General features: G+C 51.6%; 53 protein-coding genes and 1 pseudogene (1 of these 54 running past the window's edge). 47 read left to right on the top strand and 7 right to left on the bottom strand.

All coding sequences use genetic code 11. The features are described 5' to 3' along the window. Positions 1 to 646, top strand: the 3' portion of a protein-coding gene (locus RB620_RS20050; protein ID WP_308097385.1) for a class I SAM-dependent methyltransferase. 251 nt of this gene lie to the left of the window's left edge; the window shows 646 of its 897 coding nt (coding positions 252–897); its start codon lies off the left edge, out of view; it ends in the stop codon at positions 644 to 646. A gap of 80 nt (positions 647 to 726) precedes the next feature. Next, complete coding sequence (locus RB620_RS20045) at positions 727 to 2,553, top strand: APC family permease (RefSeq protein ID WP_308097383.1); 1,827 nt, start codon at positions 727 to 729, stop codon at positions 2,551 to 2,553. An 85-nt stretch (positions 2,554 to 2,638) separates the two neighbouring features. Here the strand turns inward: RB620_RS20045 and RB620_RS20040 are convergent, their stop codons facing one another. Then, the gene (locus tag RB620_RS20040; protein ID WP_308097381.1) at positions 2,639 to 3,094 is read right to left on the bottom strand and encodes a hypothetical protein; all 456 of its coding nucleotides are present in this window, start codon (positions 3,092 to 3,094) and stop codon (positions 2,639 to 2,641) included. A gap of 372 nt (positions 3,095 to 3,466) precedes the next feature. On the opposite strand from RB620_RS20040, the gene RB620_RS20035 reads away from it, so the two are divergent. The 27 genes from RB620_RS20035 (at position 3,467) to RB620_RS19910 (ending at position 35,468) form a co-directional block, all read left to right on the top strand. Then, positions 3,467 to 3,904, top strand: coding sequence for a hypothetical protein (locus tag RB620_RS20035; RefSeq protein ID WP_308097379.1), 438 nt, complete (start codon positions 3,467 to 3,469; stop codon positions 3,902 to 3,904). Between the two features lie 109 nt (positions 3,905 to 4,013). Continuing rightward, positions 4,014 to 4,091 carry a K(+)-transporting ATPase subunit F gene (gene kdpF, locus RB620_RS30390; RefSeq protein WP_374121436.1) on the top strand — a complete coding sequence of 26 codons (78 nt, stop codon included), beginning with the start codon at positions 4,014 to 4,016 and terminating at the stop codon, positions 4,089 to 4,091. A gap of 28 nt (positions 4,092 to 4,119) precedes the next feature. Next, complete coding sequence (gene kdpA, locus RB620_RS20030; RefSeq protein ID WP_308097377.1) at positions 4,120 to 5,799, top strand: potassium-transporting ATPase subunit KdpA; 1,680 nt, start codon at positions 4,120 to 4,122, stop codon at positions 5,797 to 5,799. Between the two features lie 24 nt (positions 5,800 to 5,823). Beyond that, positions 5,824 to 7,854, top strand: a complete 2,031-nt coding sequence (kdpB, locus tag RB620_RS20025; protein WP_308097375.1) for a potassium-transporting ATPase subunit KdpB — start codon at positions 5,824 to 5,826, stop codon at positions 7,852 to 7,854. Positions 7,855 to 7,871: 17 nt separating this feature from the next. Continuing rightward, a complete protein-coding gene (gene kdpC / locus RB620_RS20020; protein ID WP_308097373.1) occupies positions 7,872 to 8,477 on the top strand; it encodes a potassium-transporting ATPase subunit KdpC in 606 nt (201 codons plus the stop codon). A 73-nt stretch (positions 8,478 to 8,550) separates the two neighbouring features. After that, positions 8,551 to 10,887: a universal stress protein gene (locus RB620_RS20015; protein ID WP_308097371.1), complete on the top strand. Its 2,337-nt coding sequence runs from the start codon at positions 8,551 to 8,553 to the stop codon at positions 10,885 to 10,887. Positions 10,888 to 10,990: 103 nt separating this feature from the next. Next, entirely contained in the window at positions 10,991 to 12,514 is a 1,524-nt protein-coding gene (locus RB620_RS20010; RefSeq protein ID WP_308097369.1) for a DUF4118 domain-containing protein, read from the top strand. A gap of 2 nt (positions 12,515 to 12,516) precedes the next feature. Next, a complete protein-coding gene (locus RB620_RS20005) occupies positions 12,517 to 13,218 on the top strand; it encodes a response regulator (RefSeq protein WP_308097367.1) in 702 nt (233 codons plus the stop codon). A 165-nt stretch (positions 13,219 to 13,383) separates the two neighbouring features. After that, entirely contained in the window at positions 13,384 to 14,388 is a 1,005-nt protein-coding gene (locus tag RB620_RS20000; protein WP_308097366.1) for a LacI family DNA-binding transcriptional regulator, read from the top strand. 187 nt (positions 14,389 to 14,575) lie between these two features. After that, positions 14,576 to 14,809, top strand: a complete 234-nt coding sequence (locus RB620_RS19995; protein ID WP_308097364.1) for a hypothetical protein — start codon at positions 14,576 to 14,578, stop codon at positions 14,807 to 14,809. Positions 14,810 to 14,849: 40 nt separating this feature from the next. After that, on the top strand, positions 14,850 to 15,809 hold the full coding sequence (locus RB620_RS19990; protein ID WP_308097362.1) for an ABC transporter permease: 960 nt from the start codon (positions 14,850 to 14,852) through the stop codon (positions 15,807 to 15,809). A gap of 11 nt (positions 15,810 to 15,820) precedes the next feature. Continuing rightward, positions 15,821 to 16,717: a carbohydrate ABC transporter permease gene (locus RB620_RS19985; protein ID WP_308097360.1), complete on the top strand. Its 897-nt coding sequence runs from the start codon at positions 15,821 to 15,823 to the stop codon at positions 16,715 to 16,717. A 113-nt stretch (positions 16,718 to 16,830) separates the two neighbouring features. Next, positions 16,831 to 18,459, top strand: a complete 1,629-nt coding sequence (locus RB620_RS19980) for an ABC transporter substrate-binding protein (protein ID WP_308097358.1) — start codon at positions 16,831 to 16,833, stop codon at positions 18,457 to 18,459. Positions 18,460 to 18,740: 281 nt separating this feature from the next. Then, on the top strand, positions 18,741 to 20,240 hold the full coding sequence (locus RB620_RS19975) for a glycoside hydrolase family 32 protein (protein WP_308097356.1): 1,500 nt from the start codon (positions 18,741 to 18,743) through the stop codon (positions 20,238 to 20,240). A 26-nt stretch (positions 20,241 to 20,266) separates the two neighbouring features. Further along, the gene (locus tag RB620_RS19970; protein WP_308097354.1) at positions 20,267 to 22,537 is read left to right on the top strand and encodes a GH32 C-terminal domain-containing protein; all 2,271 of its coding nucleotides are present in this window, start codon (positions 20,267 to 20,269) and stop codon (positions 22,535 to 22,537) included. Between the two features lie 160 nt (positions 22,538 to 22,697). Next, a complete protein-coding gene (gene tnpB / locus RB620_RS19965; protein ID WP_308097352.1) occupies positions 22,698 to 23,786 on the top strand; it encodes an IS200/IS605 family element RNA-guided endonuclease TnpB in 1,089 nt (362 codons plus the stop codon). A gap of 219 nt (positions 23,787 to 24,005) precedes the next feature. Then, positions 24,006 to 24,890: an ROK family protein gene (locus tag RB620_RS19960; RefSeq protein ID WP_308097350.1), complete on the top strand. Its 885-nt coding sequence runs from the start codon at positions 24,006 to 24,008 to the stop codon at positions 24,888 to 24,890. 198 nt (positions 24,891 to 25,088) lie between these two features. Further along, positions 25,089 to 27,038, top strand: coding sequence for a stalk domain-containing protein (locus RB620_RS19955; RefSeq protein ID WP_308097348.1), 1,950 nt, complete (start codon positions 25,089 to 25,091; stop codon positions 27,036 to 27,038). 173 nt (positions 27,039 to 27,211) lie between these two features. After that, the gene (locus tag RB620_RS19950) at positions 27,212 to 27,682 is read left to right on the top strand and encodes a GNAT family N-acetyltransferase (protein WP_308097346.1); all 471 of its coding nucleotides are present in this window, start codon (positions 27,212 to 27,214) and stop codon (positions 27,680 to 27,682) included. Between the two features lie 97 nt (positions 27,683 to 27,779). After that, positions 27,780 to 28,715, top strand: a complete 936-nt coding sequence (locus RB620_RS19945) for a hypothetical protein (protein ID WP_308097345.1) — start codon at positions 27,780 to 27,782, stop codon at positions 28,713 to 28,715. Positions 28,716 to 28,803: 88 nt separating this feature from the next. Next, complete coding sequence (locus RB620_RS19940; protein WP_308097343.1) at positions 28,804 to 31,197, top strand: polyprenyl synthetase family protein; 2,394 nt, start codon at positions 28,804 to 28,806, stop codon at positions 31,195 to 31,197. A gap of 187 nt (positions 31,198 to 31,384) precedes the next feature. Continuing rightward, entirely contained in the window at positions 31,385 to 31,810 is a 426-nt protein-coding gene (locus RB620_RS19935) for a DMT family transporter (protein WP_308097341.1), read from the top strand. Positions 31,811 to 31,846: 36 nt separating this feature from the next. Beyond that, on the top strand, positions 31,847 to 32,560 hold the full coding sequence (locus RB620_RS19930; RefSeq protein ID WP_308097339.1) for a Crp/Fnr family transcriptional regulator: 714 nt from the start codon (positions 31,847 to 31,849) through the stop codon (positions 32,558 to 32,560). Next, positions 32,561 to 33,028, top strand: a complete 468-nt coding sequence (locus RB620_RS19925) for a DMT family transporter (protein ID WP_308097337.1) — start codon at positions 32,561 to 32,563, stop codon at positions 33,026 to 33,028. It abuts the gene before it with no gap. Positions 33,029 to 33,186: 158 nt separating this feature from the next. Beyond that, positions 33,187 to 34,020 carry a lipase family protein gene (locus RB620_RS19920; RefSeq protein WP_308097335.1) on the top strand — a complete coding sequence of 278 codons (834 nt, stop codon included), beginning with the start codon at positions 33,187 to 33,189 and terminating at the stop codon, positions 34,018 to 34,020. After that, the gene (locus RB620_RS19915; protein WP_308097333.1) at positions 34,017 to 34,862 is read left to right on the top strand and encodes a lipase family protein; all 846 of its coding nucleotides are present in this window, start codon (positions 34,017 to 34,019) and stop codon (positions 34,860 to 34,862) included. Before RB620_RS19920 ends, RB620_RS19915 begins: the two co-directional genes overlap by 4 nt. A 66-nt stretch (positions 34,863 to 34,928) precedes the next feature. Further along, the gene (locus RB620_RS19910; protein ID WP_308097332.1) at positions 34,929 to 35,468 is read left to right on the top strand and encodes a D-glycero-alpha-D-manno-heptose-1,7-bisphosphate 7-phosphatase; all 540 of its coding nucleotides are present in this window, start codon (positions 34,929 to 34,931) and stop codon (positions 35,466 to 35,468) included. 48 nt (positions 35,469 to 35,516) lie between these two features. Here the strand turns inward: RB620_RS19910 and RB620_RS19905 are convergent, their stop codons facing one another. Further along, complete coding sequence (locus RB620_RS19905; protein WP_308097330.1) at positions 35,517 to 35,732, bottom strand: alpha/beta-type small acid-soluble spore protein; 216 nt, start codon at positions 35,730 to 35,732, stop codon at positions 35,517 to 35,519. Between the two features lie 177 nt (positions 35,733 to 35,909). Here RB620_RS19905 and selD point away from each other — a divergent pair, with 177 nt between their 5' ends. The 9 genes and pseudogenes from selD to aroC all read left to right on the top strand — a co-directional run bounded on the left by selD (position 35,910) and on the right by aroC (position 47,353). Further along, positions 35,910 to 36,959 (top strand): selenide, water dikinase SelD, encoded by a 1,050-nt coding sequence (gene selD, locus RB620_RS19900; protein ID WP_308097328.1) that lies wholly within the window; start codon positions 35,910 to 35,912, stop codon positions 36,957 to 36,959. A gap of 33 nt (positions 36,960 to 36,992) precedes the next feature. Beyond that, a complete protein-coding gene (mnmH, locus tag RB620_RS19895) occupies positions 36,993 to 38,039 on the top strand; it encodes a tRNA 2-selenouridine(34) synthase MnmH (protein ID WP_308097326.1) in 1,047 nt (348 codons plus the stop codon). A gap of 32 nt (positions 38,040 to 38,071) precedes the next feature. Beyond that, positions 38,072 to 39,399, top strand: a pseudogene (locus RB620_RS19890) (ATP-binding cassette domain-containing protein). A gap of 9 nt (positions 39,400 to 39,408) precedes the next feature. Continuing rightward, positions 39,409 to 40,623: a winged helix-turn-helix domain-containing protein gene (locus tag RB620_RS19885; protein ID WP_308097324.1), complete on the top strand. Its 1,215-nt coding sequence runs from the start codon at positions 39,409 to 39,411 to the stop codon at positions 40,621 to 40,623. Positions 40,624 to 40,828: 205 nt separating this feature from the next. Next, on the top strand, positions 40,829 to 42,361 hold the full coding sequence (locus RB620_RS19880; RefSeq protein WP_308097323.1) for a spore germination protein: 1,533 nt from the start codon (positions 40,829 to 40,831) through the stop codon (positions 42,359 to 42,361). Beyond that, positions 42,348 to 43,448 (top strand): Ger(x)C family spore germination protein, encoded by a 1,101-nt coding sequence (locus tag RB620_RS19875; RefSeq protein WP_308097321.1) that lies wholly within the window; start codon positions 42,348 to 42,350, stop codon positions 43,446 to 43,448. The genes RB620_RS19880 and RB620_RS19875 overlap by 14 nt, the downstream gene beginning before the upstream one ends. 19 nt (positions 43,449 to 43,467) lie before the next feature. After that, positions 43,468 to 44,586, top strand: coding sequence for a GerAB/ArcD/ProY family transporter (locus tag RB620_RS19870; protein WP_308097320.1), 1,119 nt, complete (start codon positions 43,468 to 43,470; stop codon positions 44,584 to 44,586). A gap of 85 nt (positions 44,587 to 44,671) precedes the next feature. Next, on the top strand, positions 44,672 to 46,165 hold the full coding sequence (locus RB620_RS19865; protein ID WP_308097319.1) for an aminoacyl-histidine dipeptidase: 1,494 nt from the start codon (positions 44,672 to 44,674) through the stop codon (positions 46,163 to 46,165). Positions 46,166 to 46,297: 132 nt separating this feature from the next. Beyond that, the gene (gene aroC, locus RB620_RS19860; RefSeq protein WP_308097317.1) at positions 46,298 to 47,353 is read left to right on the top strand and encodes a chorismate synthase; all 1,056 of its coding nucleotides are present in this window, start codon (positions 46,298 to 46,300) and stop codon (positions 47,351 to 47,353) included. A gap of 72 nt (positions 47,354 to 47,425) precedes the next feature. On the opposite strand, the gene RB620_RS19855 is transcribed toward aroC, so the two are convergent. From RB620_RS19855 to RB620_RS19845, 3 genes are read right to left on the bottom strand one after another with little or no spacing between them, the layout of a single operon-like run. After that, entirely contained in the window at positions 47,426 to 47,647 is a 222-nt protein-coding gene (locus tag RB620_RS19855; protein ID WP_308097315.1) for a hypothetical protein, read from the bottom strand. Positions 47,648 to 47,703: 56 nt separating this feature from the next. Beyond that, the gene (locus RB620_RS19850) at positions 47,704 to 48,594 is read right to left on the bottom strand and encodes a hypothetical protein (protein WP_308097313.1); all 891 of its coding nucleotides are present in this window, start codon (positions 48,592 to 48,594) and stop codon (positions 47,704 to 47,706) included. Between the two features lie 39 nt (positions 48,595 to 48,633). Continuing rightward, entirely contained in the window at positions 48,634 to 49,149 is a 516-nt protein-coding gene (locus tag RB620_RS19845) for a hypothetical protein (RefSeq protein WP_308097311.1), read from the bottom strand. Between the two features lie 295 nt (positions 49,150 to 49,444). Between RB620_RS19845 and RB620_RS19840 the strand changes: the two genes are divergently transcribed. Genes RB620_RS19840 through RB620_RS19820 form a run of 5 tightly spaced genes read left to right on the top strand, consistent with a single transcriptional unit; the run spans position 49,445 to position 53,712 of the window. Then, on the top strand, positions 49,445 to 50,788 hold the full coding sequence (locus RB620_RS19840) for a phenylacetate--CoA ligase family protein (RefSeq protein ID WP_308097309.1): 1,344 nt from the start codon (positions 49,445 to 49,447) through the stop codon (positions 50,786 to 50,788). Positions 50,789 to 50,818: 30 nt separating this feature from the next. Next, positions 50,819 to 52,051 carry a phenylacetate--CoA ligase family protein gene (locus RB620_RS19835; RefSeq protein ID WP_308097307.1) on the top strand — a complete coding sequence of 411 codons (1,233 nt, stop codon included), beginning with the start codon at positions 50,819 to 50,821 and terminating at the stop codon, positions 52,049 to 52,051. Positions 52,052 to 52,087: 36 nt separating this feature from the next. After that, complete coding sequence (locus tag RB620_RS19830) at positions 52,088 to 52,927, top strand: bifunctional 3-deoxy-7-phosphoheptulonate synthase/chorismate mutase (protein WP_308097306.1); 840 nt, start codon at positions 52,088 to 52,090, stop codon at positions 52,925 to 52,927. 10 nt (positions 52,928 to 52,937) lie between these two features. Beyond that, positions 52,938 to 53,495, top strand: coding sequence for a 4-hydroxybenzoate synthetase (locus RB620_RS19825; RefSeq protein WP_308097305.1), 558 nt, complete (start codon positions 52,938 to 52,940; stop codon positions 53,493 to 53,495). Between the two features lie 16 nt (positions 53,496 to 53,511). Continuing rightward, positions 53,512 to 53,712 carry a hypothetical protein gene (locus RB620_RS19820; protein ID WP_308097303.1) on the top strand — a complete coding sequence of 67 codons (201 nt, stop codon included), beginning with the start codon at positions 53,512 to 53,514 and terminating at the stop codon, positions 53,710 to 53,712. Positions 53,713 to 53,774: 62 nt separating this feature from the next. Here the strand turns inward: RB620_RS19820 and RB620_RS19815 are convergent, their stop codons facing one another. Beyond that, a complete protein-coding gene (locus tag RB620_RS19815) occupies positions 53,775 to 54,053 on the bottom strand; it encodes a hypothetical protein (protein ID WP_308097302.1) in 279 nt (92 codons plus the stop codon). 41 nt (positions 54,054 to 54,094) lie between these two features. Beyond that, complete coding sequence (locus RB620_RS19810; RefSeq protein WP_308097480.1) at positions 54,095 to 54,361, bottom strand: hypothetical protein; 267 nt, start codon at positions 54,359 to 54,361, stop codon at positions 54,095 to 54,097. A gap of 177 nt (positions 54,362 to 54,538) precedes the next feature. Between RB620_RS19810 and RB620_RS19805 the strand changes: the two genes are divergently transcribed. The 4 genes from RB620_RS19805 to RB620_RS19790 all read left to right on the top strand — a co-directional run bounded on the left by RB620_RS19805 (position 54,539) and on the right by RB620_RS19790 (position 57,504). Next, positions 54,539 to 55,327: a CPBP family intramembrane glutamic endopeptidase gene (locus RB620_RS19805; RefSeq protein ID WP_308097300.1), complete on the top strand. Its 789-nt coding sequence runs from the start codon at positions 54,539 to 54,541 to the stop codon at positions 55,325 to 55,327. Positions 55,328 to 55,420: 93 nt separating this feature from the next. Further along, positions 55,421 to 56,170: a GTP cyclohydrolase II gene (locus RB620_RS19800; protein WP_308097298.1), complete on the top strand. Its 750-nt coding sequence runs from the start codon at positions 55,421 to 55,423 to the stop codon at positions 56,168 to 56,170. 115 nt (positions 56,171 to 56,285) lie between these two features. Next, positions 56,286 to 56,849 (top strand): sigma-70 family RNA polymerase sigma factor, encoded by a 564-nt coding sequence (locus tag RB620_RS19795; RefSeq protein ID WP_308097296.1) that lies wholly within the window; start codon positions 56,286 to 56,288, stop codon positions 56,847 to 56,849. Then, positions 56,830 to 57,504 carry a DUF4367 domain-containing protein gene (locus RB620_RS19790; protein ID WP_308097294.1) on the top strand — a complete coding sequence of 225 codons (675 nt, stop codon included), beginning with the start codon at positions 56,830 to 56,832 and terminating at the stop codon, positions 57,502 to 57,504. Before RB620_RS19795 ends, RB620_RS19790 begins: the two co-directional genes overlap by 20 nt. Positions 57,505 to 57,671: the final 167 nt, after the last annotated feature.

The raw sequence follows: 57,671 nt of genomic DNA, 5'->3' as shown, positions 1-57,671 counted from the left end.
ATTCTCGGTTCCGTTCGCGGAGCGAGGCGCTATCGTTACCGCCGTCGAGCCATGCCTGCCTCTTGCCGAGCTACTGTACGATAACATCAAGCAAGCAGGCGAAGGGGGAGGGACGGTTACCGTCGTGAAGGAGCCGTTCGAGGAAATCGACATTGACGCGAGAGGCTGGCGCAAAAAGTTCGATCTCGTCTTCGTATCCATGTGCCCGGTCATCACCGATTGGGAAAGCGTGGAGAAGGTGATGAGCTGCGCCAAACAGTTTTGTTACATCAGCTTGCCGGCGGGAACGATGGAAAACAGTCTCAAGAACGAGATTTTTCCGCTCGTGACCGATCAACCTCACAAACACGAAAATATGGAGATGGCTTATTTACTCCATTTGCTCTACCTTAAGGGTTACGCATATGAATCGATCGTAACGAGGGAAGCGAAAACGACGGTAGTCGACCATGCAAAAGCGCTACAGGATGCGATGGTTTGGCTCGGCAAACACGATCAACAATTGGATGAAGGGACCAAAACGATCGTCGCCGATTATTTGGAACGGACCTATCCATCCGGTCAGGTTGTCGTCCATGAAGGCGGACGATACGGCAAAGTGCTTGTTCGATTGCAGGATCAGAGCATGTACACGCGAGAGCAGTAAATGCTAAAAACCGCCGAAGTGGGGAAATTAAACGTGGCACGAAAAAACCATGTCTATCCTTCAAGTGGCGGTGATCGGTATTGTTTGCAACCATAAAAAGAATTTTGATCGGGCGACCTCTCAAATCGACAGAGCTGGGGGAGCAAAAGCTAAATAAGAAAAAAGCGCTGGCCATTCTGTCATCCGATGCTTTGTCATCGGTCGCATACGGCCCAGAGCAAATTTTGCTCGTGCTTGTGACCGTAAGCATGTCGGCATTCTGGTATTCGATCCCGATCGCGGTCGGCGTATTGATCCTGCTCACCGCATTGATCTTGTCCTATCGGCAAATCATCTTTGCTTATCCCCACGGCGGCGGGGCCTACGTCGTTTCCAAGGAGAACTTGGGCAAGTATCCGGGGTTGATCGCGGGAAGCTCGCTGCTCGTGGATTATATCTTGACGGTCGCCGTAAGCGTCTCGGCAGGGACGGACGCCATCACATCCGCCTTTCCCGGCTTGCATGAATACAATGTGCCGATAGCCGTCTGCTTTGTCATTCTCATCACGATTCTGAACCTCAGGGGAGTGACGGAATCCGCATCAATTCTCGCTTATCCGGTTTATCTGTTCGTCTTAGCCTTATTCATTCTGATCGGGGTGGGACTGTTCGATATTTTATCCGGCGGCGTTTCGCCCGAACGACACGCACCGATCGGAACGCCGGTAGCCGGGATCAGCTTGTTTTTGTTATTGAAAGCATTCGCGTCGGGCAGCTCGGCCCTCACTGGTGTAGAAGCGATATCGAACGCCATTCCGAATTTCAAAACGCCAGCTCCGAACAATGCATCCAAGACGTTGATGGCCATGGGGATCTTGCTTGCGATATTGTTTTCGGGCATCGTGTTCTTGGCGTATTACTATGGAGTCACGCCGATCGAAGAAGCCACAGTCGTCTCCCAGATTGCCGAACAAACCTTCGGGCGCGGCTTCCTATATTATGCGATCCAAGGCACGACGGCTTTAATTTTGGTGCTTGCCGCGAATACCGGATATACGGCTTTCCCGCTGCTAGCCGTCAATCTTGCGAAAGATAAATTTATTCCGCGCATGTTCATGATTAGGGGAGACCGGCTCGGGTATTCGAACGGGATCATCATCCTGGCGATCCTGTCGATTGTGCTGATCGTCGCGTTCCATGGAAAAACGGAACAATTGATTCCGCTATACGCGGTCGGCGTCTTTCTCCCGTTTACGCTGTCGCAGAGCGGGATGATGGTCAAGTGGATGCGGCAAAAGCCTGAAGGATGGGTGGCGAAGCTCCTCACGAATACGATCGGAGCGATCATTAGTCTGATCGTTACGCTGATGTTCTTCTTGACGAAATTTAATCAAGTATGGACGGTGCTCGTCTTCCTGCCGCTGATCATTTTACTGTTCCGCAAAATCAACAAACATTACGAAGCCGTAGGGGAGCAATTGCGCCTTACCACCTGCGAACCAGCCATTCCGATCGAAGGCAACGTCATCATCCTGCCCGTGGCGGGCATCACGCATGTCGTCGAACATTCCCTGAATTACGCGAAGTCGTTGGGCGCGAATCAGATCATCGCGGTCTACATTCCGTTCGAACGCGAAGACGAGGCGGTTTTCGAAGAGAAATGGAAGAAATGGGGACAGGAAGTCAGGCTCGTCACGCTGTTATCTCCATACCGCAGCATTATCCAGCCGCTGATGAAGTTTATCGATACGGTGGAGCGCAAGGCGAAGGAAGCGAATTACCAGGTAACGGTCATCATCCCCCAATTCATTCCGAAGAAGGGATGGCACCACTTCCTGCATAACCAGACAAGCTTCTATATTCGGGCCCGCATGCTCTACCGTAAGGATGTCATCGTTACGACGGTACCGTATCATCTCAAAAAATGAGCGGCCTCGAGCGAGGCCGCCAGCTTATTGCCAAATACTAAAGCGGTATGCCGAGCACCGATTGGGGTTCGGCACTGCCGTTTTTTTAGTACAACACGCTATAATAGGCCGTCGCATGCTTCATGATCGAGGCAGGCTCCTCGCTATTCCCGAAGCGATTATTCCCCGCATTAGACTTCAGATCGCTTAAAGCCTCCAGAACCAAGTCAGACTTGCATGCTCCCCAGCAGCCACGTTCCCGCTCAGCGTACTCGATCGCTTCGCCGACGGTCATCGGCTTTAGTCGATGAAGGTAAGATGCCCATCTCACAATATCGAATCGATGTCCGGCAGCCGATAGGGTACATGAACCCCATCCCGCATGGTCTCCGCATACGATCCTCAATAGACCGTATCGACATCTGACGAACGTTCCTGCGCCAGCATCGAAGGCTGGATCGACATCGATCTCGAACAACTCCATCCCATTGATACGCGTCTCGTTTAATGCTGTTTCAACAACCGGGAGTACCTTTGGCTCCGGATCTATTCGCGTGCCCATCTCCGCATCCCCTTATCGCACATAGTCGTTCAGCCTCGTCAGCAGTTAGCCAATCGGCTTGAAATCGATGATACGCCCTCGGATCCGGCCATGTAAAATCATCCAAATTCATTATAGAAGTAAAATTCGCGATATTCGCTTGTTCTCGGCGATTGCCATGGACAAAAGAAGGTTTATTAGGAAAAGGGGCTGCTTTTCTTCCAATTTTGTTTTCGAAACGCGCAGTCCGGCCGATTTTTATGTTTTTTTTATGCCCGGAGCCGATATCTTTACCCCCTTTTTATCCAAACCCGTACTATGATGGATTTGTGATTCCGGACTTCGTGAATGGCCTGCGCCTTCCTGCGGAAACCTAAAGAGGAGATACCTGCCATGCATAATTCGCAAGAAATCGTCTTAGTATCGGCTCCCAATCTGGTGGGAGAACAATTCGTCAAATCGCTGCAGCTTAAGCGAGTCCCGTACGCGGCTATCGTGAATAACAATCAGGAATATGACCGCATGCGCAGCCTCGGCGTAGAGAACATCATCACCGTCAATACGATCGATGATGATACGTGGGTCATGCCCGACATCCGCATCGGCAGAGTGTACTTATTCGAAAAAAGCATGAATCTTTGCTGCCGGTACATCCTCATTTGCCGAAAATGGACGGTAAAGCCGATCTACGTTGTCACAGAAAGCATCAAGCCGAAGCTGATGTATCGGGGACTCGGCGCCAATTACGTTCTCTACACAAGTGGCCAGGATACATCCTTCCTGATTACCGATGACATGGAGGAAAATTCAATCCAGAAGGAGGAGGCTTAGCCATGTTGGATATCTATATGATTGTTTTGCTCGCCGTCACTTTTGGCGTCTTTTACGGATTCATGCATTGGTGCAATCGCGTAATCGACGAGGGAGGAGAAGGAAAACGATGATTGTGGTACTCGCCTTTACACTGCTTTTATTTTTGTATCTCGTTTACGCGCTAGTAAATCCCGAAAAATTCTGATTCGATTGTCACTTAAGGAGGATGCCGTATGGGCATTTTGCAAATCGCCATCGTCTTGGCCGTGGTTGCGTTGTTGGTCAAGCCGGTTGGCACTTACGTCTATCATGTGTTTTCGAATGAAAAGAACCGTACGGACCGTATATTCGGTCCGATCGAACGCGTAATCTATTCGCTTATCGGCCTGAAATCGCAAGCCGGCATGACCTGGAAGAAATACGCGCTCAGCTTCTTGCTCACCAATATGGTGCTTGTCGCGGTTAGTTACCTGATCCTGCGTCTGCAGGACTTGCTGCCGCTTAATCCGAACGGAATCGGCAAGATGGAGCAAACGCTTGCCTTCAATACGGTGATCAGCTTTATTACGAATACGAACTTGCAGCATTACAGCGGCGAAACGGGACTTACGTACTTCTCCCAGATGGCCGTTATCATGATGATGATGTTTACGTCGGCCGCAACAGGCTTTTCCGTTGCGATCGCGTTCGTAAGAGGGTTAACTAGCAAAGGCGCGACGATCGGCAACTTCTTCCAAGACTTCGTCAAAGCGCATACGAGGATATTCATTCCGGCAGCCCTACTCGTAACGCTCGTTCTTGTAGCGCTGCAAGTGCCTCAGACGCTGCAATCGACGCTTACCGTCACGACGCTGGAAGGCGAGCAGCAATCGATCGCGATCGGTCCGGTTGCGGCGCTGGAGTCGATCAAACATATCGGGACGAACGGAGGCGGTTTCTTCGGCGTCAACTCGGCGCATCCGTTCGAGAACCCGAATCCGCTGACGAACGTCATCCAAATCTTGAGCATGTGGCTGTTGCCGGCGGCATTGCCTTATACGTACGGCCTGTTCGCCAAAAATAAAAAACAAGGCTGGGTCGTGTTCGGCGCCATGATGACTTTGTTCATCGTATTCCTGACGACCGTATATGTCGCGGAGACGCAAGGCAATCCGGCCATGAACAGGCTTGGCATCGACGCTTCGCAAGGAAGCATGGAAGGCAAAGAAGTACGCTTTGGGATTCCGCAATCCGCATTATTCACGGCCGTTACGACCGCCGCGACGACGGGTACGGTTAATAACATGCACGATACGCTGACGCCGATCGGCGGACTTGTGCCATTGGCCGAAATGATGTTGAACGTCGTATTCGGAGGCAAAGGCGTCGGTCTCGTGAACATGCTCATGTATGCGATACTCGCCGTCTTCCTAGCTGGCCTTATGGTTGGCAGAACGCCCGAATTTCTCGGGCGGAAGATCGAGCCGAAGGAGATGAAGCTGATCGCGATCGTGATCCTCATTCATCCGTTCATCATCCTCGGTCCTACGGCGATCGCCTTCATGACCGATCTTGGCCAAGGCGCGATTACGAATGCCGGGTTCCACGGCATTACGCAAGTCTTGTACGAATATACATCCTCGGCGGCCAACAATGGCTCGGGCTTCGAGGGACTTGCGGATAATACGCCATTCTGGAACATTACGACCGGACTTGTCATGATGCTCGGCCGGTATGTCTCTATGATCGCCATGCTCGCCGTGGCCGGATCGCTGGCACGCAAACAATGGGTGCCCGAGACGATCGGGACATTCAGGACGGATAATAAGTTGTTCATGGGCATTCTGCTTGGAACGGTATTAATCATTGGAGCGCTCACGTTTTTGCCTGCGGTTGTGCTTGGACCGATCGCAGAACATTTGACGCTTCGCTAACGGAATGGATGAGGTGACCAATCGATGAGTACAAAACGAAAAACGCTGTTGACGGCTCCGATCGTGAAGAGTGCGATAAGTGACAGCTTCAAGAAATTAAATCCTGTGGCGATGATGAAAAATCCGGTCATGTTCGTCGTAGAAGTCGGCACGTTCGTCGTGCTTCTAATGACGCTGTTTCCCGGGTATTTCGGCACCGACGGACGCATCGGCTTTAATCTGACCGTGTTTCTAATCCTGCTGTTCACCCTGCTGTTCGCGAACTTCGCGGAAGCATTGGCGGAAGGCCGCGGCAAGGCGCAGGCCGATACGCTCAAGAAATCGAAACAAGAATTGACGGCCAACAAGCTCGTCGGCAGCAACCTTAAGGTCGTGAATTCCACCGAGCTTCGCAAAGGCGATATTGTCGTCGTCTCCCAAGGAGAGACGATACCCGGCGACGGGGAAGTCATCGAAGGCCTCGCTTCCGTCGACGAATCCGCGATTACCGGCGAGTCCGCTCCCGTAATCAAGGAAGCGGGCGGCGATTTCTCCTCGGTGACGGGCGGAACCCGCGTCGTCAGCGACAGCATCAAGGTGCGCATCGTCACCGATCCCGGCGAGTCGTTCATCGACCGCATGATCTCGCTCGTCGAAGGAGCCAAGCGGCAGAAGACGCCGAACGAGCTGGCGCTTAATACGCTGCTGACGAGTCTTACCCTGATCTTCCTGATCGTGATCGTCACGCTTGCGCCTATTGCCAAGTACGTAGGCATCGAGCTCGAAGTCCCCGTCTTGATCGCCTTGCTGGTTTGTCTCATTCCGACAACGATCGGCGGTCTTCTGTCCGCCATCGGGATCGCAGGCATGGACCGCGTTACGCAGTTCAACGTCATCGCGATGTCAGGCAAGGCGGTAGAAGCCGCAGGGGATATCAACACGATGATTTTGGATAAGACTGGAACCATCACGTTCGGCAACCGGATGGCCAGCCAATTTACGCCGGTGGGAAGCGAAACTGCGGAAACGGTAGGCCAATGGGCCGCGATCAGCTCAGTGAAAGACGAAACGCCGGAGGGACGTTCCGTGCTTGAGCTTATGAAATCCGAGCAGATCGGATATCAAGCGGAGCTTGCCGAGGGAGCGGAATTTATCGAATTCAAGGCAGAGACGCGCATGAGCGGGATGGATCTGAAGGATGGGCGCAAAGTACGCAAAGGCGCCGTCGACGCCGTGAAAAAATGGGTTGCCGCGCAAGGAGGACCGATTCCGAGAGATCTGGACGAGAAAGGCAATGCCATCGCATCCAAAGGCGGAACGCCTCTAGCGGTTGCCGTAGACAATCGAATTTATGGCCTGATTTATTTGAAGGATACCGTAAAGCCCGGCATGCGGGAGCGGTTCGACCAGCTTCGCAAGATGGGAATCAAAACGATTATGTGTACCGGCGACAATCCGTTAACGGCCGCCACCATCGCTCTTGAAGCCGGCGTCGACGACTTTATCGCGGAGAGCACGCCGGAAGACAAAATCGCGGTTATCCGAAGGGAACAGGAGCAAGGCAAGCTTGTCGCCATGACGGGCGACGGAACGAACGATGCGCCGGCTCTCGCGCAGGCCGACGTTGGACTCGCGATGAACAGCGGTACCGCCGCGGCCAAGGAAGCAGCCAACATGGTCGATCTCGATTCCGACCCTTCGAAGATTATCGAAGTCGTCTCGATCGGCAAGCAGCTGCTCATGACGCGCGGCGCGCTGACAACCTTCAGCATAGCGAACGACATCGCCAAATATTTTGCGATTATTCCAGCCATGTTCATGCTCGCGATTCCGGAGATGGGTGTATTAAACGTCATGAATCTAGGATCGCCGATGTCGGCTATTCTATCGGCGCTCATCTTCAACGCGATCATTATCCCGCTGTTGATCCCGCTGGCGATGAAAGGCGTGCCTTACAAACCGATGAGCGCATCGAAGCTGCTTGGGAAAAACATGCTAATCTACGGTCTTGGCGGTGTAATCGTGCCATTCGTCGGCATTAAGGCCATCGACTTGATCGTCCATCTATGGGTTTAAGAAAGGAAGGATACCACATGAATCATTCGGGAAGCGCTTCGGAGTCGTCCGGCGGATCGTACTTGACTGTCGCCATCCGAGCCAGCATAGTGTTTATTATACTCTGCGGCATCATCTATCCGCTCGCGTGCACGGGACTTGCGCAGCTGTTCATGCCGCACCAGGCGAACGGCAGCTTGATCGAGAACGCGGAGGGGCAAATCGTCGGATCCGAGCTTATCGGGCAAAAGTTCGCAGATCCTGCTTACTTCCATGGCCGCGTATCCAGCATCGACTATAAGGCCGAGGCATCCGGATCGAATAACTACGCGCCGTCGAACCCGGATATGCTGGCGAGAACCAAGGAATCGATCGAAGCGTGGAAGCGGGATAATCCCGACGTGCCGATCAGCGATTTGCCAATCGCGCTGATTACGAACTCCGGCTCCGGTCTGGATCCGCATATTACGCCGGAGTCGGCGGATGTTCAGATCCCCCGGATCAGCAAGCTGACTGGAATTCCAACTGAGCAGCTACAAGAGCTGGTCAAACAGCATACGGAAGGGCGCGATCTTGGCGTCTTCGGTGAACCTCGCGTAAACGTGCTTAAGCTGAACATGGCGCTCGAGCAAGCATTACAATAAAGCATGACGCCCTGCCTATTCCGAAACATAGGCAGGGTACTTTCATGTCGTACGGCAAAAGGGGGAAACGTCCATGGAGACGTTCAGGCGCAAATCGCCGGAGGAGATCCTGCTCTCGATCTCCAAGCTTCATCGTGGGAAGTTGACGATCATCATCGGTGCGGTTAGCGGCTCGGGAAAAACCTATCACATGCTGCTAGAAGGGCAGTCGCTCAAACAACAAGGCGTGGACGTCGTCATCTGCGCCGTGTCCACAATGGGCAGACCCGAGACGGTCGAGCAGCTGGGCTCGCTGGAACGGGTGCCGAGCATCCATTGGCATAAGGGGACGACGGAGAAAAAAGATTTGAATCTCGATGCATTGATCGCGCGCAACCCGGAAGTTGTGCTTGTCGACGGTCTCGCCCACCGGAACCGTCCCGACGCGACATACTCTACGAGACTTGAAGATATTCGCTTCTTGTTAAGCAGAGGGATCAGCGTCATTACAACGGTCAATGTCTACGAGCTTGAGGGCGTGACCCGCATGGCCTATCGATTGACGGGCATCGAAGCGGAAGAGACCGTTCCCGCGGAAACCTTGGAAACAGCCGATGAGGTGCGACTGATCGACGTGACGCCGGAGACGATGTTGAAACGGATCGGCGAAGGGAACCTGTGCGGCGTTAAGGATACCGCGGTGCTGAAGAAAGGCAATCTCGGCGTACTGCGTGAGCTGGCCTTGCGATTGATGGCGGAAGACGTAAACGATTCCTTAGAGAAACATAGGGAGGAACAAGGCCTGATCGGACCTTCCGGGGCCACGGAACGCATTCTGGTGTCCGCCCAATACCATTGGAACGGTTCCATCTACATCCGCCGCGGCCAGCAGGTGGCCAAACGATTGAACGGCGATTTGCATGTCGTGTCTTTCGTCAAGCGGGGAATCGCGCTGAGTAAAGAAGAAAGCACGTTCAAACGTTCGATCGAAAAACTGACGGACAAAATCGGCGCCGCGTTCACGGAGCTCCCGTATCCGGGGAGGAGGCATATCCCGAAGTCGTTGGTGCGTTACGCCATGGACAATGGTGTAACACGAATCGTGCTTGGGCATTCCAAGCACAGTCGTTGGAAGGAGCTATGGCAAGGTTCGATCGTGAACGGCATATTGAGGCGGATCCGGAACGTCGACGTTTTTTTCGTCGCGGACAGGGCGGATCATGAAGGCGAACGCATTTTGCCGGCCAAGTCCCAATCCCGCGTCGACCGGACGCAGCCTTACAGACGGTTAAGCGAGCAAGAAGTGGAGCGGCAGATCGACCGCATCCGGCGCGGCACGTTTAAGGTGTATCTTGGCGCAGCGCCTGGCGTCGGGAAAACTTATACGATGCTTCGCGAAGGAAACGCATTGATGCGCAAGGGGATCCAGGTCGCGATCGGTCTCCTCGAAACGCATGGCAGGCAGGATACGATCGGCCAGATTAACGGCCTGCCGCTTATCCCGCAAGCCGTCATCGATTATCGCGGGACAAAGCTCAAAGAAATGGATGTTCCGGCGATTCTGGAGCGGAATCCGGAAGTGGTGCTCATCGACGAGCTTGCCCATACGAACGTGCCGGGCAGCAAAAACAAAAAACGTTACGAAGATGTTCTGGACGTATTGGAAGCAGGCATTTCGGTCATCTCCACGATGAATGTGCAGCATTTGGAGAGCTTGAACGACGCGGTAGAGCAAATTACCGGCGTCCGTGTCAGGGAAACCGTCCCCGATCGCATTCTGCAGCTGGCCGACGAGGTCGAGCTGATCGACGTAACGCCGGAGCGGCTGCGACAGCGCATGCGCGAAGGGAGAATCTATGCAGCCGAGAAGATCGATCAGGCGTTAGGCAACTTTTTCAAAACCGGCAATCTCATTGCGCTTCGCGAGCTCGCGCTCAGGGAAATCGCGGATGATGTCGATGAAAGGCTTGAAGCATGGGAGCGCAAGGAATCGCTTCGAGGGCCTTGGAGGAGGCGGGAAAGCATTTTCGTAGCGGTAACGCTAAGCTCGAACGCCGACCGGCTCGTCAGGAGGGGCTTCCGGATCGCGCACCGTCTCAAGGCGGAATGGCATGTCATGTACGTCCATCCGTCACCGAGCATCCTGGAAAAAGATCAGAAGCGGATCGACGCGATCCGCGAATTAACGGAACGGCTTGGAGGCCGGTTCGAGGTTACCTTGGCAAAAACCGGGCGCGACGTTCCCCGCATGCTGCTCGGCCACGCCTTTTCCTTCAAAAGCACGCAAATGATTATCGGGCAATCCGCGAGAGGCTGGTGGCAGTCCTTGCTGCGGAAGTCTATCGTCAGGTCGATCTTAAGCCGGGGACGGCATATGGATGTGCTCGTCGTGGCCGATTTCGATCCGGAGCTGAAGCACGCAGAACCTTAAATGGGATACCTGCATTCCTTGCTTTATACAAAGCAAAGTGTTGCCATCGCAAGTCTCTCATGTGTATGATGGTGCTGATAAGATCGTAGGATGTGGAGTGCGGATGGTTAAACAAAGGGCTTACTTGTGGGTAACGGTATCGATCGTTATTATTACTCTATTATTTGGCACATGGCGGGATTCGTTCGATTTGGTCAATATCGCGCTATTATACTTGCTGCCGGTGCTGCTAAGCGCCGTGTACGGGGGAAGAGGTCCTTCCCTCTACGCGGCGACTCTTGGCCTGCTCTCGTTCGACTTTTTTTTCGTCCCGCCCTATTTAAGTTTTGCCGTTTCGGATTTGCGTTACATCGCAACCTTCGTTGTATTCTATATCGTTGCCACCTTGACGGCAAGCTTGGCGGCCCAGCTGAAACGACAGCTAAGAGAGTCCGAGCAGAAAGGCGCGTACACCGCTTCGCTTTATGCCATCAGCAAAGAGCTGAGCGCCTTCACCGATATTCAAGCCTTGCTGAGGAACGTGTCGCAACAAGTCTCGAATAGCATTCGCAAGGAGGCTGCCATCTACTTGCCCAATCGCAAGGACGAACTGGAGCTTAGCGTCTCCTCATCAGACGCCATGGAATGGGGAGGCGGCGAAGCGGAGCTTGCCATCGCTGATTGGGTATACCGGAACGGCAGCATGGCGGGGAAGGGAGCTGCCAGGCTAAGCGGCTCGTCCGGTCTGTACATCCCGCTTCGGACCGAGGATCGAATTCACGGCGTGCTTGGCGTCAATCTCGGAAACGCGGAGCTCTCCAAAGACAATTTGTTTTTTCTCGAAGCGCTTGGAGGGCTGGCAGCCAGCGCCATTGCACGGGTCAAGCTTAGCGAGGAAGCGAAGCTTGCCCACCTCACCGCCGAATCGGAGCGGCTTCGCACCGCGATATTGGACTCCGTCTCGCATGAGCTCCGAACCCCGCTGGCCACGATCATCGGATCCGCTTCGGCCATGATCGAAGGAGACCGTCTGTTCTCGGACGAGGACCGGATGGATCTGCTCCATACGATCCGCGACGGCGCACTTCGGATGAACCGTCTCGTGTCCAACCTGCTCGGGATGGTCCAGCTCGAGAGCGGCATGCTTCGTCTTCGCCAGGATTGGTGCGACGCGGAAGACATTATCGGCGTCGTTCTGAAGCAGGTCGAAGATTTTCAAAAGCATCGGCGATTGGTTGTGCGTCTTCCCGAGCAGGTTCCGATCATCCTGGGCGACGAGGTGCTTCTGGAGCAAGTCATGACGAACGTCGTCAGCAACGCGATCAAATATTCGCCCGATTATTCCGAAATTACAATCGAGGTTAAAGCGGAAGCGGGTACCGTCTCCATTGCGGTCGCCGATACCGGAATGGGGATCGAGGAGTCTGAAAGAGAACGCGTCTTCGATAAATTTTATCGCGCGAAGATGACGAGCCACGTGCCGGGAACCGGCCTCGGTCTTGCCATATGCAAAGGAATCGTGGAGCTGCACGGGGGTACGATTACGGCTGAGCCGAACGGAGCCCGGGGCACGGTCATGACGATAACCCTCCCCGCGCATCGAGAGGCTCATGCGATTCCGAATGACAGGGAAGGGAGCATCGAATAACGATGAGCACAAACGAGAAAGGCGCCAAAATTTTGATCATCGACGACGAACCCCAAATCCGTAAGCTGCTCAAAGTAACGCTTCAGGCGCATCGCTACGATATCGCCGAAGCGGGCGACGGCGAAGCGGGTGTCATGCAAGCGTCCATAAGCCATCCGGATCTGATCGTTCTCGATCTAGGACTGCCGGAAATGAGCGGCATGGACGTGCTCAGAAGGATTCGCGAATGGTCCTCGGTGCCGATTATCGTGCTGACGGCCAAGGACAGGGAAGAAGATAAAATTGCCGCGCTCGACGGCGGCGCGGACGATTATGTCACGAAACCGTTCGGCATGGGGGAATTGGTGGCGCGCATTCGCGTAGCACTGCGCCATGTCGCCAAGTCGGCCAATGAACCGATACTTCGGTTCGGCGAACTCGTGATCGACCTGGCCCAACGGAACGTCGAATTGGGCGGCGAGAAAGTCAAGCTGACGCCTACCGAATACGATCTTCTCAAAATTTTGGCTTCTAACGCGGGCAAAGTCATTACGCAGCGCCAGCTGCTGCAGCAAGTGTGGGGCGGCCACGCCAGCGAAACGGAGCAACATTACTTACGCGTTTATATCGGCCATCTTCGCAAGAAGCTGGAGGAAGACACAACGCGTCCGCGGTTTATCGCAACAGAACCCGGCATTGGTTATCGATTCCTAACGCAGGAGTAGCGGAGAACAAAAAACAATAATCCCGTGCCATCATCGTTTTTTATTTGAGAAACATTGACAAAGCAGACGCCTATATCATAAAGTAAAGCTATGTAAACGTTTACGCTAGATTATTCGCTTGCGGTAGACGATTTGCATAATCGAATGGAACATAGGTGTGTGAATATGACTGATAACAAAAATATAAGCATCAAAGACGTGGCCAAGCAGGCCAATGTTTCGACGGCTACCGTATCGCATGTCATTAACGGCACGCGGTTCGTCTCCGAAGAAACGAAACAGAAGGTCCACCAGGCGATGGACGACTTGAACTACCGAATCAACTCCGTGGCACGATCGCTTCGCAGCCGCAAATCGTTTGTCATCGCGTTTCTGGCGCCGATTCTTGCCTCGGAAACGTCGAACTTTTTTTTCATGTCGGTCGCTGCCGGCATTCAAAGCGTGCTGAAGCAGCATCAATACCATCTCGTGCTTAGCGATTCCCACGAGGAAGAGGCGTTCGAGACGGATGAAATCCGGATGCTCGGCTCTCAGATGATCGACGGCCTCATTATGGCGCCTTCAAGCAGAGAGCTCGATTACGAGCGGCTGTTCGGCGATTATCCCGTTATTTATTTGGACCGAGTGCCTGTTAATTGCAGAAGGGACAGCGTCGTGGTGGACAACAAAACCGTATCCAAGGAAGCGGTTCAAATGCTGATCGCGAAGGGGCATACGCGAATTGCCTACCTCTCGGGTCCGCTTACGCTCACGACGACGGAAGAAAGGTACGCCGGATATCTCGATGCCTTGTCCGAAGCAGGCATTGCGCCGGATCCTTCCCTTATCCGAATTGGCGAAGTTTCGCTCGCCAGCGGATCCAACATGACGGAGTCCTTGCTTCAGGAGCAGCCGACGGCGATATTCGTGACGGATAACGTCATGGCGATGGGCGTCATCTCTTACCTGCAGGAGAAAAAAATCAATGTTCCCGATCGTATGGCCGTCGTCGCCTACGACGAATTCCAATGGACACGCATTACGTCGCCTCCGCTTACCGTCATCGAGCAGCCTGCCTTCGAATTAGGCGTGAAAGCGGCCGAGGTGATGCTGGAGCGTATCGACAACGCCACAGCATCGCTGCAGGAACATAGGCTTACAGCCAAACTAATAGTCAGACAATCGAGCTGACTATTCTTTTTTGACTGATACGTAAACGATTGCGCAAACGATTGATTGATTGCATAATATTCTACTTTATGGGGTAGTTGATGCCTAGCATGCTGAGACGCTTATTAACGGCGATCGGATTCATGAATTAGCGGCCTTAGCAGCTGCGAAAGAAACGTCCGCAACCTCTGCGGGCCGGCGTTTATCCATGCCGGTTCGCCAGGGGAAGCGGATTTTTTTGAAAGAAAATAGGAAAACTAATCGAAAGCTTACGATCGAAATGGCTGATAAACTTAATCCTAAGAAAACCGTAAAAATAGCCTTGACGTGTGTGCATGAAAGCGCTTATAATCAAGACAAACGATTACGTAAACGTTTTTCTGAAGAAAAAGAATCGCAATTCGTCATGAAAGATGAAATCAGAACCGATTTACGAGTATGACGTAAACGATTGCGCAAGAGGGTGGAAGGTGGAATGAAAGATGAGAACGGCAGAGCCGGAAGTGCTGCAGCAAACGAAGGGGAGCAGCGGGCGCGGCAACCGCACCTGGGTAAAGATCAGACAAAACTATGAGCTTTACTTGTTTCTGTTGCCGGCGGTAGCGATTTATCTCGTGTTTAGGTATTACCCGATGTACGGCGTTCAAATCGCGTTCAAGGATTTCCGGGCGAGCAAAGGAATATGGGGCAGCGAGTGGGTCGGCTTCGAGCATTTCATCCGGTTTTTCGAAGCGTACAACTTTTGGCCGATCATGGAAAACACCATTTTGTTAAGCGTGTACTCGCTCGTCTTCAGCTTCCCGGTTCCGATTATCGTGGCGCTGATGCTCAATCAGATGATAGGGAAACGATATAAAAAGTTCGTGCAGACGGTCATCTACGCGCCGCATTTCATATCGACCGTCGTGCTTGTGGGGATGCTGGGCGTATTCCTCTCCCCGAACAGCGGTATCGTGAACCATGTCATCACATTCTTCGGCGGCGAACCGGTCCTGTTCATGGCAAGCGAAAGCTGGTTCCGGCCCTTGTATGTGCTCTCCGGCATTTGGCAAGAAACGGGATTCGCCACCATTATTTATTTGGCGGCTCTCGCAGGCGTTAATCCCGAGCTGCACGAGGCGGCCGTCATGGACGGGGCCAGCAAGTGGAAGCGGGTGAAGCATGTCGATATCCCGAGCATTCTGCCCACGATCATCATTTTGATGGTGCTGGCGCTGGGCAACATCATGAGCGTCGGCTTCGAGAAAGCGTACCTGATGCAGAGCGATCTGAATTACGCGGCTTCGAACATTATTCCGACTTATGTTTACGAGCTCGGTATTCAAAAGGCGCAATACAGCTTCTCCGCCGCAATCGGCCTATTCAACGCCATCATTAACGTAGTGCTTCTAATAACGGTAAACCGGGTAGCCAGACGGCTGACGGAAACCAGCTTGTGGTAGGGGGAATAACCATGAATACGCTGCTTGCTCGAAAAACGAAAAGCGATGTCTTGTTCGACATCGTCAACTATACGCTACTAACAATCGGTATGCTGCTCATTTTGTATCCGCTTTATTTTGTGCTCATCGCGTCCTTCAGCGATCCTAACCTGATCTATTCAGGCGAAATATGGCTGTTTCCGAAGGGGCTGACCTTGGACGGCTACGAGCGGATCTTCGCGGATTCGTCCATCTGGATCGGCTACGGAAATTCGCTTCTGTATGCGATCGTAGGAACCGCGATCAGCGTGACGATCACGCTAATGGCCGCTTACCCGCTGGCGCGGAGGGATTTGATCGGCCGGAGCGCGTTTATGTGGTTCTTTATGTTCACGATGTTTTTCGGCGGGGGATTGATCCCGACTTACTTGCTGATCAAGGACCTCAACATGATCAATACGATTTGGGCGCTTGTCGTTCCCGGAGCCGCAGGCGTGTTCAATATCATCATCGTACGCACGTTTTTCCAAAGCACGATTCCGGACGAAATGCGAGAAGCTGCATTCATCGACGGCTGCTCGAATACGAGATTTTTTCTCCGCATGGTGCTGCCGCTGTCTAAGCCGATCATCGCGGTAATGGTGCTTTACCACGTCGTTGGCTTCTGGAACGGATTTTTTGACGCCATGATTTATTTGAACGAAGAATCGAAATTCCCGCTCCAGCTCGTGCTGAGAAACATCCTGGTTCAGAATCAGGTCAACTCCAGCATGATGATCGACGTCGAATCGTATGCCGCCAAGCTCCGAGTGACGGAGCTGATCAAATACGGCGTCATTATTATCGCAAGCTTGCCGCTGCTGGCGCTCTACCCGTTCCTTCAGCGTTATTTCGTCAAAGGGGTCATGATCGGCTCCATCAAAGGGTAATACGGCGCGAGGCCGTACTCAGCTTGATTATCGCCGGGTGACGTAAAACCGCGGATCGGATCCCGGATGATGATAAATAAACATATAGAACCGTTAAGGGAGGATCATCACAGATGAAAAAGACCGCAGTCGGCATGGTTTTAACGGCCAGTTTGATGCTTTCCGCTTGTACCGGCAACAATGGCAACCAAGCGCCTGAGAATGGAGGAGCGAACGGAGGCAACAAACCGACCGGCGAGGAAGCGAGCTTCAACAAAGAGGGATTGCCGATCGTCGATGAAACATTGACGCTCGAGATCGTTTCTCCGAAAGCCGCGCTGGCGCCGGAGTATAACGAAATGGAAATTTTCAAGCGTCTCGAAAAGGATACGAACGTTCATATCAATTGGACGAACATTCCGGACACCGACTATCTCGAGAAGAAAAACCTGCTGCTGGCGAGCGGCGATCTGCCTGACGCTTTTTATGCTTCGCAATTTTCCGATTATGAATTAATTACGTACGGCGAAGACGGCACGATCATTCCGCTGGAGGACCTGATCGATCAATACGCTCCGAATTTGAAGAAGCTGCTCGAGGAAAGGCCGGATGTGAAAGCGGCGATTACCGCTCCCGACGGCCATATCTACGGCTTGCCGACATGGGAAGAGAACGAACTCGGCACGAATCCGTTCTTCCATGTCATTAACAAGCAATGGCTCGACAAGCTGGGACTGAAATTCCCGGAAACGCTTGACGAGTATACGGAAGCGCTTGTCGCCTTCAAAACGAAGGACCCGAACGGCAACGGCAAAGCTGACGAAATACCGCTCAGCTTCATGCATATGCAGTGGTGCATGGATATCGCGGGCTTGTTCGGCGCCTTCGGCCTGCCGGACAATCTGGAGCACCGGATCGTCCGCGACGGCAAAGTGATCTTTACCGCTACGCAGCCGGAATACAAGGAAGCGCTCACTTATTTCAACGAGAAATGGTATAAGCAAGGCCTGATCGATCCGGAGTCGTTCACGCAGGACGCTCCTCAATATTTGGCGAAAGGCAAAACGCCGGACCCGTCGCTCGGCTCCTACGTTTGGTGGGAAATCGAAGAGGTCGTCGGCACGGAGCAAGCGGCCAACTATGCGCTCGTACCTCCGCTTACCGGCCCGACCGGCAAAAAGACGATCGGAAGAGGCAACGGCGGCGGTCCTGGCAGGAACGCCTTTGTCATTACGAAAGATAACGAACATCCGGAAGCGACGATGCGCTGGATCGATCAGCAATATGAGCCGTACATGGCCGCGCAAATTCACTGGGGACCGATCGGCGTCATTTACGAGAAAGACGCGAACGGCAAGCTGGTCAACCTTCCGCTAGAAGAAGGCGTATCCATGGGCGAGTTCCGCCAGAAGGTCGCGCCGAACGGCGCCGGCGTCATTACGGCCGAACATTTCAAGACGATCGTCGATATGGAGCCGCGAGCGAAGCAGCGGAAGACGGATCTGGAAAAATATTACGAGCCGTTCATGGAGAAGGAAAACTACCCGACGATTTTCTTCCTGCCGGAAGAACTGGATACGATCAACCAAATCGAACCCGAACTGATCAAATTCGTAAACACGCAGCGCGCGAAATTTATCGTGGAAGGCTTGGACGACAAAGCGTGGGACAGCTACGTGAAGACGGTGGAAGATATGGGTCTTAGCAAGCTTATGGAATTGTACCAAACCGCGCTTGACCGTTACAAGGAAGCACAAAAGTAATAGCTAGGAAAGGTCGGCTCGGGATGTTGCCTCTCTTAGACGGCTCCATCCCGGCCGTATTCCTCATTAGATGAAGTTCAAAAAGTCCACTTTTGATCACGATGTATACCATGAAGTTTATTCGACATCGAATCTTGAATTCAGCCGGACCTTCCGGTGCTCACGTAGCTTCCACTACGCTCCGCTCCTCAGTTCCTAGCTTCTTTCAATCTTCTCGGTGCTGAAAACCGGACTTTTTGAACATTTATTTTTTTTAGACAGATAAAAGGAGAGAGAAACCGATGAAGACGAATGCAATCCATCCGCTGCGACCGCAGTATCATTTTACCCCAGAAGCCAATTGGCTGAACGATCCAAACGGCATGGTTTATTTCGAAGGGGAGTACCACTTATTCTATCAGCATCATCCGGACAGCTCCGTATGGGGTCCGATGCATTGGGGCCATGCGGTCAGCAAGGATCTCGTGCATTGGGAGCATCTCCCGATCGCCCTGTATCCCGATCATAACGGAACGATCTTCTCCGGCAGCGCGGTTGTCGACAGCAACGACACGAGCGGGTTCTTCGGCGGGGAGCCGGGACTTGTAGCCGTCTATACACAGACGGAAATGATTCCGGGCTCGGATGCGTCCAAGCAGCGCCAAAGCATCGCATACAGCAAAGACAAAGGACGCACCTGGATTCCGTATCCGGGCAATCCGGTGCTTGAAGACGAACGTTATCCGGATTTCCGCGATCCCAAAGTGTTCTGGCACGAGCAGACGGAGCAGTGGATCATGGTGCTAGCAGCAGGCGACCGACTCTTCTTGTACCGCTCGCCCAATCTGATCGATTGGACGTTCGCCAGCGAATTCGGCGCGGAGGAAGGCTCTCACGATGGCGTTTGGGAATGTCCCGATCTGTTCGAGCTGCCGGTCGAAGGCGGCGACGGGGCTTCGAAGTGGGTACTGATCGTAAGCATCGGCGACAATCCTTCTTGTCCGGAAGGTTCGAGAACGCAATACTTTATCGGCGAATTCGACGGACTGTCGTTCACGAACGAGCATTCGGCAGACACCGTGCTTTGGCTGGATTACGGCCGGGACAACTATGCTGGCGTCACTTGGTCAGACGCGCCGGGAACCGAATCGGAGCGGCTGCTCATCGGCTGGATGAACAACTGGAAGTATGCTAACCAGATCCCGACGGTCGGCTGGCGCGGAGCGATGACGTTAACGCGCAAGTTAACGCTAAGACAGGAACGGGAGGGCGTTCGTCTAGTCCAGCAACTGGTTGACGCCATCCGTCAGCTGCGGTTATCCGGAAGCCAATGGAAGGACGAGCGCATTAACGAAAGTCGAGATCTTATCGTCGGCCAATGCGGAAGGCAATTGGAGCTTGAAGCGGAATTCGAGCTGGGAACGGCTGCGGAATTCGGAATCAAGCTGCATGCTGGCGGCGGGCAAACGGTTGTCGGTTACGACGTCCGAACCGGCCAGCTGTTTATCGACCGGACTGAGTCGGGCATCCTGGATTTCCATGCCGAGTTCGGCTGCAGGCACGGAGCGCCGCTAGAAGCGAAGGATCGCCTCATTAAACTTACTCTCTGGCTCGATCGTTCATCCCTCGAAGTGTTCGCAAATGACGGAGGTCTTGTCATGACCGACCAATTGTTCCCGCTTGAAGGCGAAGACGGACTCGAATTGTATGCGGTTGGCGGGGACGTTCATCTACGTTCGCTTCGCCTGTATCCGCTCCAATCCATCTACGCGACGGTTGCCGCCGAAGCGGCGCATGGTTAACGAGCTTGGAACCAAGGAGGCTTAGCATGGATAACGATACGAATAAACAAACGGACCGCGGTGGCCCGGTTGCGAATTGGACGTTCGACGAAGGTCGCGGTGACCGCGCAACGGACGTTGCAAGCGGAAGATCGGACGAAGTGTTTTACGCGCTGCGCCAAGGGAGATTCGGCGAACCATCGGAGCCACAGTGGCGACCGGGGGTATGCGGAGGCGCGCTGCTGTTCGACGGCTACTCCACATGGATCGCTCGAGCGGCGGAGGAGGCGCCCGTCTTGGGCGACGCTTTGACGATCTCGGCCTGGGTTGCGCCGCGATCCTACGAGTGGGGTGCGGATGGAAGGCTTTCGTCCATCGTAAACCAGCATAACCGCGAAGTGGCGGAAGGATACGCGTTCGGGATGTTCAGGCATGGTACCTGGTCGCTGCAGCTGGGGATTGGCGGACAATGGCATGAAATTTGGTGCCGCCATCTTCCGCTGGAGAAAGGGAAATGGTCCCATATCGTCGCAACGTTCGACCGGACGGAAGCGATGATGAAGCTGTATTTGAACGGGGAACAGGTTGCGGAACAGTCGACTCCGGCAGATACGCCGATCAGCATATGCTCGGGAGAGCTGTTGATTGGAAAAAACAATCAGGCGACGGTGCTCGCAGAAGCTTTCCGCCACAATATGTTCGACGGCTTGATGGACGATGTCGGAATTTACGACCGAGCCTTGTCCGCGGATGAAGTTCGCCATGTTTATCAAGACGCGCTGCGCCCGCATGGAGGCATTGCGCCGATCATTCCGCTTGCCGATATCCGGCTGGAAAGGGCTCCGTTATTAAGCGACCGCCATCGTCCGCAATACCATGCGAGTCCGCCTGTCCATTGGATGAACGAGCCGCATGCGCCGATCTATTTCGAAGGACTTTATCATCTGTTCTACCAGCATAACCCGCAAGGTCCCTATTGGGCACAAATCCATTGGGGCCATTGGGTAAGCGAAGACATGGTGCATTGGCGGGATCTGCCGATCGCTCTCGCTCCCGAGCGCGGAGCGGTAGACCCCGATGGCGTATGGTCTGGAAGTGCGGCCTACGATGAATTCGGCGTTCCTGCCCTATTCTTCACGGCAGGCGACGACAGCGCGAAGCCCAATCAGCGGGTAGGGCTTGCGAGAAGCCGATTCCGCGAGGATCGGGACGCCGACTTGACGAATTGGGTGAAACATCCGACGCCGCTGATCGTGCAGGAGGAAGGTCAAGGCATGTTCGGCGACTTTCGGGATCCGTTCGTATGGAAGGACGGCGATACGTGGTTCTTGCTGATCGGCTCAGGAACGGACGGGCAGGGCGGGTCCGTACTTGCTTATACATCCGGGAACATGATCGATTGGGAATATCAAGGTCCGTTTTACGTAAGCGACCCTTCCAAATATCCACACCTAGGCAATATGTGGGAGCTGCCCGTGCTGCTGCCGCTTGGCAAGGACGCAAACGATCGAGAGAAACATGTATTCCTTATCAGTCCGCTTGGACCTGGCGCCGATGTGGAGGTGTATTACTGGATCGGCGAGTTCGATCGCGAACGGGTTCGATTCGTTCCCGACCACGAAGAGCCGCAATTAATCGACGTCGGCGATTTTCATTTTACGGGTCCTAGCGGCATGGTCGATCCAAAGACCGGCCGGAACATTATTTTCACGATCGCGCAGGGGGAACGGACGCCGCAGCTCGACTACGATTCCGGCTGGGCTCACAATGCCGGATTGCCGGTGAGCATTTATTTGCGCCCGGATGGCCGTCTTGGCGTGGAGCCGATTCGGGAATTGGAATCGCTGCGCGGCAAGCAGCTTTGTTCGTTGCGTAATGAAACGTTGGAAGAGGCAAACCGGGTTCTCGCGGAAGTCCATGGCGATATGCTCGAAATCCGGATCGAAATCGAGAAGTCGGAATCGGAGGAGCGAATTGGCTTATGGGTTCGTCAATCTCCTTCGCGAGAAGAAGAAACGCTGATTTATTATGACCGCGGCAATTCCGAGTTAGGCGTCGACCGGGAGAAAACGACGTTATCCGAGGAAGAGCGCACGCGCGGCGTGCAATCGGGAACTATCGACCTATTGGGCGAGCCGCTTCGTCTGCATGTGTACTTGGACCGATCCATGATCGAAGCCTATGCAAACGGGTTAAAAAGCTTGACCACCCGGGCCTATCCGAGCCGACCCGATTCCCTCGGTTTGCAACTTATGGGCGACAATCAAATGGGCATTCGTTCATTGGAGATATGGACAATGGAATCGATTTTATCATAAACACTGAGAATAGTCCTGTCTCTAAGCTACCTCACTCATGAAGTGAGGGTGTAGGTAAGGGATGAAACGGGAATTTTGTTGGTGGCTAAACAGGAACGTATGTGCTATTATTGGGTGAGTTGACAAATTACCCTCTCTTAGCGAGGTGATGAATCAAACGATGCTTCAGCATAAAGCATTCAAATTTCGCATCTACCCTAATCATGAACAAGCCGTACAGTTGCGCAAAACATTGGGCTGCTGTCGCTTTGTGTTTAACCATCTCCTGGCGAAATGGAATCACACCTATCAGGATACAGGCAAAGGTTTGTCTTACAGCACCTGTGCATCGCAGCTTCCTGCTATGAAGCGTGAGTGGACTTGGTTGAAAGAAGTGGACAGCATCGCCCTGCAGTCGGCTGTGCGAAACTTAGCTGACGGATTTCAGCGTTTCATCAATAAGCAAAATGAGTCACCTCGCTTCAAGAGTCGCAAGCATCTTGTACACAGCTACACGACTCGGTATACGAATGGAAACATTGCCGTGAAGGGAGATCGTTTGCAGCTTCCCAAGCTGGGATGGATGCCCTATGCCAAGTCCAGAGAGATCGAAGGCCGGATCCTATCGGCTACAGTACGACTTGCCCCAAGCGGCAAATGGTTTGTATCGGTAGTGTGCGAGGTAGACATCCTGCCCCTTCCCTTAACCGACGGGATTCTTGGCATTGACGTGGGCATCAAGCAGCTTGCTGTGACTTCGGAAGGTCTTGCCATGGATAATCCAAGATATACGTTGCGGTATGAACGGTTGCTCGCGAAGTGGCAACGCATCCTGGCGAGAAGAAAGCAAGGCGGAAGTAACTGGTCCATGGCGAAGAGAAAAGTAGCCCAAATCCATGAGCGGATTCGAAACAGTCGATTAGATGTCATTCATAAGCAGACCACGAGATGGATTCGTGAAAACCAAACGATCTGTATCGAGGACTTACGCATTGCCAACATGATGAAGAATCGCCACCTCGTCAAGCACATTGCGGATGCTTCCTGGGGTGAAATGAGTCGACAACTGCATTACAAGGCTAATTGGTATGGCCGAGTGATTAAGGAGACACCAACGTTTGCCCCAACGAGCCAAACCTGTCACGTCTGCGGGAACAAACAAGCAGAGGTGAAAGATTTGAGCATTCGCGTATGGAAGTGTTCATCCTGTCAAACGGTACATGACCGAGATAGGAATGCAGCACAGAACATAAAAGCCATGGCGTTGTAACAAAGAAAAAAACTGTGGGAACCACAGGGATCGCTTGGTGTACGATGTTTTCGTTAGAAAATATCGATATAACTTTGCTCCATGAGAAGCAACGACCCAAGAATCCCCCACCTCTTAGGTGGCGGGAGTGTTCAAGGCTAGATTAGAAGAGGAAAACCGGGCTGTCCTTATGGGGCAGCCCTTAAACACGATCATCGCAGAGAAGGAGATCGATCACACATGAGAATCGGAGCCATCGAAGGCGGCGGCACGAAATTCGTATGCGGCATCGGGAATGAACAAGGCGTTATCGAGGACCGCATCAGCTTCCCGACCGAACAGCCAGAGAAAGTAATGGAGCAAATCATTTCGTATTTCAAAGATAAGGGCGTGCAGGCCATTGGCAACGGAACCTTCGGTCCGATCGACATCGATCCGGCAAGTCAGACTTACGGCTACGTCACGACGACGCCGAAACCCGGCTGGTCCGGTTATCCATTCGTCGAAACCCTCAAGCAGGCATTCGATATTCCATTCGGCTGGGATACGGACGTAAACGCCGCGGCATACGGGGAAGCGGTATGGGGCGCGGCGAAAGGACTCGATAGCTGCGTCTATTTCACGATCGGGACGGGCATCGGCGTCGGCGTCTTTTCGGAAGGCAAGCTTGTTCACGGCCTTGTTCATCCGGAAGGCGGCCATTTGCTGCCAAGGCGTCATCCGGAGGATCGTTTCGAAGGAAGCTGTCCTTACCATGGCGATTGTTTGGAAGGTTTGGCGGCGGGTCCGGCTATCGAGAAACGATGGGGGATCAAGGGAAGCGAGCTTGCAGAGGATCATCCCGCCTGGGCCATGGAAGCCTATTATGTCGGGCAGGCCGTCACGTCGACGATCCTCCTGCTTTCGCCGAAACGCGTGGTGCTCGGGGGAGGAGTCATGCACCAGAAGCAGCTGCTGCCGATGATCCGAGCTGAAGTGACCCGCAATCTGAATGGCTACGTAAGCGCAGCTCCTTTACTTAACGACATTAATGAATATATCGTACCGCCTGGCTTAGGAGAAAATGCAGCATTATGCGGATCGCTTGCGCTTGGACTCGAAGCATGGAAATCCGTAAATGATTAATGAGATTAATGATTAAGTTGATTAAATGACTTAAGCAACAAACAAATGAATGATTAAATGATTGGAGCCGCGATATTCGCGGCTTTTTTTGTTGAAAAAGGTCAATTGAACTGGCGAAGTTTGGAAGGATTTTCGACGCGAATCGCGTATTTAATGAAAGTGATACCAACTATTACTCGTTCGGAAGGTGGAAGTTGTTTGATCAATCGACTAGGCAAGTTCATGATTGCATGCGCAATCGCAGCGGGTACTCTCGCATGGAGCGCCCCGAGCACGACACACGCTTTATTCAAAACCGCATTAGACAAAGGATTGGAAGCGGAAATCCGGGAAGAGCTTGCCTTGCCTAGCAAAGAGCCCGTCACGGAAGACGAAGTGGCGATTCTGACTAGCCTTCTGATCGACAATGGCGAGAACGTCAAAACTTTGCAAGGCCTGGAAGAAGCGTTGTTCCTTCATTCCGTCATTATTTACGGGAGCCATAAAAATCTCGACATTTCAGCGCTTAAGACTGTTCGGGAATTGTCGATGCTCGCAATCGACCGCAGCGGTCTGAGCGAGGAAGGAAAGAGCGTCGTCGATCAGTTAGAGAAAGATGGCGTCAATATCGTAAAGATGGATCCGGATTTAGTTAACCAGCATCCGGAGACGATTCGAGTGTTCATCGATGGCGAGCAAATGTATTTCCCTGTGAGTCCAGCTAATGTCAATGGTTCAACAATGGTCCCGTTCCGACCGCTCTTCGAGAAATTCGGTCTGCAGGTCGGATGGGACCAGGCGACCAAGAAGGTTACAGGCACAAAAGAAAAATTGAAGATCGAGCTCACCATTAACAGCAAAACCGCTACGGTCGGCGGAAGGACGTTGACGCTTGCCGCCGCGCCTACGCTGATGTCTGGCAATACGATGGTGCCGCTTCGTTTCATCGGCGAAGCGACAGGCCGAAGAGTGTTATGGGACGGAGAGACGAGATCGGTGTATATCGACAGCACGGTCACGTCGTATAACTTCGACTATTTGTATTCGAATCATACGATCTATGAAGGGGATAAACTGAACGGCGTTCCTCACGGCATAGGGACCTTGCTGTACAGAGGCAAAGTTTTCTACGAAGGCAGCTTCAAAAACGGGGTTATCGAAGGGACCGGCATCATGTATGACCTTGAAGACCGAAACTCGTATTACGAAGGCGAGTTCAAGAACAACCGGTTCCATGGCACGGGCAAAAACGTGTACAGCGACGGTTCCTATTATGAAGGTACTTTTGTCGATGGCATGCGCGAAGGCAGCGGCAAATGGCTGTACGCCGACGATTCTCTCGCATATGTCGGCGATTTCAGCGGCGACGCGCTGCATGGCGAAGGAACGATATACTTTGACGATCGCACTTATTACAAAGGCTCCTTCTATCGCGGTAAGCTCCAAGGGCAAGGAAAAGCTTACACAGACGGTAAGATGAATTACGAAGGTGAATGGTTAAACGGAAATCGTTATCGCGGCAAAAGTTATTTCGAAGGAAAATTAAACTATGAAGGATTCTTCGTGGATAATCAAGCCCATGGTTATGGAACGGTGTACTTGGATAACGGAAAAAAAGATTACAGGGGTCAATTCAAAGACAATAACATAATCGGTGTCGGCATTTTTTATTTGGAAGACGGCTCGCGTTATATCGGAGAGGTTTACAACGGATTTATGGACGGTTTTGGTTTTATTAAACAAAAAGATGGTAAAACGATCACTCAAATCGGCTATTGGGATGAAGATGAATTTATCGGCGAGGAAGAACCAACCGTTACTGACGATTCCAATATCAAGCTGCTTTCCCGAAATGCGGGTTATAGCTTTGTTGACGGAATTTATCAGAATAATTATGACCTGGACAGAAACGAAGCGATGATGTTCATCCAGCTGTCGTCGCAGGAGGACGTCAAACTGTTCAACAGCTTGTCGAAGGAAGCGAAAGCCAAGTTCATCAACAGCTACGTCCAAGATCGCTTTGGCGACGTGCTGGGCGTCGACCACTGTTATACGTACGTGATGTACGACGAAGACGTCTACGCGGAAGCGACCATCTCTTACGAGCTTGCCGACAGCGCCGTAGTCGTCAAGGAATACCCGAAGGGCAACGGTACGATTAACGAATAGTCATGCAGCAATGAATCTATGATTGTCAATCGGTCCTTCATCGTCCGCCACGGATGAGGCAGGACCGATTTTGTTTTGCCGTTGCTGCTTGACTTCCTCATTGACGCCTCCCATGAAGTTTGTTACGGTTGATGAACATGAATGCCAGATTACGTTAAAAGGGAAGTCGGTATATGCTTTCGAATCTCCTTCAATTGAGACTCATTGACAAATTGCATGATGAAGTTCCTTATGAATTGCTTCTTCTTGCAGATCCATCCAGAGAAATGATCGACGATTATATCGCGCGTGGTCGTTGTTACGTCGCATACTTGCATGATGATGCGATCGGCCAGTTCGTTCTGATTGCTACCCATCCCAAAACCTATGAAATCGTCAATATAGCCGTTCACGAAAACCATCAAGGCAAGGGGTTCGGCACAAAACTCGTATTGGCCGCGATCGACGAAGCCAGAAATCTCGGAGCCAGAACGATTGAAATCGGAACGGGCAATTCCAGTCTTCCGCAATTAGCCCTTTATCAAAAATGCGGCTTTCGCATAGCGGGAATCGATCATGATTTTTTCGTTCGGCATTACGAAGAAGCCATCGTCGAGAACGGCATCCCTTGCAAGGATATGATTAGACTGAAGCTGGATTTGTAATTTTTTCCGAGCGCGCTTCAAAAACGGACACCTGCTATCGAATCGTAGGCGGTCCTTTTTTCAATCCTGGCGATTTTATCGAAGGAGAATGAATGCCATGGACAACTCCTATTCTACGGCCGATCTTGAAAAAATCCTCAAAAAGCTAGGGACAGACAACCTAATCGCTTTATTGTCCGAAAGACTCACTGGCAGCGAACTGAATACGCTTCTTCTAAACGTATTTCGGGAAAAAACAAAATTGTCATCACCCAGCGACTTGCTCAAAAGATACCGGGAGAATCGTTTCGTGCATCCCGCACAGGTAGAACCGATTATCCTCAAACGATTGGAAATCGATCTCCTTCAGATCGCTAAGGATAATGGCGTTACGCCTATTCAATTGTCGCCCGTCGCGCCGCTCGGCAGCAGTTCGGTCATCGGCATGGTCGATCAGAATAAAGTCATTTCCGCGCTTCGGGGTACCGAAGTCGTACCGGATGCAACAAACCTTCTCGCTCTGCACATTGCGAAGCTGCTTAAAGATCGGAAAGACACTCGAGATGATCTCTTGCGTTTTTGTACGACGCATAGACATGTTCGCGCCCAATTTTTCGGACAATCGCCAGGCATGCTGCCTCACTTTCACTTGTTCTGCATGGTAACTTCCGGCGTGGACCGAGGATCATACGGCTTCGAAATCCAATCTCTAAAGGAACATCTTCGCGTGTACCAGCTCCAGTTCCAATCCCTATTTCAATCGAAGATTGAAGTCATCCTCAGTGAACGAAGCGGTTATACCGACAGCAGCGGGTTCCTCGGGAGAGTCGCGGATGATTTGCATTCGAATCATATTGCCGTAAGCATCGGGGCTCCGAATACGGAGAATCGTTACTATAAAGGACTGCAGTTTACGATCAAAACGACTATCGAGGGCAAGGAACATGCGATTGGCGATGGCGGTTTCGTCGACTGGACGCAACAATTGACCGGTAATAAGAAAGAAAGGCTGCTGATTAGCGCCATCGGAATGGACCGGCTCATCATCAACTGATCCTGTAACCCAAAACGATCCGTCACGTATACACAACTAATTCAAAACGAAGAAGTCATTAAATTGCAGAGTTGAGGGAATCCATTCTATGAGTAATGTTATGACGTCCGATTATGCCGATCTATGGTACCGTAAGGCCGAGCTGAGGGCAGCGAGCTATTTGGCCGCGCTTCAAGCTGGCGTCAAGGATAAAACCTACGTGCCCATCTTAGCGGCAGACATACAAGCTTGGAAAAAAAATCATATCAAACGCCGATCGTGGCTTTCCATTCTCTCCAGAACCCCGGCAAAACCCGATCTTAAGGATTACAGCCGGTATTTGCGCTGGCAGAAGCAAACGGGCAACCTGGACGATTATTTGGACCGCAGCGTGACGTATATGTACATGAGGGATTTGGGGAAAGACTTGGCCGCGCCCGATACTTCGAACAAGATCAAAAACCTGGTCTCGTTTATCAAAAATCATTTGATCCAATCCGCGACATCGGGATCGGACACCGGAAAACAGCCGGATTATATGAGCTTGGCCGGTCTGTACCGATGGGCGCAAAAGGAAGGCATCGAAACCGCCATGATCTGGGCTATCGACAAACTTAGATCCGTATCCGCTCAGATCCCGGTCGAGATGAACGCCGAACATGCCGTACGTAAATTGATCAAAATCATCATCGGCGTTACGATGCATGTGTTGGACGACATGGACGATACGGTCTCGCCTGCGGAACGATCCCGCAGACTGGACGAAGCGATCCGGTTAGGTTATTCGTACGGATTAACCTACCCGTTCATCGACGATCTGCTGGACTCGGGCGTGCTCCAAGAAACGGAGAAAGAACAATATTCTGGCATGATTCGCCATACGCTTCTCCATGGATCCGTGCCGGATGTGAAGGAATGGACGGGTACGAACATCGCGCTCATTCAGTTCGTGCATGCAGAGCTCCGGGAAGCTTTCGAAACAATCAAACGTTATCAAAGTCCGGAAACGTTACCCGCGTTTTACGAGCAAACTTATGTTTTCTTCGAATCCCAGGACATGGACCGCGCCAAAAATCTTGCCTATGACGGCTATTCCAACGAAGAGTTGTTTCTGCCCATTATTATCAAATCGTCTTCCTCCAGACTGATCGTCCGATCCGTCATCGGTGCTGCGGCAGACGAGACTTTCGATGAACGCACGTTTTATTACGGCATCTATAATCAGCTTGCCGACGATTTCGCCGATATGCACGACGACATGAAGGACGGAGCGGTTACGCCGTACACCTATTATTTGAAATATCATGCCGAGCGGAGCGATCTCGTCAATCCGTACGAGATGTATTGGGCCGTCATCGCTCACCTGATTCATCATGTTTACCGGTCGAATGCCAAGGCGCGGGAGGTCATCCTGGACCGGGCGATCAACGGATTAAAGCGGTTCAAGGCACGCGCCGGGGCGGAGAAGTATGCCGAAATTATGGGCCTGTTCGCTTCCGGTCATCCGGAATTCGCCAGCCTGATCGAACAGATGGTTCGGAAAGCGGACCGTGTCGATTTCTTCGACAAGCTGCTCAGGGACCAATTGGTGACCGTGCTTCGGAACAATCGCAGTGAGAAAGAAACGTTCGCCGAAACAGTAAGGACGGTACGCAAGCAGATCAACGACCTGCTGCCGATCTCCAAGGATGGCGTCGTCCCGCTTCTGAACGAATCCTTGATCGATGCGTCCAATTACAGCCTCGAAGGCTCAGGCAAGAGGATTCGGCCCGTCGTCGCTTGGGTCATGTGCGTCAACGAATACGGAATGAGCGCCGGATCAATCGCGCCGCTTCTGAGATCGCTCGAATACATGCACACCGCGTCCCTGATCTTCGACGATCTTCCGTCGCAGGATAATGCTTCGACCCGAAGGGGCCGCCCGACGCTCCACCGCATTCACGACAGCGCGACCGCGGAATTAACCGGGTTGTTCATGATTCAGAAGGCGATCGAAGAACAGTCTTCCCTAACCGCATTCGACCCGAAGACGGTGCTGAATCTAATTCAATATTCTTCGCGGAAGGCAGCCGACATGTGCAGGGGGCAGGAGATGGATTTGCGCGCCAGAGGCCAAGCGCTGACGGTCGAGCAATTGAATACGCTTTGTTACTACAAGACCGGCATCGCGTTCGAGGCGTCGCTCGTCATGCCCGCGATTCTGGCGAAGGCGGAAGAGAAGGAAATCGCGACTTTGACGAAATACGCATACCATGCGGGCATCGCCTTCCAGATCAAGGACGATCTGCTGGACGCGGAAGGCAACACGGCCGTGCTCGGCAAACCCGCAGGTCAGGACATCGGCAACAAAACCTCGACTTTCGTTACGCTATACGGGAAAGACGGCGCCGCCATGGAAATGTGGGAACACTTCTGCCTTGCAACGGAAGCGTTAAACGAGCTGCCGCGCAATTCCGTTTTCCTGAAAAATCTCTTGCATTATTTGATCGGCAGAGAATCGTAAAGAAACGAACATCTGTACGGACTAGATTGACGCAGCACGACGTTTGGCTGGCCGTTCATGAGAACGGCTTGCCAACCGCGTGCTGCTTTTTTCATTCGTTTTCGGAGTTTGGGACATATGTCCTTTCCCAATCGCCGATACTTCATTAAAGTAGAGAAAGAATCGACGACGAGGAGGAGTAGAACGGATGAAGGGCATCCTATACGCGTGTCTAGGCGGCGCCTTCTTGACCTTGCAGAGCGCTGCAAATGCGGTCATCGGCGAGAAAATCGGAACGTGGCAGGCTGCCGCGTTGACCCAGGGAACAGGATTTGCCGCAGCCTTGCTGATCGTTTGGCTGTCCGGCGACAAATCTTGGCGAAATTTGAAAAAAGCGAACCCGGCCTTTCTATTCGGCGGCGCATTCGCCGCGTTTGTCTTGTACAGCAACATTACGGCTTTTCATCAGATCGGCGCGGCTTTGACGGTATCGGCGATCTTGATCGCCCAAATCGCAGTAACGATCCTGCTGGAGAAGTTCGGCTGGTTCGGCAAGAAGCCGCTTCGATTGGGACCGGCGCAATGGGTCGGCGTTTCTTTGATGCTGTTAGGCATCCTGTGTTTATCGTTCTGAATAATATCTTATCATTTGGGAGTGGGCCGAGGCGTTATGAAAGAGATCAAGGATAGGGATCGCATGAATGCTTACTTCAACGAATACGACTTGGCGAAAGTATTGCCGGAACCGTTGCGGGAACATCTGGCGTTGTATCGGTTCGAACCGGAAGAGGCGCTTTGCCTGCAGGGCGAGGAAGCCCATTATTTGTTCGTACTCGTGCAAGGGAAAGTAAAGGTGTTTACCACGTCGAGCGAAGGGAAAACGCTGCTCATCAATTTCATGACGCCGCTTGGGGTCATCGGCGAGATCGAATGTATTCGCGGGGTAGAGAATCTAAACACCGTAACGGCGGTTACCCCCGTTGAGGCGATCGGCCTCCATAAACGATGGTTAAGCCAATATGAGGAAGAAGCGTCTTTGCTGCGATTTTTGCTGGATATGGTAACCGAGAAATTTTATTTGAAATCGATCTCGCTTAGCTTCAACCTTCTCCATCCGGTGGAGGTCAGACTTGCCAGTTATCTGCTCTCCGTCTCGGTCGAGAATGACAAGGGGGTTCATTCGAACGTGAACCTATCGGATTTGAAGGACACGGCGAACATGATCGGAACGAGTTATCGCCACTTAAACCGCGTGCTGCAATCGTTCTGCTCCCATGGGCTGGTGGAGCGGCGAAGAGGAACGCTCCTCGTGAACGATCGGACGGGATTAACCGCGGTGGCTGGCCGCAATATTTATGAAACCGGACAAAGGAGGGAAAATTAAATGTTCATGGGCATCGCGTTGGCGCTGGCTGCAGGTTCCTTCATCAGCGTTCAAAATATGTTCAACAGCAAAGTGAACGACTTCGCCAGCTCGACGTCCACGACGGCCTTGGTGCTCGGGATGGGATTCTTGGCTTCGCTCAGCATGGGGCTGCTGTTCCATGGCACGGCATTCTGGGATTTCGGCTATATGCCAACCTGGTTCTGGTTCAGCGGCTTGCTCGGCATTGGGGTCGTCATTTGCGTCGTCAACGGCGTTAAAGAGCTTGGACCTAGCTACGGCATCTCAATCGTCATGGCATCACAGTTATTATGCGCCTTGTGGTGGGATTCCGCTGGCTGGTTCGGTCTTGAACAAGTGCCTTTCACGAATCGGAAAGCGCTGGGCGCGGTCTTGCTGATCGGCGGACTCCTCCTATTTAAGGCGAAACGGAAAGAAAAACCGAATACGGCACAAGAAGCAGCCTGAGCCATCATGGGGCTGCTTTTTTGGTGTCCCCACAACGATCTTTGCCAGTCGGCGACATCATCTTTTAGAGATGAGTTCCATATTAATAATCAAAGACCATTAACAATAAGAGGAAATGACTATGAATAAGCCTCAAAAAGCGGAAAGGAAATGGTGAGATGGGGTTCGCATATGTTTTTAACAGCAAAACAGCCATATTTCTCGCAGCGATGAGCTATCAGACTTACCCGTTCTTTTTCGAGGGAAAGCTGGTTTTGCCCAAAGGCTTCAAGCTACGCTTTACGATCCGCGCTTTTGCCGATGTCGAGAATCCGACAGAACTTGTATTCGGTTTTATTGCCGAGTCGCCGGATCAAATCGTTGTCGCGTTCAGAGGATACGCTTCGTATCCGGCAGATCTTCTTGCCGCGTATGACATCTTTTTGATCCCGTATCCATTCGTCCGAAACGGTGGGAAAACGTCGCGCGGCTTTACATGCTTGTATCGGTCAACCCGAAACCAAATCATCCGTGAATTAACCAAGCTTTCGACATCGAAAAAGTTGTATATTACCGGTCACAACTACGGCGGAGCTTTGGCCACGCTGGCCGCTTTGGATATTGCCGTAAACACCGGATTCAAGCATCCGTTTGTCTATACGTACGGCAGTCCTCGCATTGGAGACCCTGACTTTGTTTCCCGCTTCAATAGGACGGTTATAAACAGTGCGCGCATCGTCAACATTCATGATTCATTCCCAACTTTTCCGGCCCGAAGGTATCCGCCTCCATTCACTAAGAGAGGATTAACGTATCGGCATGTGCACACGAAGATCCCGATCACTTTTCAATTAAACGATGTGCCGCGTAATGACTCGATTGCCTGCTATTTTAAAAACCTGAGCCGCAAAAATCCTCTTTTTGCCAAATCATTATGTGACAATTATCCGGGATTTTGTCCTGATACCAGCATGTGTTTTCCGTTTGAATGCAAGGAGGAGTTGCCTTTATGAAGCTTTCAGGCATGTTCAACAGTGAAGAGGCGATATTGCTTGCGGCCATGATCGCGCAGTCTTATCAGCAATATGAACACGATAAGCTAGAATTGCCTAAAGGCTATTCGCTTATCTTCACCATTCGCGCTCTTGCAGGTGTCGAGGAGCCGGAGGAGGAAGTATTCGGTTACATCGCGGAGTCGAAGAATAATATCGTGATAGCTTTTAGAGGAACCCGAACATTCAGGGACAATGAGTCAGACCAGGATTTATATCAAGTTCCGTACCCTTTCGTCAGAAATTCCGGAAACACCCATCGCGGATTCACTCGCATCTATCAATCGGCAAGAAATGAGCTGATCGGAGCATTGAACAAGCTTTCCGCAGCCAAAAGACTGATGGTTGCAGGCCACAGTTTGGGCGGAGCATTAGCCGTGTTAGCTGCATTCGATATTTCGGCGAACACACGGTTTCAAAATATTTCTGTGTATACGTATGGCAGTCCGCGGGTCGGAGACCCGGACTTCGCTTCACGGTTCAACCGAACGATAATAAAAAGTTTTCGTATTATCAACATCCATGACATTATTCCGACTTTGCCGGCTAATGCGTATCCGACTCCGTTTACCAGGAACGGTTTGTTTTATCGGCATGTAAACACGAAGGTTCCGATCTCTTTCCAGCTGAACAGCTTGCCTGTCCGCAATCATGAGATTGTCTGCTATTTTAAATTCCTAAGCCGACGGGATCCTGATTTTGCAAAAGCTTTATGCGCCGAAAACCCGGGGTTTTGTCCCGATACGGGATTATGTATTCCATTTAGAGGAATATGCAGTGCGGAGGAAGACGACGAAGAATAAGCTGCCATCAGATGGATGATCCTAAAATCCGAAAGAGATCACGCTGAAATAGTCGGAGGTACGAAATTGAAAGCATTCATCCTGGATCGGGACGGAGTTATCAATAAAGGGGGCAACATTAACCGCAAAGCCGAGTTCGTGCTGCTGCCCGGGGTAACGGAGGCGATCAAGTCGCTGAACGATATGGGTTTCGAAGTGTTCGTCGCATCGAATCAGGGAGGCGTCGGGTTAGGTCATATGACGAAATCGGCGCTAAAGAGCATTAACGGTTATATGGTCACCCTTATTCGGGAAGGCGGCGGCGACATCCGCGAGGCGAGGTATTGCACGCATAAGCCTCATGCCGGATGTTCCTGCCGGAAGCCGAAGCCGGGCATGCTGAACGCGCTTATCGAAAAATACGGCATCGACCGCAGCCAAAGCTTTATGGTCGGGGACCGCGATACCGATGTGACGGCCGGGAAAAACGCGCATGTACGAACCGTTTTTCTTGGCAAAAGCATTCCGTCCGGCGCCCGGCCGGACTATCATTTCGATGATTTGCCTTCGGCAGTCGCGGGATTGCTCGCATGCAACGCGATTTCAAACGAAGAAGGCAGCCGATAACCGGCTGCCTTCTTCACCATGCTTTTCATCCAAGAGAGACTTCGTTCATTAGAAACGTTGTCCGCCGATTTGTTGCTCAGCCATTTGAACTAATTTTCTCGTGATGTAGCCACCGATGGAGCCTGCATCGCGAGTCGTCAAGTTGCCGTTGTAGCCATCTTGCGAGAGAGCGACGCCAAGTGAAGAAGCCGCTTCCACTTTCATTTGATTAATTGCTGCTTTTGCTTGCGGGACAACCAGGTTGCTTGAACTTTGTCTACTCATTGTTAATCACTCCTTATTGGGATGTAACGTTATTTTGCTTAATGGATGAAAGGTTATGCAAGACTGGCTCAAAAAGTTAGCAAGTAAATTATGGGAATTTTCCTTCGTTGATTCATCCTAATTTTTGCTGTACGATTATTTCATCATTATTGAGTCATACCGAAAGGAAATGTTGCCATGGAAACGGATTCGAAAGTGAAATTAACCTCCTTGTCCAGCAAAGGCGGTTGCGGTTGCAAAATCGGACCGGCCGACTTGGGGCAAGTCATACGCAGCCTCCCGCCAGCCGAACCTAATCCCAATTTGTTGGTCGGATTAGACACAAGCGATGATGCAGGCGTCTACCAATTAAACGATGATTTGGCCATCGTTCAAACCGTCGATTTTTTTACCCCGATCGTGGATGATCCGTATTCGTTTGGTCAAATTGCTGCGGCGAACGCCATTAGCGATATTTACGCAATGGGAGGCACGCCATTAACGGCATTAAATATCGTGGCGTTTCCGATTACGACGCTGGACAAAACCATTTTGGCCGACATTATGAGGGGAGCAGCCGATAAAGCGAAGGAAGCCGGAATAACCATCGTCGGAGGCCACTCCATTGACGATAAGGAGCCGAAATTCGGAATGGCGGTCACGGGCATCGTCCGGCCGGATCGTGTACGAACCAACGCGGGGGCGCAGACGGGAGACAATCTCATTCTAACGAAGCCGATCGGCGTAGGGATCATGACTACGGCCATCAAGAAGGAACAGCTGCAGCCCGAAGAAATCGCTCGGATTACCGAGATCATGGCAACGCTGAACAAAACGGCCGCCGAATGTATGGCGGACTATCCTGTCCATGCATGTACGGATGTTACCGGTTTCGGGCTTTTGGGACACGCGTTGGAAATGGCAAAGGGCAGCAACGCCGTTATCGCCATCAGCAGCGAGGACGTACCGGTATTGCCTAGAGCCAGAGAACTTGCTTCGCTCGGATTTGTTCCGGGCGGGACAAAAAACAATTACTCGCATATCCAATCAGACGTCACATTCCCCGATTCGATGGATCAGATCGATCAATGGATCTTATGCGATGCCGTTACCTCCGGCGGATTGCTTATCTCGTTAGGAGAACAGCACGCAGAAGCTCTGTTAACGGATTTGAAAGCGGCTGGCGTCGAAGCCGCGATCATCGGAGAAGTAACAAGCGAAGGCGCTGGCCATATTATCGTCATTTAGATACAGCTTAACGAAAGCGTGGGAATACCAGTCATGTTCCAAGACATTTCATTAGAGGATTGGAGATCGCTCAAGGATCGCGCGGGAGTTACCACGATCGATGTACGATCGCCATCCGAATATAAGCTGGCCACGATCCCCGGCAGCTTGAATATCCCGTTGTTCAACGACGAGGAACGTGCCGAAGTGGGCACCCTTTATAAACAAACAAGCATAGAAGCCGCCAAGGAGCGCGGGCTCGAGATCGTATCGGCAAAGCTTCCCTCATTCATTAAGGAATTCTCGAAAATACCGGGAAACAAAACGGTATTTTGCTGGCGAGGCGGAATGAGAAGCAAAACGACGGCAACCGTGTTGTCCTTGATGGGCATCCGTTCTTATCGGTTGACGGGAGGATACCGGACTTATCGCCAATGGGTGGTCGACCAATTGGATACTTTGACGTTCCATCCAAACTTGTTTGTCCTGCAAGGTCATACGGGTTGCGGCAAAACGGAGATTTTACATAAACTCAAGGAAAAGGGAGTTCCCGTATTGGATCTGGAAGGGATGGCGGGACATCGGGGATCGATCTTCGGCGGCATCGGGCTCGAGTCGCATAATCAGAAGATGTTCGACAGCCTGCTCCTCGAAGAGATTCTGACTATGCAGAATAGCCGGTACATCACGATCGAAGCCGAAAGCAGAAGAGTCGGGAAGGTTGTTCTGCCCGATCTGGTCATGAATAAGAAAGAGAATGGCGTCTTTATCCGAATCGAATTGCCATTAGAGGAGCGCGTGCGCCAAATTCTGCAAGACTATCGCCCTTGGGAGCATCCCGAAGCTTGCAGCCAGGCATTTAAGCGTATCAAGGCCAGAATTCATACGCCGATTGCCCACGAGATTCAAACCAGCTTGGATGCAGGGAAGTATGAAGTTGCCGTCGAAATGCTGCTGCGTTATTATTACGATCCTAGATACGCGCATTCCTTTCATCAGTACGATAACGAAGACAGCTACTTCGTCAAGGCCGCAACCGCCCTGGAAGCATTCCATCAAGTGGAACAGATTCTGGAACAACATCAACAAAATTTGCGATAAATCGATGGACGTACGGGAGGAGGACATCGGTTATGTCATTAATTCAAGTTTCGAAACTTATGTTTGCTTATGACGGCAGCTACGATAACATCTTCGAAAACGTCAATTTCCAAATCGACACCGATTGGAAATTAGGTTTTACCGGAAGGAACGGCAGGGGGAAGACCACCTTCCTAAACTTGTTGCTTGGCAAATACGAATACAGCGGAACGATCTCCGCTGCGGTCGACTTCGACTATTTCCCTTTTCCCGTCGAGAATAAGGCGAGTATGACCATCGACGTCATCGAAGCGATTTTCCCTGACTACGAACATTGGAAATTGATGCGTGAGCTGACGCTGCTGCAGGTTGGCGAGGACGCGTTATACCGGCCATTCGATTCGTTGTCGAACGGGGAACAGACGAAAGTGCTGCTGGCGGCGTTGTTCCTGAAAGAAAACAATTTCTTGCTGATCGATGAACCGACCAACCATCTTGACATGCAGGCCAGAAAACTCGTCAGCGATTATCTCAAAACCAAAAGCGGATTTATTCTGGTTTCTCACGACCGGTCGTTCCTGGATAACTGCGTCGATCATATCCTTTCCATCAATCGGACCAACATCGACATTCAAAAGGGCAATTTCTCCGATTGGTGGGAAAACAAAAAGCGGCAGGACGACTTCGAGCTTGCAGAGAACGATAAGCTGAAAAAAGACATCAAACGGTTGTCGGAAGCGGCCAAACGAACGAGCGGCTGGTCCGATGAAGTAGAGAAAACGAAAAACGGGACAAGAAATTCCGGTTCCAAGGTCGATAAAGGTTATGTCGGGCACAAGGCTGCCAAAATGATGAAAAGATCCAAATCCATCGAGCAAAGACAACATGCCACCTTGGATGAAAAGTCGAAGCTGCTCAAAAATATCGAAAGCTCCGACAGCCTGAAACTTTCGCAGCTTGCTTATCACAAAAACACGCTAGCCGAGCTTGACCATGTTTCCGTCAAATACGGCGAGAAGACGGTCTGCCGGAACATTAGCTTTACGATCGAACAAGGCGACCGAATCGCGCTTTCGGGCAAAAACGGATCCGGAAAATCAAGCATACTCAATCCATTTTGAGAAAACTCGATTTTGCCAGGGTGCAGTTCGAAAAAGATATTTCGGCTTTTAGCGGCGGCCAGAAGAAAAAAGTGCTGATCGCCAAAAACTTGTGCGAACAAGTCCATTTGCATATTTGGGATGAGCCGCTTAACTTTATCGACGTCATCTCCCGCATGCAGATTGAAGCCTTGTTGCTTGAATATGCGCCAACGATTCTGTTCGTAGAGCACGACCGCGAATTTTGCAATCATATCGCGACGAAGATCGTTGAACTATAGGAGGCTGGGATGATGGCGATACAGGTATCCAAACGAGCGCTTAGACGATTTTTATTGGAGACGCAGCTGCTGCTTGAGCCGCGGAAGGCGTTAACGGATCAAGGGCTTAATGGAAAAAGACTCGTCAGGGACGTGATCGGCCGGCTTGAATGCGTGCAGATCGATCCCGTATCGGCCGTCCGTCCGAACCAGCATCTCGTGCTGGCGGCAAGAATTCCCGGCTATGAGCCGAGGCTCTTGAACGAGCTGCTTCGGGAGCATGAGGTCTTTGAATATTTCGCTAACGCGGCTTGCGTCATTCCGATGGAGGATTACCCGTTATTCGAACCCGCGCGCGAGCGCATGCGCCACCATACTACCTCCGCGATCGAAGAGCTGCGGACGGTCGCGGAGCAAGTGCTTGACAGGTTGAGAAAAGAAGGGCCTTTGCCCGCCAAAGCGTTCGAATCGAATGAACGCGTGCACGGGTATTGGGATAATGTCAAAGCAAAAACAAAAGCGTCTTCTCACGCCATCAATTTATTAAGCGATGCCGCATTGATTCGGATCGTCGGGCGAGAAGGCAATCAGAGACTGTTCGACGTGACCGATCGAAGCGTTCCCGGCGAATTGCTGCAAGCAGCCGAGAAGATGAGCGCGGAGGAAGCACAGCACTTGATGATGCTCAAGTATTTTCGCGCGTACCGGGTATTCGAGCCAAGCGATCCGCGATTCGGCTGGCAGCGGCTAAACGCCGCGGAGCGCCGGAATGCCGTGGAGCGTTACGTGAATTCGGGAGTCCTTACGCCAGTTGAAGTGGAAGGGCTGAAGCAGCTCTATTACGTGTTATCGTCGGATGTGGAGCGAGTCATGGCGCATCAGCATACGATCAGAGACGAGGGGAAAGAGGGCGATGCCGCGATCTCTTTCCTTCCGCCCCTGGACAACTTGTTGTGGAGCCGCAAGAGGCTCGTCGATTTGTTCGATTTCGAATACCGATGGGAGATGTATACGCCGGCGATCAAGCGCAAGTACGGTTATTATGCGATGCCGATTTTAGCCGGAGACCGATTAATAGGACGGATGGACCCGCGCTTGAACGATAAAGAAAAACATCTCGACGTTCTGCTGCTGCAGATCGAGCCTCATATTAAAGTAACCGCCCGCCTGAGGAACAGGCTCGAACGCGCGGTCGAAACATTCGCCAACATCCATGGAGCGAGAACCGTGTCTCATTACAAATAAATCCTTCACATAATTTAATTTATGTAAACAAAATCGAGAGCTCCCTGACGAGATCTCTCGTTACTTTGATGAGCCTGCGCAAGCGGCTCTTTTTTGCTTTGTTCAGCCAATCGACTATCGTTCCCATGCGCTGCATATCCGCGGTCCAATCGACAAATAATACGGTGCGAACTGGAAAGTTTGACGAGAGGAGGTAACCCTGGCCATGCCGAACAGAGACTCCGCCGACACGCATCCGAACGGGCCCGGCAGGCCGAATAACAAGCCGAAAACGCTCAGGGAGCTGCTTGAGCTGGCATCGCGTTCGTTCGACTTTCATCAGTTCCATCCTTTAGAGCCAGATGAACGCGTGCGCCTCAGTTATTATTCAACGCGGATTATCCCGGAAATCGTAACCCGAGACTTGTTGCCCGTGCTGCAAAGCATGGCGGAAGCAGGACAGCTTGCTGCCTACGATGAGCTCCGCGCGCGTCTGCCGTTCGCCCAGATCGTCATGTCGGAAGACGTTTCCCGGATCGAAACGATGCTGGAGGACGGTTTTGTGCTGCTCCAGCTTCAAGGAGATACCGAGGGGGGCATGCTGATCCAAGCCCATGCCGCGTCTCTCGGTCATCGGCAGCATAACGACACCGAGAATGAGTTCAGCGTCGTTGGCCCGAAGGTGGGCTTCGTCGAAAATTTGGACGTTAACGTGAACCTGCTGCGGAAAATGATCTCCATTCCCGAACTTGTGTTCGAAGAACTCCGCATCGGTTCTTTATCCGGAACGAGAGTGTGCTTCGCATATCTGGATGGCATCACGAACCCGGAGCTGATTAATACGGTCCGCCAGAGGCTGAGCGACGTCGACTACGAAATCGTCTTCGATGCTTCTTTGCTCGATCAGCTTATATCGGATAATTCCAACTCGCCATTTCCTTTATTTCTGACGACGGAGCGGGTCGACCGTGTCGCCTATGCGGTAAGTTCCGGCCAGGTTGCGATATTTTCGAACGGATCTCCCTACGCGCTTACGGGTCCGTCCACGTTTTTGGACTTCTTCATTTCACCGGAAGACTACTATTTGCCTTGGCTGCTCGGTTCGTTCTTCCGGCTCATCCGGTTGTTTAGCGTTGCCTTTTCCATCTTCGCTTCACCGTTGTACGTAGCGATCTTGACGTTTCACTACGAAGTTTTGCCCGATTCGATCTTGGGACCGCTTATTCTATCCCGAATCAATGTGCCGTTCCCTCCTGTACTCGAAGTGATCTTCCTCGAGGTGACGATCGAGCTGCTGCGAGAGGCGGGCGCGCGACTGCCATCCAAGATCGGCCAAACGCTGGGCATCGTAGGCGGTATCGTGATCGGGCAAGCGTCCGTCCAAGCTGCGTTATCGAGCAACGTGCTGCTCATTATCGTCGCGTTGGCCGCGCTCGCGTCCTTCACGACTCCGATCTTCAAGATGGCCAATACGATTCGTTTCCTGCGATTCCCGTTCATATTGCTCGCCGCATTCTTAGGCGGTTTCGGCATCGTCATCGGATGTTTTTTCCTGCTTGGACATATGCTCCGGCTCAAATCGTTTGGATCTCCGTACCTGGTCCCTATATTCCCATTCCGCAGAGGCAACTGGAGCGATAGCGTCATACGAGCTTCCTTTCAATTCACGAGCAAACGTCCCTTCTTCCTCCGTCCGTTATCGACGGTTCGATTCAATCCCGCAACCCCGAGGAAGGAGCCGCCGGATGAAGAGGAATAATCGGATCTTCTTGACGTTCGCCGCTTCCGTTATTCTTGTCCTTGCCTGTAACGGATGCCAAAGCATGAAGCAGCGAATCGTTGACGAAATCCGGATCGTCACGGTCCTCGGTCTCGACCGGGGGGATCAGGGTTATCAAGGTACGGCGTTATTCCCGGATTTCACGAGAAAAGCGAAGGTGAACCTTCTTCAAGGCAGCGGTGAGGATCCGCTGCTGATCATGGAAAGCATGAACCGTCAATCGCCGCTTCCGATTCAGGCCGGAAAGCTGAAGTTGCTTGTCATCGGGGAACCTACGGCAAGGGAAGGCATCAAAGGCATCGTGGAGACAGTGTGCCGCGATCCGTTGATCAGTACGAGGATGCTGATTGCGATCGGATCGGGTTCGGCCCGTGAGCGTCTGTCTTTTTACTTGAACAAAGAAGGGTCCGAGCTTCCGCATTTCATGATCGAACAGAATATCGCGAACGGTAATCTCACGCCGACGAACATGCATCGGTTTTTGTACGACTTCTATGGCAAAGGACGGGACGCAATCGTTCCTTACTTATCTGAAACCCAGGACGGGAATTTGGAAATCGGCGGAATCGGCATATTTCGGAAGGATAAGCTCGCATTCCTTATGAAAGGACAAGAAATGGCTTACTTCAAGCTGCTCCATGGCATCGCCATGAACGGAGAGTTCTTCATCCAAAAGCCGGTACCGAAGAAAGACGAAGTCTTGACGCTTACAATTGCACACGGCAGCCGGAAAATTCGGTTTCGGAACGGTCCGGAAGGTCGAGAGGCGACGGTCGCGATGCGTTTGGATGGCCGCGTCAAAGGATTCCCGTCAGGCTTAGGCATCCGAATGCAGGAAAGCTACGCCAATTATCGCCAAAACATCGAAAAAGAGATGGAAGGCGAACTCGAAAAGCTGCTGTACAAGTTTCAACAAAACGGCGTCGATCCTCTCGGCATCGGCGATATGGTCCGTGCTCGCACAAGGGGCTGGGAGGAACAACGTTTTTATGAGAACGATTACGAAAAAATACGCTTCCGGGTGAAGGTTCATATGAACTTCAACGAGTCGGGCATCGGCGAATGACGGGAAAGGAGGGACGAGCATGGCCAGCAGAGTGAAGGAAAGCGCGATGATTTCTCCGGTTTTCCTCTGGATCGTATTGCACAAGTCGCAAACGGGAATCGGCGTTCTTAGCTTTCAACAAAATGTCCCCGGAGGAGCAGAGCAAGACGCGTGGATATCCTTAATCGCGGTCGGCCTGCTGGCGCATGTCATCGTCTGGATGATGTTCTCGATTCTTGGTTACGCCGAGAACGGCGATCTGCTATCGCTTCATAGGCAGCTGTTCGGCAAGTGGATCGGCAACACGTTGTCGCTCGCCTTCTACGCCTATGCCGTGCTTGCCATCGCCGTCCAGCTTCGGGCATACGTCGAAATCATTCAAGTTTGGGCATTCCCTTTCGCCTACATCTGGGGGTTGGCTCTCGTCATCGTGCTGACAGCGCTATATATCGCGGGTAGTGGCTTCCGAGTCGTGGCTGGCGCTTGTTTCTTCGGCATTTTCATTCCTTCGACATTGTTATTAACGCTTTATTTCCCGCTGACTTACGCGCATTGGGAAAACCTGCTTCCGATGTTCGACCATAACCTGCCAGAACTCGCCAAGTCCGCCCGACAATCGCTGTTTACATTCCTTGGAGCGGAATTCATGCTCATCTATTTCCCGTATATCAAGAACCGGGAACGGTCGCAGAAATGGGCGCATATCGCGATTCTTCATACCACAATAGTCTATTTGATTATCGAATTGGTCACCTTCGTCTATTTCAACATGGATCAGCTCGAAGGCACCGTCTGGCCCACTTTGATCCTCTCCAAAATTATCCGGCTTCCGTTCTTGGAGCGCTTCGATTATATTTACGTGTTCACTTGGCTGGTGGTCGTTCTTCCCATGTGTTCGCTCATGATCTGGTGTGGAACTCGTATATTAAAAAAGACAGTCAGGCTGAAGGGGAGCTACGCGTTATGGTTGACTGGAGCGGGCGCATTCGCTGGCTGCGTCGCTCTTCGCAATCCGATCGACATCGAGCAGGCTCAAGTTTTTTTAGGAGAGATCGGACTTTATCTGTTCTTGGCGTACATCCCGCTGTTGTTCGTCTTGGTGTCGATTCGGAGATGGAGAGGTCGCCAGGCGAATTCCAACGAATCGGCGAACGCATAACCAGCATACATCCTTTGGAATTAGTCCGGTTAGGTATGTTAAACTATCAACACGACCAGCATTCCATAATTAAGGAGAAACAACTATGAGCGATAGGACAACGAACGTATATAAAGGCAATTGCAAAGTATTACGGCATTTTGAGGAGCTGTCCAAAATTCCCCGCGGCTCAGGCAACGAGAAGGCGGTAAGTGATTACGTCGCGGAGTTCGCGCGGCAACGGAATTGCTCGGTCGTGCAGGACGACCGAGCAAATTTGATCATTCGGAAACCTGCGGCGGCAGGATACGAGGCGGCTAAGCCGGTTATTTTCCAAGGCCATCTGGATATGGTCTGTGAGAAAAACAAAGGAACCGAACATGATTTTACGCGGGATCCGATCCGGTTCAACATCGTTGGCGACATGATCTACGCGCAAGGCACGACCCTCGGCGCGGATAATGGCATCGCGGTCGCGACGGCGATGGCCATTATCGATTCGCCCGAGATGGCCCATCCGGAACTCGAGATTCTGATGACGACGGAAGAAGAGACCAGCATGGGAGGCGCATTCGGTATCGACGTCTCGCCGCTTAAAGGCCGCATGATGATCAACTTCGACTCCGACCGCGAAGGCATCTTGTTCGTCAGCAGTGCCGGAGGCATCAATCTCTACCATACGGTTACTGTCGCGTGGCGGGAGCGGGGAGAGGAGTCGGGGGAGCCGTATACGATTACCGTGCAAGGCTTGAAAGGCGGTCATTCCGGCGACGATATTATCCATGAGCGCGGGAATGCCAATAAATTGCTGGGCCGAATCCTCGACGACCTCCGGCGCCATGTGAACTTCGCCCTTGCCGGCGTGAACGGTGGGATGAAAGCCAATGCGATTCCGCGCGAAGCGGAGGCGGCGGTATACCTGAGTGCCGAGGAGAAAGAGGTCGCGACAACTCGCATAGCGGAGCTGAATGTCATCCTGCGGGAACAGTTCTCCGCGAACGATAATGGAGTCATTGTCCAGCTGCAAGAAGGCTTCGATACCTATGGCGGAGCCGTTGCTCCGGACCCGGTAAGGGTGTTCGCAGCCGAAACGCAATCTGCCGTTATTCGTCTCTTGGCGCTCATCCCGAACGGCGTGTTAAGCATGGACAAGGCGATCCCGAATTTGGTTCGCACCTCATCCAACCTCGGTGTCGTCACGACAAGCGGGGAGGAGGTCGTCATGCAGAGTTTGGCGCGCAGCTCTCATCGTTCTCAGGTCGATCTCGTAACCCAAATGATGGAAACGCTCGCGCAGACGGTTGAATGCGCCTTCCGTAAGGACAGCTACTTCCCTGGTTGGCCGTACCGCGAGGCCTCCAAGCTTCGCCCCGTCTTCGAAGACGTTTACGAGCGCCAATTCGGCAGTCCGATTGAAATCAAGGCGATTCATGCCGGCCTCGAATGCGGCGTGCTGATCGAAAAAATGCCCGATCTTGACGCTGTCTCCTACGGTCCGAATCTGTACGAGATCCATACGCCGCAGGAGCATTTGTCGATTTCGTCCGTAGAGCGCACTTGGGCGTTCCTGCAAGATGTGCTGCGGGAGCTGAGAGACTGAGGAGAACGAAAAGCGATACGAGATAAAGCAGTCGGTTGCCGACTGCTTTTTCTCATGACATTCAACCGATAACTTATTATCTAGCAGCTCCATATAATAGAATATAGCAATCTAACAAAGAGGTGAACGACAATGGCAGGCAATACGTTCGGCGATATGTTTAAGATTACAACCTTTGGCGAGTCCCATGGCGCGGCGGTTGGCGTTATCGTGGATGGAGTAACGCCAGGCGTCGAAATCGATGAAGCCTATATTCAGAAGCAGATGGACAGAAGGAAACCCGGCCAATCCTCCGTAACTTCGCCTCGCAAGGAATATGATATCGTCCACATCTTATCCGGCGTATTCGAGGGGAAGACAACCGGAACCCCGCTGTTTGTCATTCTTCACAACCACGATATGAGATCGGAGGCTTACAACGATATCCAAAACGCGTTTCGGCCAGGCCATGCGGATTTTACGTATTTGCAGAAATACGGCATTCGCGATTATCGGGGGAGCGGGCGGTCGTCGGGAAGAGAAACGGCAGGCAGAGTAGCGGGAGGCGCCGTAGCGAGAAAGCTGTTGGAGAAGCGGGGCGTGCAGGTGCTCGCATATACGCGGGAGATCGGCGGGATCAAGTGTCAAACGTTCGATGAAGAGAGTATCGAGCAGAACGCGGTCCGCGCCTGCGATCCGATTGCGGCAGTTCAGATGGTCCAAAAAATCGAGCAGCTAGCTTCGGTCGGCGACAGCTGCGGAGGCATCGTAGAATGCCGGATTCGCGGCGTTGTACCGGGTCTTGGAGAACCGGTATTCGATAAATTGGATGCCGAGCTGGCGAAAGCGATGCTGTCAATCGGCGCCGTGAAGGGAATCGAATTCGGAACTGGCTTCGCGGCGGCTTCCATGCTCGGAAGCGAGCATAATGACGAGATGAGCGGCAGCGGCTTTCTTAGCAACCATTCGGGCGGAATCATCGGCGGAATCAGCACCGGACAGGAGATCGTATTCCGGATCGTCGTAAAACCGACATCGTCTATTTCCGTCCCTCAGCATACGGTCAACGTCAAAGGAGAAGAACAAGTGATCAAGACGGAAGGGAGGCACGATCCATGCATTTGTCCAAGAATCGTGCCGGTTGTTGAGGCGATGGCCTGTTTGGTATTGGAAGATCAATACAAACGGCAAGCGGCCATGCTCGGTTAATCGGAAGCGAAAAAGCCCTAAACCTTCATCGGGTTTAGGGCTTTCTCGGCGTTAGCCGTTTCACCTTGTTACTTAAAGTTTTTGGAGCCGTTCTTTCACAACTTGTTGGCCAGTAGCGATAACGCCGCTGCGCAACGCCGACACGATATTGCCGAATACGATATCGGACGGTTGGTTGCCATCTTCCACCGCGTTTAGAAGTTCTCTGCCGAAATTGTTAGCGCCGCTTTTCAATGCGGATTCAACTACAGGCAGCACCTCTTTCTTAATGAGCTTAGCAAACTTATCAGACATGAATATCACCTCCTTCCCAAAATCCGGATGCCGGAGAAAGCCCCGCGCTTCTTACATTAGCGCTTCACTTTAACGATCTTGATTTGTGTCGGACGTGCTTCTTTTTTCTTGGCTTTTGGCGTTTCTTTTTCTTTTTCTTTTTCCTTCGGCTTATGTTTTTCATTTTTTTTCTGCTTTGCTTTTGCTTTTTCCACTTCTTTTAATCTTTCGATTTCTTTTAATTTCTGCTTCTGTCTTTCTTTTCTTCCTTTTTTGATCCCCTCTCCCGACCAATCCACTAGCGCGTTGCCGACCGACCGGGTAGCTTCGAGCAACAACGAAGTTGGGCTCTCTTCTATGACGGTTTCGATTGCCGGTTTGCCTTCAAGAGCTCGCTGCCTTTGTTTATAGAGCTGCTGCAATTCCGGTTTGACGGTTTGACTATCCAACCTTCTCCAGCTTGTGATCGCATCTTGGTTCCGGCCGATTCTCGCGTAAGCTTCTCCGAGTTCATAGGTGATTTGCGCATAGTCGTCCGCTCCGAGCATGTTTCCTTCGGCCTTCTGCTGACTGAGCAGAAAGGTGTAATCCTCGATCACCGTCTGCGTGCGATGGAAATGTTTCTCTGGCAGATGGTACGCGTTCTTGCCGCGAAGCAGCCGAATCATGCCGTCCTTCGGATCGTCGGCTACCGCTTTATCCAGAAACTTCAAACCGTTAAACGACCATTTCAGCTTTTCCAACTGCTTCGTTTTATCCCGTGCGATCAATATCAATGTGCTGCCATAATACGCGTCAACGAGAGGGTGTCCCGGATAGTCGACGCGCAGTTGCTGCAACAGCCGGTTTGCCTCCTGAACAGCGGCTGCGTCGCCGTCTACGCCTTCCAAATGCAGCAGGACGGCTTGATTGAGTCTTTGATTAAACGCATCGGAAGAAGCCGTTTCCTGAGTGACTAGGTTTAACACAAAGAGTTCCTTCCCTTCTGAAAATCGTTATTTTTTTTCCTACGGCTTTAGCTTCGCGAGTCGCTGCAGGACTTGTTGCGCCTTATCCGGTTTTCCGGCAATTTGGTAAGCCTTGCTCAGCTTCGTCAAAATTTCCCGGACTTGTTTCTGTGTTAAAAAATCAGCTTTGGCTTGATTTCTTGCAAGCAGGAAGGAAAAATCATCGATCGCCGTTTGCGCGGATTGAAAATAAGAATCCGGCAGCCGCAGACAAACGTTAGCGCGCAATAATCGTATTTCTTTATGGTTAGGATCGAGCGCAACGGCCCGATTAAGGGCGTCCAAACCTGTTCGCGCCTTTTCCTCTTTCTCCAAGAGCTTAACGGCATCGCGTGCCAAGAGTGCCAGCGAACTGCCGTAATAGGCCTCGATGACCGCGTTATTCGGCTCAAGACCGCGAAGCGTTAGAAGCTTTTCGTATGCGCTCATCACCGCTTTCTTGTCCCCTTCGATGCCATTGCTATGGAGTTGTTTCGCTTCCTTGAGCAGGTTCTCGCGGTAGCTGTCCATTGCCATTTCCACCAACCTCCTTCACTCGAGTATTCAGCTTCGCGATCCCCCTGAAAGCCGAGTTTCTCTACTCTATCTTTCCTGTTATCGAACGCTATGTCCTAGATACCATATGTGAGTCTTTCATTTTTCGATTGGATAATAGACTTACTTTTTTCAAAATGTACCTTTGTCCGAGTCAAGTCTATCAATCGTTGCATTTCTTATTAAAGGAATTAGGAAGGAGGTACCGCTTCGCGCGCAACCAAGCAACGAAGACTGCGGGCTTAACGACTAATCGACATTGGATTGGAGGATTTTCATGAAATTGCAAACCCATAAAATGACGGTTTCCATGGATGACCATACGTCCCATTTGGAACAATTCAAAGATTTTTTCAAACAATTGGATGACGAAAATAAAACGATAGAAAAATTGCCGAGGCAAAAAATAGAAGACTATCAATTGAAAGCGATCAACGCAACGCTAAATCATATCTGGAACCGGAATGAATACTATCGTTCAAAGCTGGAAGAAAACGGATTTCAGACGCCGAAAATCGATAGTTTGGAGCAGCTATCGTCCATACCGCTGTTGAATAAAAACGTGATTCGGGGAGATAAACAAAAGATTTTGTGCGTAGAGCCGAAAGAAATCGGGCAGGTTCACCTCACGAGCGGAACTTCGGGCAAACCGATCTATACCTCCTACACGTTAGCCGATCAATATGTTTACGATTTGTTGCCAAAGTACTTGGAATTGTTTAAGGAGTCCGATGTGGATGTGGCTGCGGTCGCGCTTCCATATGAATTTGCCCTGCCCGGATTAGGATTTCAGCGGTTGTTTCAATTTGCGTTTGGAACGGCGGTCCTGTCGCTTGGCAAAGGCGGCTACATGGCGCCCGTCGACAAGTCCTTGGAATTAATGAAGGAGTTCCAGGCAACGGTTCTGGCTACGACTCCATCCTACGCGGCGCTCTTGGCGGAAGAAAGCGAGAAGTGCGGGATCAAAATCGGCGAAGATATCCGTTTGAAAAAAATCGTGCTTACCGGAGAAGGCTGCTCCCATTCCTTCCGAGAGCGTCTGGAAAAATGGTGGGGATGCGAAGTGTCGTTCTTCTACGGATCGACCGAATGCGGGGTCGTCGCCGTCGAATGCAGCAAACACAAAGGGTATCACGTGATGGAAGGGCATGTGAAAGTAGAAATCATTCATCCCGATACGCAGGAAAAACTGCCTTACGGCAAAATTGGCGAAATCGTCGTCACGACGCTTCTGCGCGAAGGGATGCCCATGGTGCGATACCGCACGGGGGATATCGGATATTTGCAAAGCTCCAATTGCGATTGCGGGATCACGATGGACGTGTTGCATCTGAGAGGCAGGATGGAGAGCATTCTGAACCTGGGAGGCGAGGAATACTCTCCGTTCTTGTTAGAACAATTCCTGATGGAAGTTCCGGATGTGGGCATGTGGTATCACCTCAAGCTTAATGAAGGGAAATTAATGATCGAAGCAGAGCCGTTCCGGACGACATTGAGCGACGAGCAATTAGCCGAGAAAGTCCGACAGCATATGGCTGATCGGATCGGAATCGAGTGCGAAGTAGACATCAGGCGCGATATCCCACGTACCTTCGGCAAAGCAACCCGAATCCTCAGTTAGTCCAGCCTCATGCCGAGAGGAGGTGCATAAATGAACAACCATAGAGAGCGGGAGGGGCAGTTCAAAGATTTGTTCGCACGCCTTGCCCATTCTCCTCTTTATAAGGCGAAATTATCGGGCTATGAACCGGAACACATCAGTTTGGACCGCATGGAAACCATGCCGCTGACGACAAAAGAAGATCTCCGGAAAGCCGGCACCTTCGGCCACCTTGCCGTCGAAATGAAGAAGGTAGCCCAGTACTTCGAATCGACCGGCACGACCGGAGAGCCCTCCGCTTCCTGGTTTACGCAAGAAGATTTGAGAGTCGGAGGGAAACAACTGGAGGAATGCGGCGTTCGTCTCGCGGCAGATGATCTTGTGTTGATTCGATTTCCTTACGCGATGGCGCTTCCGGCTTTCTTGATGCAGCAAGCCGCATGGCAGTCCGGAGCCGGGGTCGTACCCGCGAGCGGACGAACCGTCGTTACGCCGTACCCCAGGGTGCTGGATCTGATGAAACGGCTTCGCGTCACCGTGATCGCGGGGCTCCCTCGCGAGATGGAGCTGCTTGCCGAAACCGCGCGATTGCTTGGAACAGCTTCGAACAACGATTTCCCCGCGCTGCGAGCGATTTGCGTTGCCGGCGAATTGATGAGCGACAAACGAAGGAGCCATATCGAAAGGCTTTGGGGCGTACCCGTATTCAACATGTACGGATCGACCGAAACCGCGAATATCGCTGCCATGTGCGAATTCGGCTCGATGCATATCGTGGAACGGGATTTTATCGTAGAAGCGCTGAACGAAGACGGTTCAGGTCCGGTTGCGCAAGGGGAGAGGGGGTTTGCGGCCATTACAACGCTTTCCCATCAAGGATCCCCGCTGCTGAGATATTTTAATGAAGATATTATCGCGATCGAACCTTCCGACTGTTCATGCGGACGAAAGGCGGGAAAGCTGCAGCATTACGGAAGACACAAGGATCGAATCCGAATCGGCAGAGCCGTCTTGGACGCCTATGACATTCAAGAAGCCGTATATGCATTATCTCCCGTTCCCGATGCTTGGAAGGTGTTGGAACAAGAGAACGGACTGCGTTTTCTTCTTGATTCGCATAATTCCGGCAACTGGTCGGCGGCGGATATCGGATCCGTATTATCCGATACGCTGCAAGTTCCCGTCACCGTCGAGATCATGGACAACGCCATGCTGCTGGATCGCGTTGGGCTCGTGAACAACGTTCCGTCGACCAAACCGATCTATATTCAAAAAAAAGGATAGGACGACAATCATTTGAGAGAAAAGGAGAGTGTCAGCATGAGCCCAGAAGGAAAAAAGGATGCGGCAACCGAACGCAAGCTCCTAGTCAGCCGCCAATCCAAAAACGAGGACACGGTTATCCATGTCAAGCAAGCCGCAATCGGAGGCTCCTCGCATGTCTTGATTGCCGGTCCTTGCTCCATAGAATCCAGAGATCAACTTCTGACGGTTGCAAAAGCGATGAAGCAAGAAGGCGTTACGGTCTTGCGCGGAGGCGCGTTCAAACCTAGAACTTCCCCGTATGATTTTCAAGGGCTTGGATTAGAGGGCTTGAAAATCATGAAAGAAATCGCCGATGAAGTCGGAATGGTGACGATCAGCGAAATCATGAGTCCTGAACAGATCGATATGGCGGCCCCCTATATCGATATTTTTCAGATCGGCGCCCGAAATATGCAGAACTTCGAATTGCTGAAAGCGGTCGGCCGGTCCAAGAAACCGGTGCTGTTGAAACGCGGGCTTTCCGCAACGCTCGAGGAGTTTATATTGGCTGCCGAATATTTGATATACAACGGAAACGATCAAGTGATGTTGATCGAGCGCGGGATAAGAACCTTTGAGAAGTGGACTCGGAATACGCTCGATATATCCGCCATCCCGATATTGAAACAAGAGACCCATCTTCCGGTTCTCGTGGATGTCACCCATTCCACCGGTCGCAAGGATATCCTGCTTGCCTGCGCGAAAGCCGCTCTTGCCGCGGGTGCCGACGGCATCATGGTCGAGGTCCATCCGAATCCGCAAGACGCGCTCTCCGACGCGAAGCAGCAGATCAACGTCGACGAATTCCATGCATTCTGGAAGGGACTCCGCGATTCAGGCTTGTATCATGGATAGGAGGCCGGATGTGGAAGAGAAATTGGATTTTTTGTACAACTTGATATTCGACATGCTGCTGGTTACGGATGGACGAACCACGGATCTGCTCGAAACCATGTTGGATGAAAAGTTGCTCGTCTCCGTCATTAAACAAGAACGATTGAATGAAGAGCAAGGCGAGTTTCATGGCCGTTCCTCCAGCGCTCCTTATTATATGAGAGAATCGATCTTGATCGGCGATAGAAGCGGACTTATCGTATCGCACAATATCGCGCTCGTCCATTCGAAGAACGTGCCGCCAGCTTTATTCGAGAAGATCGCGCACAAACAAGAAGGCATTGGCAAAGCAATCAGCTCCATTGGTTTGGAATCGTTGAGGAAAGTCGTAGATACAGGGGCTATAAGCGGGGAAGCTGCCGTCGATTTGTTCCAAAAGCCGATCGCGCTCCGCTTTCCCGAGCTTCGCGATCAAGTTCCCTACAAGAAATACGTCATCTATTTCGGACTTGTCCCGGGGATTCAAATGCTTGAATATTATAATCCGGCAATTCCAAGTCATCGTTTGAATCAGGTGTTTAATTCATAAGGAAGGAGGAATTAGCGTGAGAAACAAAATGACGGAAGAGCAAAAACAAGCTGAAAAGCTATCGAAGGAAGAAGAGAAAGAAAAAGCCAAAGAACTGAAGAACGAAGAGAAGCGGAAACTGAAAGAAGAAAAAGAACAGCTAAAGGAGCAAGAGCGCCTCGAGAAGCTTAATAGCAAATCGGTAAAACGCAAACAGGAAGACGAGTCGATCGGTTGAAGCATAATAAAAAAAACGACTGCTTCCCAGATCGATCGAATCTGGGGAGCGGCCCTTTTTTTCTAGTCTTTCGAATTATTTTTTTTCGTCTGATGAAAGTATTCCATTCCCGACTTAATGATTTGTTCGCCAGCGTGCTGAACGCCGGTTTTCACGGCAGCCATTAGTTTTCCCGCAGGGATATTGGATGGTTGATCCAAATCCACCAAAGCTTCAATAAGCTGTTTTCCGGCTGCATTCGCGCCGCTTTTCACAGCCGATGCATAGCCGTTCGCGAAATGAAGAAACTCGCGTTTGATATCGTCGAATATTTTGGAGCTGTCTTTATGATCCGATGCCATACGCTTCACCTCCTCTCAAAATGGACTGATGAAGCGCCTTGTTAGGTTCCGGAATTGTCCGGATCAGTGTTGTCTGGCAATTCTTCACGCTCCGTTGATCGTCGATCTTCCGAATCTTTCTCCCTTTTCGCCGTCGCTTTTTCGTTCCGCATGGTAACGGCATTTACTTTAACCCTTCGAGGCTTGCTTTCCAAATAGAGCTTCAACATGGCCACAATGACCCCGGCTACAAGAACGAACGCGATGACACCCGCTAATGTTAAACCAAGTATGAATATCGCTCTATCTAAAAATCCCATTTTTTTCATATCCAAAACATTCCCACATCCCTTATTCTAGTTGCCTTTCACGATAATTCAGTATATGTTTGGGTATCCTCGATCATATGGGTACATGCATAATGTCCGGAGTAATTCCGCTAACGTCCACCCCAAAGCTACAAAGCGGCATATAAGTATAGCAGGAAACTGTGAGGAGGGTGATCGATGCTGCAGGTCGGCTTCCTGGGGAAAATTACATCCTTGCTTTTGTTCGGATCGCTCATCGTGTTTCTACAATTGAATGACTATCTGCTGATCGGTTTATGGGGAGTTTGTGCCTGTTTGCTCTACATCAATAAGCAATTGAGACCATTTCTGATTACAACCTTCTGTTTGGGAATCGGATTTTTTTTATATTTGCAAGTAAACTCGCGTTTGATCACGGAATTGAATCCGAAAGAGTGGCATATCGTTTTAAACAGATTGTCGCTGATCGTTATATTGATTCCGCTCCTTGTTTTATCCCTTGCCTATCGTTTACCATTTATGAACTATTGGATGAGACCGCATTGGAACGAGCGGATCGGCATCCCGTTTATTTGGTCGGGCTTTCGCCAAACGAAAGTCCATTATTTTTTGTTCATATCGTTAACCGTCGTCCTATTTTCTTTTATGCCGCTTGTCATCCTTAAAGGCTTGGATCATTTCCAAGAAGTTTGGTTATTTGCGATCGTTTTCTCAATTGCGAACTTGCTTGAGGAGATCATTTGGCGAGGAGCACTTCTTAGTCGATTCTCGGAGCAATGGGGCGATAAATGGGGCGTTATCTTAACGAGCGTTGGTTTTGGATTACAACATTATTCCCTGGGTTATTCTTGGTGGATTTGCGCAGCCTTTGCGGTAGGCGGTGTGTATTTCGGAGGCATTACGGTTCAATCAAAAAGCATTGTCCCGGTCTTGATTTGGCATTGGGCGATAAATGCCTTAATGGTTTTCAGCGGACTTGTTATATGACATTAATAGGTTATAATTGCCTTAGGATTGTATATGGCAGCATTCCTTGAGGAAAGATTTAATGACAAGATGAATCTTAAAGGAGACCTTCGCATGTCTGTTCTGCAAGAGAAAGTCATTTCGATTTTGGAGAAAAAAATTAAACTCATACAAAGCGAAGGGAAAGCTCTATACCTTGTTGGACCTATTCAGTTGCCGATGAGCTTGGATGGCGCAACCGTCACGTTTCAATGGTATTGTTGGCTGCAGTGCAAAGAAGTCACCGAAGATTTCGAACGGATCGTCGAGAAATTAACTTCCATTAATTTAGCCGAGATGCAGCAATCCAGCGTTTTGGTGTACGGGGATTTCCTCAATCACGAGGAAGCGCTGATTCGGATGCATTCCATCTGCCATACGGGAGATATATTCGGCAGCAAGCGATGCGACTGCGGATTCCAATTGGAGCAATCTTTGAAGATGATCGTTAATCACGGCACTGGCGCCTTATTCTATCTCGCCAATCACGAAGGGCGAGGTATTGGTTTGTTCAGCAAAGCTATGGCTTATGTTCTGCAAGAAAACGGCTACGATACCGTAGAAGCCAATTTGAAGCTTGGTTTCGCTGACGATGCCCGAAACTACGGTGATGCCATTCAAGTGTTAAAATCGCTTCGGACAAAACCGGTTACGCTGATCACGAATAATCCCAAAAAATTAGATGCGCTCAAAAACTCCGGTATGGATGTATCGGAAAGGGTTCCGCTTTGGGGCAATGTCTCGGAATATAACGAAAAATATTTGCAAACCAAGATTGAGCGTTCCGGCCACTTGGAGGCCGCGGGCACTTGTCCGAATGACTGAGGTAACGAGAGATGAGCAAATCCTTTGCTGAGCGCCGGCAGCAAAGGATTTTTTTCGTTCCTGTTGCAGCGGATCGCGCACATAGACCGTCTAATAGGGTGGAGGTGGTTATCTCGTGAAGCCGGCCGGCTTGAAAACCAATGAAAACTATTCGAAAGATCCCGTGGAAGCCCTTGAACAGCTCATGGATAAATTCGGCGCCATCGTCATGCGAACCGCTTATTTCTATACAGGCGATCGGCATCTTGCGGAGGATATGAGCCAGGAAGTATTCCTGCGCGCTTATCGCAAGTGGACTTCGTTCAGGGGAGACAGCAGCATCAAAACCTGGTTGACGGCGATCACCGTCAACGTATGCAGAGACAAGATGGGCGCACGAATGTTCTCGGAGCAACCGGCCGACCTTAGTCGAATCGAGCGGGGAAGAACAATCAGCGTCGAGGATGAGGCGATTGAAAAACTGGAGAAAAGCGAAGTGTTGCAGCATTTGCTTCGTTTGCCCTTGCCGTACCAAGAAGCCTTATATCTGTATTATTATTTGGACCTTGGAACTCGGGAGATCGCGGAAGCGACATCTTCACCCGAAGGAACCGTTCGAAACAGACTGCACCGCGCACGCGAAGCGTTAGCCCGGGAAATGAAAAAGGAGGAACGTACCGATGCAGGACATCGATCGTAATATGCATCATAAGATTCAAAAGGAATCGGATGATATCTTGTTTACACGAATGGAGTTAAGCGAACAAGTGAAACAAAAGATTCGCCAGCAAGCGGCAGCGGAGACAGGGGGACGCCGATTCGCGCTCCCGAAATCGTGGATCATGGGAGCGGCGGCGGCATTGGTTGCGGCTGTTATCCTGATCGCGGGGCTCCAGCAACCATCTGCTCCCGGTGAATATCCGATCGACAGCGTGCCGCCGACGAACGAAGGAACCGTCGGTTCGGAGCTGTCTCAGCTGGTCACGACCTCGCTTGCCTCCGTGGAAGAAGCGAGATCTGCCTTTGGAGAGGGCCTGCTTGTGCCAAGCTTCGTACCGGAGGGCTTTGCGCTTTCAGAGATGGCGGCGGTAGGCTTGGAAGGCGAACCGGCAAGGGATGTGCTCTTCACTTATAATTCGGGCGAGAAGACGGTTACCTTCAGCACCAGTCGCATGCCGGCCGTCTTCCCGCAAGAATTGTTTTCGCCGACGCAAGTAGGTGGGGCCGACGGCTATGTGTTCGAACAGCCCGAGCTCGTCGAATTGTATTGGATGTCGGACGGCGTTCAATATGGCATCGTCGGCAACCTGTCGGCCGAAGACGCGATGAAGCTCGCCGAATCGGCAACGCCGTAACAATGATACGAAAAAACCGCCGTCAACAGGACGGCGGTTTTTGAATTTATGTACGCCCAGCATGGGCGTCATCTCTAGGGTGAGAGTCCCGAACGGGGGCTGGCGAACGCCTACCGTTAGCCAAGAGCAAGGGTGTCTATCGCGAGGTAGAATCTGAAGGAAGCTGG

This window comes from Paenibacillus sp. LHD-117 (assembly GCF_030929555.1).
Taxonomy (GTDB): Bacteria; Bacillota; Bacilli; order Paenibacillales; family Paenibacillaceae; genus Pristimantibacillus.
Note: the sequence above shows the minus strand (reverse complement) of the source record. Positions and strands in the feature narration are given on the sequence as shown.

What these genes read in the sequence shown, in the direction of transcription:
- RB620_RS19905 (WP_308097330.1), bottom strand. Translation starts at nt 35,732, where the DNA reads ATGAGTAGACAAAGTTCAAGCAACCTGGTTGTCCCGCAAGCAAAAGCA.
- RB620_RS19995 (WP_308097364.1), top strand. Translation starts at nt 14,576, where the DNA reads ATGCCGGTTCGCCAGGGGAAGCGGATTTTTTTGAAAGAAAATAGGAAA.
- RB620_RS19790 (WP_308097294.1), top strand. Translation starts at nt 56,830, where the DNA reads ATGCAGGACATCGATCGTAATATGCATCATAAGATTCAAAAGGAATCG.
- RB620_RS19840 (WP_308097309.1), top strand. Translation starts at nt 49,445, where the DNA reads ATGAAATTGCAAACCCATAAAATGACGGTTTCCATGGATGACCATACG.
- RB620_RS20040 (WP_308097381.1), bottom strand. Translation starts at nt 3,094, where the DNA reads ATGGGCACGCGAATAGATCCGGAGCCAAAGGTACTCCCGGTTGTTGAA.
- RB620_RS19940 (WP_308097343.1), top strand. Translation starts at nt 28,804, where the DNA reads ATGAGTAATGTTATGACGTCCGATTATGCCGATCTATGGTACCGTAAG.
- RB620_RS19930 (WP_308097339.1), top strand. Translation starts at nt 31,847, where the DNA reads ATGAAAGAGATCAAGGATAGGGATCGCATGAATGCTTACTTCAACGAA.
- RB620_RS20035 (WP_308097379.1), top strand. Translation starts at nt 3,467, where the DNA reads ATGCATAATTCGCAAGAAATCGTCTTAGTATCGGCTCCCAATCTGGTG.
- tnpB (WP_308097352.1), top strand. Translation starts at nt 22,698, where the DNA reads ATGCTTCAGCATAAAGCATTCAAATTTCGCATCTACCCTAATCATGAA.
- RB620_RS19835 (WP_308097307.1), top strand. Translation starts at nt 50,819, where the DNA reads ATGAACAACCATAGAGAGCGGGAGGGGCAGTTCAAAGATTTGTTCGCA.
- RB620_RS20000 (WP_308097366.1), top strand. Translation starts at nt 13,384, where the DNA reads ATGACTGATAACAAAAATATAAGCATCAAAGACGTGGCCAAGCAGGCC.
- RB620_RS19855 (WP_308097315.1), bottom strand. Translation starts at nt 47,647, where the DNA reads ATGTCTGATAAGTTTGCTAAGCTCATTAAGAAAGAGGTGCTGCCTGTA.
- RB620_RS19990 (WP_308097362.1), top strand. Translation starts at nt 14,850, where the DNA reads ATGAGAACGGCAGAGCCGGAAGTGCTGCAGCAAACGAAGGGGAGCAGC.
- RB620_RS20005 (WP_308097367.1), top strand. Translation starts at nt 12,517, where the DNA reads ATGAGCACAAACGAGAAAGGCGCCAAAATTTTGATCATCGACGACGAA.
- aroC (WP_308097317.1), top strand. Translation starts at nt 46,298, where the DNA reads ATGGCAGGCAATACGTTCGGCGATATGTTTAAGATTACAACCTTTGGC.
- RB620_RS19805 (WP_308097300.1), top strand. Translation starts at nt 54,539, where the DNA reads ATGCTGCAGGTCGGCTTCCTGGGGAAAATTACATCCTTGCTTTTGTTC.
- RB620_RS19915 (WP_308097333.1), top strand. Translation starts at nt 34,017, where the DNA reads ATGAAGCTTTCAGGCATGTTCAACAGTGAAGAGGCGATATTGCTTGCG.
- RB620_RS20015 (WP_308097371.1), top strand. Translation starts at nt 8,551, where the DNA reads ATGGAGACGTTCAGGCGCAAATCGCCGGAGGAGATCCTGCTCTCGATC.
- RB620_RS19885 (WP_308097324.1), top strand. Translation starts at nt 39,409, where the DNA reads ATGATGGCGATACAGGTATCCAAACGAGCGCTTAGACGATTTTTATTG.
- RB620_RS19960 (WP_308097350.1), top strand. Translation starts at nt 24,006, where the DNA reads ATGAGAATCGGAGCCATCGAAGGCGGCGGCACGAAATTCGTATGCGGC.
- RB620_RS19815 (WP_308097302.1), bottom strand. Translation starts at nt 54,053, where the DNA reads ATGGCATCGGATCATAAAGACAGCTCCAAAATATTCGACGATATCAAA.
- RB620_RS19985 (WP_308097360.1), top strand. Translation starts at nt 15,821, where the DNA reads ATGAATACGCTGCTTGCTCGAAAAACGAAAAGCGATGTCTTGTTCGAC.
- RB620_RS19945 (WP_308097345.1), top strand. Translation starts at nt 27,780, where the DNA reads ATGGACAACTCCTATTCTACGGCCGATCTTGAAAAAATCCTCAAAAAG.
- RB620_RS19980 (WP_308097358.1), top strand. Translation starts at nt 16,831, where the DNA reads ATGAAAAAGACCGCAGTCGGCATGGTTTTAACGGCCAGTTTGATGCTT.
- RB620_RS19970 (WP_308097354.1), top strand. Translation starts at nt 20,267, where the DNA reads ATGGATAACGATACGAATAAACAAACGGACCGCGGTGGCCCGGTTGCG.
- RB620_RS19880 (WP_308097323.1), top strand. Translation starts at nt 40,829, where the DNA reads ATGCCGAACAGAGACTCCGCCGACACGCATCCGAACGGGCCCGGCAGG.
- RB620_RS19925 (WP_308097337.1), top strand. Translation starts at nt 32,561, where the DNA reads ATGTTCATGGGCATCGCGTTGGCGCTGGCTGCAGGTTCCTTCATCAGC.
- RB620_RS19845 (WP_308097311.1), bottom strand. Translation starts at nt 49,149, where the DNA reads ATGGCAATGGACAGCTACCGCGAGAACCTGCTCAAGGAAGCGAAACAA.
- kdpC (WP_308097373.1), top strand. Translation starts at nt 7,872, where the DNA reads ATGAATCATTCGGGAAGCGCTTCGGAGTCGTCCGGCGGATCGTACTTG.
- RB620_RS19865 (WP_308097319.1), top strand. Translation starts at nt 44,672, where the DNA reads ATGAGCGATAGGACAACGAACGTATATAAAGGCAATTGCAAAGTATTA.
- RB620_RS19975 (WP_308097356.1), top strand. Translation starts at nt 18,741, where the DNA reads ATGAAGACGAATGCAATCCATCCGCTGCGACCGCAGTATCATTTTACC.
- RB620_RS20010 (WP_308097369.1), top strand. Translation starts at nt 10,991, where the DNA reads ATGGTTAAACAAAGGGCTTACTTGTGGGTAACGGTATCGATCGTTATT.
- kdpF (WP_374121436.1), top strand. Translation starts at nt 4,014, where the DNA reads ATGATTGTGGTACTCGCCTTTACACTGCTTTTATTTTTGTATCTCGTT.
- RB620_RS19935 (WP_308097341.1), top strand. Translation starts at nt 31,385, where the DNA reads ATGAAGGGCATCCTATACGCGTGTCTAGGCGGCGCCTTCTTGACCTTG.
- selD (WP_308097328.1), top strand. Translation starts at nt 35,910, where the DNA reads ATGGAAACGGATTCGAAAGTGAAATTAACCTCCTTGTCCAGCAAAGGC.
- RB620_RS19920 (WP_308097335.1), top strand. Translation starts at nt 33,187, where the DNA reads ATGGGGTTCGCATATGTTTTTAACAGCAAAACAGCCATATTTCTCGCA.
- mnmH (WP_308097326.1), top strand. Translation starts at nt 36,993, where the DNA reads ATGTTCCAAGACATTTCATTAGAGGATTGGAGATCGCTCAAGGATCGC.
- RB620_RS19830 (WP_308097306.1), top strand. Translation starts at nt 52,088, where the DNA reads ATGAGCCCAGAAGGAAAAAAGGATGCGGCAACCGAACGCAAGCTCCTA.
- kdpB (WP_308097375.1), top strand. Translation starts at nt 5,824, where the DNA reads ATGAGTACAAAACGAAAAACGCTGTTGACGGCTCCGATCGTGAAGAGT.
- kdpA (WP_308097377.1), top strand. Translation starts at nt 4,120, where the DNA reads ATGGGCATTTTGCAAATCGCCATCGTCTTGGCCGTGGTTGCGTTGTTG.
- RB620_RS19870 (WP_308097320.1), top strand. Translation starts at nt 43,468, where the DNA reads ATGGCCAGCAGAGTGAAGGAAAGCGCGATGATTTCTCCGGTTTTCCTC.
- RB620_RS19800 (WP_308097298.1), top strand. Translation starts at nt 55,421, where the DNA reads ATGTCTGTTCTGCAAGAGAAAGTCATTTCGATTTTGGAGAAAAAAATT.
- RB620_RS19875 (WP_308097321.1), top strand. Translation starts at nt 42,348, where the DNA reads ATGAAGAGGAATAATCGGATCTTCTTGACGTTCGCCGCTTCCGTTATT.
- RB620_RS19950 (WP_308097346.1), top strand. Translation starts at nt 27,212, where the DNA reads ATGCTTTCGAATCTCCTTCAATTGAGACTCATTGACAAATTGCATGAT.
- RB620_RS19810 (WP_308097480.1), bottom strand. Translation starts at nt 54,361, where the DNA reads ATGAAAAAAATGGGATTTTTAGATAGAGCGATATTCATACTTGGTTTA.